Source organism: Kitasatospora sp. NPDC101157 (assembly GCF_044768255.1).
Lineage (GTDB): Bacteria > Actinomycetota > Actinomycetes > Streptomycetales > Streptomycetaceae > Kitasatospora.
The window spans coordinates 1-54,087 of record NZ_JBIWPL010000041.1; the positions used below are offsets into that span (position 1 = coordinate 1).

General features: G+C 73.5%; 46 protein-coding genes, 1 tRNA gene and 1 pseudogene. 29 read left to right on the forward strand and 19 right to left on the reverse strand.

Annotation, left to right across the window (positions count from 1 at the left end):
- The coding region (locus tag ACIRVF_RS40505) for an AMP-binding protein (protein ID WP_402829626.1) at positions 1-1,064 on the forward strand (1,064 nt) is incomplete at its 5' end.
- A 218-nt stretch (positions 1,065-1,282) separates the two neighbouring features.
- Here ACIRVF_RS40505 and ACIRVF_RS40510 read toward each other — a convergent pair.
- Positions 1,283-2,176, reverse strand: coding sequence for a LysR family transcriptional regulator (locus ACIRVF_RS40510; protein WP_402829628.1), 894 nt, complete (start codon positions 2,174-2,176; stop codon positions 1,283-1,285).
- A 130-nt stretch (positions 2,177-2,306) separates the two neighbouring features.
- On the opposite strand from ACIRVF_RS40510, the gene ACIRVF_RS40515 reads away from it, so the two are divergent.
- Positions 2,307-2,657, forward strand: coding sequence for a DoxX family protein (locus ACIRVF_RS40515; RefSeq protein WP_402829631.1), 351 nt, complete (start codon positions 2,307-2,309; stop codon positions 2,655-2,657).
- Between the two features lie 102 nt (positions 2,658-2,759).
- Here the strand turns inward: ACIRVF_RS40515 and ACIRVF_RS40520 are convergent, their stop codons facing one another.
- Entirely contained in the window at positions 2,760-3,716 is a 957-nt protein-coding gene (locus ACIRVF_RS40520; RefSeq protein ID WP_402829634.1) for a GlxA family transcriptional regulator, read from the reverse strand.
- A 71-nt stretch (positions 3,717-3,787) separates the two neighbouring features.
- Between ACIRVF_RS40520 and ACIRVF_RS40525 the strand changes: the two genes are divergently transcribed.
- Entirely contained in the window at positions 3,788-4,402 is a 615-nt protein-coding gene (locus ACIRVF_RS40525; protein ID WP_402829637.1) for an isochorismatase family protein, read from the forward strand.
- Positions 4,403-4,443: 41 nt separating this feature from the next.
- Here ACIRVF_RS40525 and ACIRVF_RS40530 read toward each other — a convergent pair whose 3' ends face one another.
- Complete coding sequence (locus tag ACIRVF_RS40530) at positions 4,444-4,965, reverse strand: hypothetical protein (protein ID WP_402829639.1); 522 nt, start codon at positions 4,963-4,965, stop codon at positions 4,444-4,446.
- A 52-nt stretch (positions 4,966-5,017) separates the two neighbouring features.
- Positions 5,018-5,369, reverse strand: a pseudogene (locus tag ACIRVF_RS40535) (SDR family oxidoreductase); the annotation flags it as partial.
- A gap of 103 nt (positions 5,370-5,472) precedes the next feature.
- Here ACIRVF_RS40535 and ACIRVF_RS40540 point away from each other — a divergent pair.
- Positions 5,473-6,390 (forward strand): sigma-70 family RNA polymerase sigma factor, encoded by a 918-nt coding sequence (locus tag ACIRVF_RS40540; protein ID WP_402829641.1) that lies wholly within the window; start codon positions 5,473-5,475, stop codon positions 6,388-6,390.
- A gap of 48 nt (positions 6,391-6,438) precedes the next feature.
- Here the strand turns inward: ACIRVF_RS40540 and ACIRVF_RS40545 are convergent, their stop codons facing one another.
- Both ACIRVF_RS40545 and ACIRVF_RS40550 read right to left on the reverse strand, forming a co-directional pair.
- The gene (locus tag ACIRVF_RS40545; protein WP_402829644.1) at positions 6,439-6,975 is read right to left on the reverse strand and encodes a DinB family protein; all 537 of its coding nucleotides are present in this window, start codon (positions 6,973-6,975) and stop codon (positions 6,439-6,441) included.
- Between the two features lie 38 nt (positions 6,976-7,013).
- Positions 7,014-7,589, reverse strand: a complete 576-nt coding sequence (locus tag ACIRVF_RS40550; protein WP_402829647.1) for a nucleosidase — start codon at positions 7,587-7,589, stop codon at positions 7,014-7,016.
- A 662-nt stretch (positions 7,590-8,251) separates the two neighbouring features.
- Here ACIRVF_RS40550 and ACIRVF_RS40555 point away from each other — a divergent pair.
- From ACIRVF_RS40555 to ACIRVF_RS40600, 10 genes are all read left to right on the forward strand, one after another.
- Positions 8,252-9,565 (forward strand): hypothetical protein, encoded by a 1,314-nt coding sequence (locus ACIRVF_RS40555; RefSeq protein ID WP_402829649.1) that lies wholly within the window; start codon positions 8,252-8,254, stop codon positions 9,563-9,565.
- A gap of 15 nt (positions 9,566-9,580) precedes the next feature.
- Complete coding sequence (locus tag ACIRVF_RS40560; RefSeq protein WP_402829652.1) at positions 9,581-10,552, forward strand: glutamate ABC transporter substrate-binding protein; 972 nt, start codon at positions 9,581-9,583, stop codon at positions 10,550-10,552.
- Positions 10,553-10,828: 276 nt separating this feature from the next.
- Complete coding sequence (locus tag ACIRVF_RS40565; protein ID WP_402829654.1) at positions 10,829-12,235, forward strand: hypothetical protein; 1,407 nt, start codon at positions 10,829-10,831, stop codon at positions 12,233-12,235.
- A 5-nt stretch (positions 12,236-12,240) separates the two neighbouring features.
- Positions 12,241-14,760 (forward strand): tetratricopeptide repeat protein, encoded by a 2,520-nt coding sequence (locus tag ACIRVF_RS40570; protein WP_402829657.1) that lies wholly within the window; start codon positions 12,241-12,243, stop codon positions 14,758-14,760.
- Between the two features lie 3 nt (positions 14,761-14,763).
- A complete protein-coding gene (locus tag ACIRVF_RS40575; protein ID WP_402829659.1) occupies positions 14,764-16,083 on the forward strand; it encodes a protein phosphatase 2C domain-containing protein in 1,320 nt (439 codons plus the stop codon).
- Between the two features lie 119 nt (positions 16,084-16,202).
- Positions 16,203-17,558 (forward strand): VWA domain-containing protein, encoded by a 1,356-nt coding sequence (locus ACIRVF_RS40580; protein ID WP_402829662.1) that lies wholly within the window; start codon positions 16,203-16,205, stop codon positions 17,556-17,558.
- 84 nt (positions 17,559-17,642) lie between these two features.
- The gene (locus tag ACIRVF_RS40585; protein WP_402829663.1) at positions 17,643-18,842 is read left to right on the forward strand and encodes an FHA domain-containing protein; all 1,200 of its coding nucleotides are present in this window, start codon (positions 17,643-17,645) and stop codon (positions 18,840-18,842) included.
- A gap of 157 nt (positions 18,843-18,999) precedes the next feature.
- Positions 19,000-19,917 (forward strand): ABC transporter ATP-binding protein, encoded by a 918-nt coding sequence (locus ACIRVF_RS40590; protein WP_402829665.1) that lies wholly within the window; start codon positions 19,000-19,002, stop codon positions 19,915-19,917.
- Positions 19,914-21,059 (forward strand): ABC transporter permease, encoded by a 1,146-nt coding sequence (locus tag ACIRVF_RS40595; protein ID WP_402829667.1) that lies wholly within the window; start codon positions 19,914-19,916, stop codon positions 21,057-21,059. Before ACIRVF_RS40590 ends, ACIRVF_RS40595 begins: the two co-directional genes overlap by 4 nt.
- A gap of 101 nt (positions 21,060-21,160) precedes the next feature.
- The gene (locus ACIRVF_RS40600) at positions 21,161-21,565 is read left to right on the forward strand and encodes a globin (RefSeq protein ID WP_402829669.1); all 405 of its coding nucleotides are present in this window, start codon (positions 21,161-21,163) and stop codon (positions 21,563-21,565) included.
- 13 nt (positions 21,566-21,578) lie between these two features.
- Here the strand turns inward: ACIRVF_RS40600 and ACIRVF_RS40605 are convergent, their stop codons facing one another.
- From ACIRVF_RS40605 to ACIRVF_RS40625, 5 genes are all read right to left on the reverse strand, one after another.
- Complete coding sequence (locus tag ACIRVF_RS40605) at positions 21,579-22,271, reverse strand: hypothetical protein (protein ID WP_402829671.1); 693 nt, start codon at positions 22,269-22,271, stop codon at positions 21,579-21,581.
- 47 nt (positions 22,272-22,318) lie between these two features.
- On the reverse strand, positions 22,319-22,762 hold the full coding sequence (locus ACIRVF_RS40610; protein ID WP_030289101.1) for a thioesterase family protein: 444 nt from the start codon (positions 22,760-22,762) through the stop codon (positions 22,319-22,321).
- 127 nt (positions 22,763-22,889) lie between these two features.
- Positions 22,890-24,554, reverse strand: a complete 1,665-nt coding sequence (gene ettA, locus ACIRVF_RS40615) for an energy-dependent translational throttle protein EttA (protein ID WP_072654575.1) — start codon at positions 24,552-24,554, stop codon at positions 22,890-22,892.
- Positions 24,555-24,804: 250 nt separating this feature from the next.
- On the reverse strand, positions 24,805-26,229 hold the full coding sequence (locus tag ACIRVF_RS40620; protein WP_402829674.1) for a Cys-Gln thioester bond-forming surface protein: 1,425 nt from the start codon (positions 26,227-26,229) through the stop codon (positions 24,805-24,807).
- 356 nt (positions 26,230-26,585) lie between these two features.
- A complete protein-coding gene (locus ACIRVF_RS40625; protein WP_402829676.1) occupies positions 26,586-27,170 on the reverse strand; it encodes a single-stranded DNA-binding protein in 585 nt (194 codons plus the stop codon).
- Between the two features lie 648 nt (positions 27,171-27,818).
- On the opposite strand from ACIRVF_RS40625, the gene ACIRVF_RS40630 reads away from it, so the two are divergent.
- A tRNA-Arg gene (locus tag ACIRVF_RS40630) sits at positions 27,819-27,891 on the forward strand.
- Between the two features lie 270 nt (positions 27,892-28,161).
- On the opposite strand, the gene ACIRVF_RS40635 is transcribed toward ACIRVF_RS40630, so the two are convergent.
- Positions 28,162-28,773 (reverse strand): TetR/AcrR family transcriptional regulator, encoded by a 612-nt coding sequence (locus tag ACIRVF_RS40635; protein ID WP_402829678.1) that lies wholly within the window; start codon positions 28,771-28,773, stop codon positions 28,162-28,164.
- Between the two features lie 77 nt (positions 28,774-28,850).
- Here ACIRVF_RS40635 and ACIRVF_RS40640 point away from each other — a divergent pair, with 77 nt between their 5' ends.
- Positions 28,851-29,402, forward strand: a complete 552-nt coding sequence (locus tag ACIRVF_RS40640; RefSeq protein ID WP_402829679.1) for a GNAT family N-acetyltransferase — start codon at positions 28,851-28,853, stop codon at positions 29,400-29,402.
- Positions 29,403-29,563: 161 nt separating this feature from the next.
- Here ACIRVF_RS40640 and ACIRVF_RS40645 read toward each other — a convergent pair whose 3' ends face one another.
- The gene (locus tag ACIRVF_RS40645) at positions 29,564-31,045 is read right to left on the reverse strand and encodes an MFS transporter (RefSeq protein WP_402829680.1); all 1,482 of its coding nucleotides are present in this window, start codon (positions 31,043-31,045) and stop codon (positions 29,564-29,566) included.
- Between the two features lie 288 nt (positions 31,046-31,333).
- On the opposite strand from ACIRVF_RS40645, the gene ACIRVF_RS40650 reads away from it, so the two are divergent.
- From ACIRVF_RS40650 to ACIRVF_RS40660, 3 genes are all read left to right on the forward strand, one after another.
- A complete protein-coding gene (locus ACIRVF_RS40650) occupies positions 31,334-32,023 on the forward strand; it encodes a TetR family transcriptional regulator (RefSeq protein WP_402829682.1) in 690 nt (229 codons plus the stop codon).
- Positions 32,024-32,058: 35 nt separating this feature from the next.
- A complete protein-coding gene (locus tag ACIRVF_RS40655) occupies positions 32,059-32,868 on the forward strand; it encodes an enoyl-CoA hydratase/isomerase family protein (protein WP_402829685.1) in 810 nt (269 codons plus the stop codon).
- Between the two features lie 155 nt (positions 32,869-33,023).
- Complete coding sequence (locus ACIRVF_RS40660; protein ID WP_402829687.1) at positions 33,024-33,626, forward strand: phosphatase PAP2 family protein; 603 nt, start codon at positions 33,024-33,026, stop codon at positions 33,624-33,626.
- Between the two features lie 33 nt (positions 33,627-33,659).
- On the opposite strand, the gene ACIRVF_RS40665 is transcribed toward ACIRVF_RS40660, so the two are convergent.
- Positions 33,660-34,886: an acyl-CoA dehydrogenase family protein gene (locus tag ACIRVF_RS40665; protein WP_402829690.1), complete on the reverse strand. Its 1,227-nt coding sequence runs from the start codon at positions 34,884-34,886 to the stop codon at positions 33,660-33,662.
- 137 nt (positions 34,887-35,023) lie between these two features.
- Between ACIRVF_RS40665 and ACIRVF_RS40670 the strand changes: the two genes are divergently transcribed.
- Together ACIRVF_RS40670 and ACIRVF_RS40675 are read left to right on the forward strand one after the other, a co-directional pair.
- Entirely contained in the window at positions 35,024-35,662 is a 639-nt protein-coding gene (locus tag ACIRVF_RS40670; RefSeq protein WP_402829692.1) for a TetR family transcriptional regulator, read from the forward strand.
- A gap of 162 nt (positions 35,663-35,824) precedes the next feature.
- Positions 35,825-37,291 carry a cellulase family glycosylhydrolase gene (locus tag ACIRVF_RS40675; RefSeq protein ID WP_402829694.1) on the forward strand — a complete coding sequence of 489 codons (1,467 nt, stop codon included), beginning with the start codon at positions 35,825-35,827 and terminating at the stop codon, positions 37,289-37,291.
- A 3-nt stretch (positions 37,292-37,294) separates the two neighbouring features.
- On the opposite strand, the gene ACIRVF_RS40680 is transcribed toward ACIRVF_RS40675, so the two are convergent.
- Positions 37,295-39,319, reverse strand: coding sequence for a M3 family metallopeptidase (locus tag ACIRVF_RS40680; protein ID WP_402829697.1), 2,025 nt, complete (start codon positions 39,317-39,319; stop codon positions 37,295-37,297).
- A gap of 175 nt (positions 39,320-39,494) precedes the next feature.
- Here ACIRVF_RS40680 and ACIRVF_RS40685 point away from each other — a divergent pair, with 175 nt between their 5' ends.
- Entirely contained in the window at positions 39,495-41,222 is a 1,728-nt protein-coding gene (locus ACIRVF_RS40685) for a bifunctional 3'-5' exonuclease/DNA polymerase (RefSeq protein WP_402829699.1), read from the forward strand.
- 2 nt (positions 41,223-41,224) lie between these two features.
- Here ACIRVF_RS40685 and dhaM read toward each other — a convergent pair whose 3' ends face one another.
- A complete protein-coding gene (gene dhaM / locus ACIRVF_RS40690) occupies positions 41,225-41,620 on the reverse strand; it encodes a dihydroxyacetone kinase phosphoryl donor subunit DhaM (RefSeq protein WP_402829701.1) in 396 nt (131 codons plus the stop codon).
- 146 nt (positions 41,621-41,766) lie between these two features.
- Between dhaM and dhaK the strand changes: the two genes are divergently transcribed.
- The 5 genes from dhaK (at position 41,767) to ACIRVF_RS40715 (ending at position 47,231) form a co-directional block, all read left to right on the forward strand.
- A complete protein-coding gene (gene dhaK, locus ACIRVF_RS40695) occupies positions 41,767-42,762 on the forward strand; it encodes a dihydroxyacetone kinase subunit DhaK (protein ID WP_402829703.1) in 996 nt (331 codons plus the stop codon).
- A gap of 20 nt (positions 42,763-42,782) precedes the next feature.
- Complete coding sequence (gene dhaL, locus ACIRVF_RS40700) at positions 42,783-43,436, forward strand: dihydroxyacetone kinase subunit DhaL (RefSeq protein WP_402829706.1); 654 nt, start codon at positions 42,783-42,785, stop codon at positions 43,434-43,436.
- 190 nt (positions 43,437-43,626) lie between these two features.
- Positions 43,627-44,568: a PrsW family intramembrane metalloprotease gene (locus ACIRVF_RS40705; protein ID WP_402829709.1), complete on the forward strand. Its 942-nt coding sequence runs from the start codon at positions 43,627-43,629 to the stop codon at positions 44,566-44,568.
- Positions 44,569-44,683: 115 nt separating this feature from the next.
- Entirely contained in the window at positions 44,684-44,902 is a 219-nt protein-coding gene (locus tag ACIRVF_RS40710; protein WP_402829712.1) for a heavy-metal-associated domain-containing protein, read from the forward strand.
- 64 nt (positions 44,903-44,966) lie between these two features.
- Positions 44,967-47,231, forward strand: coding sequence for a heavy metal translocating P-type ATPase (locus ACIRVF_RS40715; protein WP_402829715.1), 2,265 nt, complete (start codon positions 44,967-44,969; stop codon positions 47,229-47,231).
- Positions 47,232-47,348: 117 nt separating this feature from the next.
- Here ACIRVF_RS40715 and ACIRVF_RS40720 read toward each other — a convergent pair whose 3' ends face one another.
- The 3 genes from ACIRVF_RS40720 to ACIRVF_RS40730 form a co-directional block, all read right to left on the reverse strand.
- Positions 47,349-48,068 carry an SDR family NAD(P)-dependent oxidoreductase gene (locus tag ACIRVF_RS40720; protein ID WP_402829718.1) on the reverse strand — a complete coding sequence of 240 codons (720 nt, stop codon included), beginning with the start codon at positions 48,066-48,068 and terminating at the stop codon, positions 47,349-47,351.
- A 538-nt stretch (positions 48,069-48,606) separates the two neighbouring features.
- Entirely contained in the window at positions 48,607-49,896 is a 1,290-nt protein-coding gene (locus ACIRVF_RS40725; RefSeq protein WP_402829721.1) for a citrate synthase, read from the reverse strand.
- A gap of 225 nt (positions 49,897-50,121) precedes the next feature.
- The gene (locus ACIRVF_RS40730; RefSeq protein WP_402829724.1) at positions 50,122-52,356 is read right to left on the reverse strand and encodes an ATP-dependent RecD-like DNA helicase; all 2,235 of its coding nucleotides are present in this window, start codon (positions 52,354-52,356) and stop codon (positions 50,122-50,124) included.
- Between the two features lie 262 nt (positions 52,357-52,618).
- Between ACIRVF_RS40730 and ACIRVF_RS40735 the strand changes: the two genes are divergently transcribed.
- Both ACIRVF_RS40735 and ACIRVF_RS40740 read left to right on the forward strand, forming a co-directional pair.
- Positions 52,619-53,410 carry a VOC family protein gene (locus tag ACIRVF_RS40735; protein WP_402829727.1) on the forward strand — a complete coding sequence of 264 codons (792 nt, stop codon included), beginning with the start codon at positions 52,619-52,621 and terminating at the stop codon, positions 53,408-53,410.
- A 100-nt stretch (positions 53,411-53,510) separates the two neighbouring features.
- Positions 53,511-53,978: a GNAT family N-acetyltransferase gene (locus ACIRVF_RS40740; protein ID WP_402829729.1), complete on the forward strand. Its 468-nt coding sequence runs from the start codon at positions 53,511-53,513 to the stop codon at positions 53,976-53,978.
- The last annotated feature ends 109 nt before the right edge of the window (positions 53,979-54,087 follow it).

The following is a 54,087-nucleotide window of genomic DNA, read 5'->3' on the forward strand; positions in this document are numbered from 1 at the left end:
TCCGCATCGGGCCCGACGACGACCTCGGCATCCGCCACACCGGCGGCACCACCGGCATCCCCAAGGGCATCCTGAGCCTGCACGGCCCCTACCGCGACATGTTCGAGACCGCCCTCGCCGGCCGTCCCGAGGAGGAGCCGCCCCGCCTCCTCGCCGCCACCTCGCTCGCCCACCTCGCCGGCGTGCTCTCCGACGTGACGCTCCAGCGCGGCGGCTCCGTCGTCCTCCAGCGCTCCTTCGACCCCGGCGAGGTGCTGGCCGCGATCGAGCGCGAACGCATCACCGACCTGTGGGTGCTGCCCCCGCTGATCCACCAGTTGCTCGACCACCCGGCCATCGGCCGCACCGACCTGTCCAGCCTGCGCCGGCTCGACTACGGCGGCTGCGCCGCCTCGCCCACCCGGATCCGCGAGGCCCTCAAGGTGTTCGGGCCCGTCCTGGTCAGCCTCTACGGCATGTCGGAGGCGCAGAAGATCGCCTTCCTCACCCCCGCCGAGCACGCGCGGTTCGGCGACGACGGTCCGCTGCCGGTCGGCCGCCCCTTCCCCGACGTGGAGGTGGAGATCCGCGCCGCCGACGGCACCGTGCTGCCGGCCGGCGAGCAGGGCGAGGTGCACGTCCGCTCGGGCACGCTGATGGCCGGGTACTGGAAGCAGCCCGAACTCACCGCCGAGGTGCTGCGGGGCGGTTGGCTGAACACCGGTGACATCGGCTACTTCGACGCGGACGGCTACCTCTACCTCGCCGACCGCCTCAAGGACCTGATCATCGTCGTCGGCGGCCACGTCTACCCCACCGAGGTCGAGGACCTGCTGCTCACTCACCCGGCGATCGCCCAGTGCGCCGTCTTCGGCGTGCGCGACACCCAGGAGTCCGAGCACGTCCACGTCGCCGTCGTCCCCGCCCAGGGGCAGCAGCCCGAGCTGGAGGAGGTCCGCGCCTTCGTCACCGCCAACAAGGGCCGCATCTACGCCCCCGAGGCGCTGCACCTGGTGGACGCCATCCCGCTGACGTCCGTCGGCAAGCCGGACAAGAAGCGCCTGCGCGAGGTCGTCGCGGGCTGAGCCCGCCCGGGGTGCTCACCGAAACCCCACGGAACCCCGCACGGATCCCCACCCGGTTTCACCCCCAGGCGGGGTTTGGCTCAATGAACCACCGGCCCGGTGCCGAGTAGCCAATGGGGGGTGGCGGCGCTGAGGGCCGCCACCCCTCCCGCTCGCTCGTTCTTGACCACCGGTCATCCACCGGCGGTCGTCCACCATCAGCAGTCATCCACCGGCAGTCATCCACCGGCGGCCTCCAGGCAGCACTCCACGAAGTCCCGGACCACCGGGTTCCCGTCGTCCGCCGGGGACCAGGCGACCCCGATCCGGCTCGGGCTCACCCCGCTCACCGGGCGGTAGGCGATCCCCGGGCGGGCGTAGAAGCGGGCGGTGGACTCGGGGGCGAGCGCGACGCCGTAGCCGTTGGCGATGGCACTCAGCCAGTCGTCCGGGTGCTCGACCACCGCGCCGAAGCGGACGGGGTGCCCCTCCCGCTCGTCGGCCGCGACCCAGTAGTCCCGCCAGCGGCCGGTCTCCGCCGGGGCCGCCACGAAGGGCTCGTCCCACAACTCGCGGAACGGCACCACCTCCAGAGCGGCCAGCGGGTGCGCGGAGGGCAGGGCGACCCAGCGTGGCTCGGTGAACAGTTCGGCCACCCGCAGCCGTTCCTGCCCGGGGAACGGCAGCCGCAGCAGCGCGACATCGGCCTCCCCGGCGGCCAGGCCGGCCGTCGGGTCCGACCAGGCCGTGTGCCGCATCTCGACCCGCCAGCCCGGGTGCCGGGCGGTGAACCCGGCGACGATGCCCGGCGTCGCCTCGTTGGCGGCGCTGGCCAGGAAGCCGACCCGCAGCACCCGCTCCGCCCGGCTCGCCGCGCCCCTGGTCTCCCGCAGCACCGCGTCCCAGTCCGCGAGCAGCCCCGGCACCCGCGCCGCGAGGCTCCGACCGGCCACGGTGAGCGCCATCCCGGCCCGGGACCGTACGAACAGCGGCACGCCGAGCAGGCTCTCCAGCTGCCGGATCTGCTTGGTCAGCGCGGGCTGGGAGACGTACAGCCGCTCCGCCGCGCGGGTCAGGCTGCCGTCCTCGGCGACGGCGGCGAAGGTGCGCAGCAGGCGGGTGTCCACATCCATTCCGCCAGGTTATGGAAGCGGGTATTGGACGCAAGGGGAGCGCCGCGAAGAGGCTTGGCAGCGGGGTGGAAACCGCCCCTCCCGTCCGGTCCCCACCTGGCCCGTCCCGGCCCCGGCACGAAGGAGTCCCATGTCCCTCGCCCTCGTCATCGTGACCGCCGTCGCCATCGCCGCCAACGGCGGGATCGCCGCCGCCGACTTCGCCAAGGCCGAGTTCGTCCTGGCCAACTCGGCCGAAGTGAACGTCGGACCGGAGTGGGTCCCGTGGCTGGCCTCGCTCAAGATGGCCGGGGCCGCCGGACTGCTGATCGGCCTGGTCGCCGTCCCGTCGCTGGGCCTGGCGGCCGCGGTCGGGCTGGTGCTGTTCTACACCGGCGCGGTGGCGACCCACCTCCGCACCCGGGTCCTCCACAACATCCACTTCCCCGCCGGCTACCTCGCCCTGGCCGTCGCCACCCTCGCCCTCACCCTCACCCGTTGAGCCCCTCGCGGCCCGCCCTGCACGACCACCGCGCACACGGTGGTACTGCCGTCCAGGGACGTCTCGATCTGCAAGGAACGCCTGTGGCACGGACGAGGCAGGCTAGTCCTCCCGCCCGCGGAAGGTCCGGCGGTACTCCCTCGGTGCCACGCCGACCCGCTTGACGAACACCGGCCGCAGCGACACCGCCGAGGCGAAGCCGCAGCGGGTGGCGACGGTGTCGACCGGTAGGTCGGTCTCCTCCAGGAGGCGTTGGGCGGTGAGGACGCGCTGGTCGAGGAGCCAGCGCAGCGGGGTGGTGCCGCTGGTGGCGGTGAAGCGGCGGGCGAAGGTCCGTTCGGACATCAGGGCCGCGGCGGCCATCCGGCGGACGGTCCAGGTGGTGTCGAGCGAGCCCAGGATCTCGGCACGGGCCCGGGCCAGCGGGTCGTCCCCGTCGACCGGGGGCACCGGGCTGGGGATGAACTGGGCCTGGCCGCCGGCCCGGAAGGGGGCGGTGACCATGGCCCGGGCGATGGCGGCGGCGGCCTGCTGGCCGTGGGCGGTGCGGACGAGGTGAAGGCAGAGGTCGATGCCCGCGGCGACGCCCGCCGAGGTCCACAGGCCGTCGCCGCCGGTGAACAGCACCTCGGGGCGGACGGTCACCGCCGGGTGGCGGCGGGCGAGTTCGGGGGCGAGGGCCCAGTGGGTGGTGGCCTCGCGGCCGTCGAGCAGTCCGGCCTCGGCGAGCACGAAGGCGCCCGCGCAGAGGGAGGCGACGGGGACACCGGCGGAGGAGACGGCCCGCAGGGCGGCCAGGACTTCCGGGGGGCGCCGGGCAGCCGGGTCCTCGACGCCCGGGACGACCACCAGGTCGCAGTCGACCAGCGCCTCCAGCCCGAGGTCGGGGACCCGTTCCAGCCCGCCGCCCAGCCGCACCCGGGCCCCGGCCGGACCGCAGACCCGCAGGTCGAAGACGGGGACGCCGGACCGGGTGGCCCGGTTCGCCCACACCTCGCCGATCACCGCGTAGTCGAAGGCCCGTACGCCGTCGAAGACCAGGCAGCCAACAGTTCGCATGGCGGGAACCTATCGGTGAGTGGCATCCCTGCCCATCACTCCGCCCCACCGGCGGCCCGCACGATGGAGCCATGACGAACACCGACGCCTTCGACGCCCCGCTCGCTCTCGACCCCGACGCCGTCCTGCTGCTCATCGACGTCCAACGCGGCTTCGAGGACCAGGACTTCTGGGGCCCGCGCGACAACCCGGAGGCCGAGCGGCGGATGGCGGAGCTGATCGCCGCCTGGCAGGCGACCGGCCGCCCGATCGTCACCGTGCAGCACGCCTCCCGGGTCGGTCCGCTGGTCGAGGGCACGCCCGGCCACGCCCTCAAGGACTTCGTCGCCGGGACCACCCCGGAACTGCACGTCACCAAGACGGTGAACAGCGCCTTCTACGGCACCCCTGACCTGCACGCCTGGCTCCAGGAACGCGGTGCCCGGCAGCTGGTGGTCACCGGGATCATCACCAACGTGTGCAACGAGACCACTGCCCGGATGGCCGGCAACCTCGGCTACGACGTGATCTTCCCGACCGACGCCATGCACGGCTTCGACATGACCGGCCCCGACGGCACCACCGTGCCCGCCACCGATCTGGCCCGCGCCACCGCGACCACCCTGCACGCGATGCGCTTCGCCAAGGTGGTCACCACGCGGGCCGTCCTCGACGCCGCGAAGACCGGCGCCGGGACCGGGCACTGAGACCGGCGTCGAGCCCGGAGCTGAGCACGCCGGGACCGCCGCTAGGGCCTGAACAGCGGCTCGTACGCGTTGCCCTCCACCGCGTTGAGCAGGACGTACGACGGCCCGAGGCCGAAGGCGACCTCCCGCAGCCGGGCCAACGCCTCGGCCGCGGTGGGCACTTCGAGCCCGATCGCGGCGGCGGCCGCGTCCCGGTCGGCGAGCAGGTCGGGCTCGTCGGCCAGGTGGTCCTCGGCCGCCTCCGCGCTCTCCTCCTCGGTCAGCCGCACGCAGTCCCGCCACCACGGCAGCGCGAGCACCAGTCGGACCATCTCCTCCAGCCCGACCGCCACCAGCGCCGCCCCGCCCTCCGAGTCGGCGTACAGGACGGGCCGCTCGTCGCCGCCCGCGCCGCACAGGAAGAAGGTGCCGCCCGCACCGCACTTGGCCACCTCCTCCAGTGCCTCGCCGGAGGCGAGCACGACCTCCTCCACGTGCGAGTAGGCGTCGAGGGAGAAGTCCCCCGGCCAGAGCAGGTAGTCGACGATCGCGGGGGTGGCCCGGAGGCGCTTGAGGAACGACATGGCGGCCACCCTACGGCGCCGGTAGGACAGTTCAGGCCGCCAGCCGCCCGGCCCGGAAGTAGCCGAGCGGCACCTTGTCCGCACCGATCACCGAGATGTGCACCAGGTGCCGCACCCCGGCCCGCCGTGCGGCCGCGACCAGGCGGCGGGTGGCCTCGTCGTCGCCCTTGGGCCGCCCGCGAGGTGCAGCACGGTGCCGACGCCCGCGAGCGCCGCGTCCAGCCGGGCGGCCGTCCCGGTGGCGTCGCCGAGCAGGTCGCCGCGCACGTACGTCACGCCGTCCGTGCCGTCCCGCTCCCGTCGGCTCAGCACCCGCACCGGCAGGCCGGCCGCCCGCAGCAACGGTACGACCTGCCGGCCCAGGGTGCGGTGCCGCCGGTGACCAGTACCGGGTTGTTCGTCACGATCGTCTCCGTTTCGTCCCGGGCCGGGAGTTGATCTCCGACCGCCCACCGCTGTTGGGTGGCTCTGCTGCCCTGCCCCGAGGCGACGAAGGAATGTGACACGGTGGACGAGAGATCTGCCCGCACCGCGCTCTTCGAGGAGCACCGCCCGCACCTGCGCGCGGTCGCGTACCGGATGCTCGGCTCGATCAGCGAGGCCGAGGACGCGCTCCAGGACGCCTGGCTGCGCTACGACCGCACCGACACCAGCGGGGTGGGCAACCTCGGCGGCTGGCTGACCACGGTGGTCTCCCGGGTGTGCCTGAACCAGCTGCGCGACCGCGCCGCGCGCCGCGAGGAGCCGCTGCAGCCGGCCGGACCGGACGGCGCGAGCGGCCCCGAGCGCATCCCGGACCCCCTGCTGCGGCGCGAGGGGGTGGTCGACCCGGAGCAGGAGGTGATGCTCGCGGACTCGGTCGGCCTGGCCCTGATGGTGGTGATGGAGTCGCTGTCGCCCGCCGAGCGGGTCGCCTTCGTGCTGCACGACCTGTTCGCGGTGCCGTTCGAGGAGATCGCCCCGCTGATCGAGAAGACCGCCGCCGCGACCCGCCAACTGGCCAGCCGGGCCCGCCGCAAGGTGCAGGGGCAGGCGCCCGCGCCCGACCCGGACCTGGGCCGTCAGCGCGTCGCGGTGAACGCCTTCTTCGCCGCCGCCCGCAACGGCGACCTGGACGCGCTGCTCGCGGTGCTCGACCCGGACGTGGTGCTGCGCTCGGACGGCGGGGTCGGCCGGGCCCGGCACACCGTGGTGCTCAGCGGCGCCGCGACGGTGGCGGGGCAGGCCGTCCTGTGGGGCAAACTGTCGCCGTTCGCCCGCCCGGCGCTGGTCAACGGCACCGCGGGCGCGGTGGTCATCGGCGACAACGGCCGGGCGCTGTCGATCATGGCGTTCACCGTCGTCGCCGGCGTGATCGCCGCGATCGACGTGATCGTCGACCCGGAGCGGCTGGCCTCCTTCGACCTCTCGGCCTTCCGGGACTGAGTCCCGACGACAGGGGGCGGCCGGGTTTCCGGCCGCCCCCCGCGGCACTCAGCGCCCGACGGCCCCGTCCAGCTGCTCGCGGATGATGTCCGCGTGTCCGGCGTGCCGCCCGGTCTCCTCGATCATGTGCACCAGCACCCAGCGCAGCGACGGCCCCTCGGTGGCGTCCGGCCGCAGCGAGCGCGCACCGGGGCGGTCGAGGTCCGGGGCGGCGGCGGCCACCGCGTTCGCCCGGGCGATCGCGTCCCGGTAGCCGGCGACCGCCGCGGCCACCGTGAGGTCGGCCGGTACGGCCACCTCGCTGTCGGGGGCGGCCCCGTCGCCCGACCCGCCGTAGGCCCACTCGAACCAGTTGTGCTCGACCACGGTCAGGTGCCGGACCAGCCACAGCAGGCTGGTGCCGGAGGCGACGCCGGGGCGCCGGGCGTCCTCGTCGGCGAGGCCGTCGACCTTGGCGATCACGGCCTCGCGCAGGTAGTCGAGGAAGGCCAGCAGAGTGGTCCGCTCGTCGGCGTTCACCGTCGGCGGACGGCTGTCGGAGAGCTTGCTCGGCGCGGCGCCAAGGGGCGCGGTGTTCTCGGTCACCGCGCCACCCTAGCCATCCGTACGCACCTGATGAACCGTCACCAGCCCTGTTCGCGCACCCAGCCCGCCAGGTGCCGGGCGCAGTCGTCGACCGACTCCCGCCAGGTGTGCGCCGCGCCGTCCCCGGCCTCGTCGCTGACGTACTTGACCAGCCGGACCGGCACCCCGGCCCGGTGGGCGACGGCGGCGACGGCGTAGCCCTCCATGTCGACCAGGTCGGCGTGCTCGGCGAGCCGCTCCTTGGCCGCCGGGGAGTCGACGAACAGGTCGCCGGTGGCCAGCACCGGGCCGTCGCCCCGGCCGACGACCAGCGGATCGCCGTAGCTTCGGCCGGTCAGGGCCCGCAGGGCCTCGCTGTTCAGATCGTGCTGGATCACCTGGACGACGTGGTGGATGCCCTCCCAGCCGGGGCGCAGCGCACCGGCGGTGCCCAGGTTGATCACCTCGGAGGGCCGCTCGCCCTGGGCGAGCACGGTGGCCAGGGCCGCGGTGGCGTTGACCTTCCCGATCCCGGTGAGCAGCACGGGCAGCCGGTCGTCGAGGTGGGCGGCCTCCTCGCGGACCGCGACGACGAGCAGCGGGCGGTCGGGCGAGATCGTTCCAAGCAGTCGCATGGGGCCCATGGTACGGAGGGGTAGGGTGCCCCACCCGGGATCAGCGCGGCGCGGAACCGCGGCGCCGAGCGGTGACGCCGAGCGGTGACGGAACCGCGACGCCGAGCGGTGACGCCGAGCGGTGACGGAACCGCGGCGCCGAGCGGTGACGCCGAGCGGTGACGGAACCGCGGCGCCGAGCGGTGACGCCGAGCGGTGACGGAACCGCGCGGGGCCCCGCCCGCGTCGCACGGGTCGCCCCCTCTCCGCGCGGCCGGCCCCGACCCGGGTACCAGCCGGCTACCAGCCGGCGCGAACGGTACGAACGGTACGAACGGCGCGAGCCGTACGGGAGCGTGCAGGAACCGTGCACGACATGCTCAAGATCAGCGCAAGTCGGGTGTGGCCGGAGGGAGTCACGGCCATACTGCTGCCATCGGTCGGGCCCCGGGTGTCGGGTCCGGCCCCAGGGGAGGATGAGGCGGGTGGCAACACCAGTAGGCAACGGCGCACCGGGCGCCGCGTTCCCGGCACGGCCGAGCGCGCCACCGGCCGTACCGGGGGCGGCACCGGCGGCACCGGCGGCAGCGGGGCGGCGGGGCGCGGCTCCGCCCGGCTTCCCCGTTCCCGGTACGGCCGGCGTACCCACGAAGCGCCCCGGTCCGGGCGGACCCGGGCGCGGTGTGCGCGCCCGCCTGGCGCAGGCCACCCGCACGCCCCCGGGCCGGCTGCGGCTGGCCGGGGTGGTGCTCGCCGTGCTCACGGTGGCCTTCGGCGGGCTGACCGCCTGGCAGTTGGAGACCAGGGCGTCGGCCGCCGACCGGGTGGTCTCGTACAGCCAGCCGCTGAGCCGGGACGCCGCCGAGATCCACCGCTCGCTGGCCGACGCCGCCACCACCGCGGCCTCCGGCTTCCTGCTGGCCGGCGCCGAGCCCAAGGACGTCCGGGCCCGCTACGAACAGGACCTCGCGCAGGCCGCCAGGCTGGTCTCCCAGGCCGCCGCCCGGACCACCGCGACCTCCCCGGCCCAGGACTCACTCTCCCGGCTGAACCAGCAACTCCCGGTGTACGCCGGTCTGGTGGAATCCGCGCGGGCCGACAACCGGCAGGGCATCCCGCTCGGCGGCGCCTACCTGCGGTACGCCTCCGAGCAGATGCAGACCGTCCTGCTGCCGGCCGCCGCCGAGCTGAACACCATCGAGACCAAGGAGCTGGCGGACGACTACGCCGCGGCCCGGTCGGTGCCGTGGGGCGCGTACGGACTGGCGGTGCTGGCCCTGGCCGCGCTGGGGTGGGTGCAGCTGACCCTGTTCCGCCGCACCAACCGGGTGTTCAACATCGGCCTGCTGGGCGCCACCGCCGCCGTGCTGGCGGCCACGCTCTGGCTCGCCGTGGCCGGGCTGACCACCGGTTCGGCCCTGGAGAAGAGCGACCACGAGGGCGCGACCCCGCTGCGGGCGCTCAACTCGGCCCGGGTGGACGTGCTGAGCGCCCGGCTGGCGGAGAACCTGAACCTGGTCGCGCGCGGCTCCACCGCCACCTACAACGGGCAGTACGCGGACGCCACCAAGCGCCTGGCCGGAATCGCCGGCAAGTCGACCCCGATGCGGCGGCGCAGCGGCTCGCTGCCCAACGCGCTGGCCCTCGCGCCGAGCGCCGCCGACCAGGCCCTGGCCACCGCCGCCGACCAGTACGACCTCTGGCAGGACCGCTATCAGGACGCGGTGAAGGCCGAGGTCGGCGACGCCGACTACCAGGGCGCCCTGAACAGGACGGTGTCGGCCACCGACACCACCGGCACCGCCGACGCCGCCTTCAACGGCACCGACCGGGCGCTCGCCCAGGCCGCCGACATCGAACAGGCCCGGTTCAGGGCCGTCGCCGACGGCACCGCCGGGGACCTCCGCCTGGCGGCCGGCGCCGCCGCGGTGCTCGGCCTGGTGGCCGCGGCGGCCGCGCTGCGCGGTCTGGGCCGACGACTCGCCGAGTACCGGTAAGGGGGAACGGAACAGATGCGCAGCAGAACCGTACCGACCAGGAGCGCCGCGACGCTGGCAGTGCTGGCGGCCTGTGCGGCCGTGCTCGGCGGGGGCGGCCCCTCCGGCGCCGCGCCGACCGGCGCGCCGCAGGCCGCCCGGCCGGCCCAGCAGGCCCAGGAGCAGCAGAGCCGGTCCGACACCTGCGACATCTACGCCAGCGTGCCGCCGAGTTCGGTGGACGGCCCGGCGGTGAAGGCCATCAAGGCCCGGCACAGCCTGGTGATCGGCGTGGACCAGAACAGCTACCGTTGGGGCGCCCGCAACCCGAACACCGGTCAGATCGAGGGCTTCGACATCGACCTGGCCCGGGCGATCGGCACCGCCATCATGGGCGACCCGGAGAAGGTGGTGCTCAAGCCGGTGGCCACCGCCGACCGGGTCGACGCGGTGCAGAAGGGCCGGGTCGACCTGATCGTCCGCACCATGACCGTCAACTGCAAGCGGATGGAGGACGTCGCCTTCTCCAAGCCGTACTTCAGCATCACCCAGCGGGTGCTGGTCCCGAAGACCTCCCCGGCGAAGAACCTGGACGAGGCGATCGGCGGCAGGAACGTCTGCGTCGCCAAGGGCTCGACGGCCGCCGACGTCTTCGACCCCGCCAAGAACGGCGCCAAGAAGGACGCGAACGCGCACCTGACGGTCGTGGAGAACCAACTGGACTGCCTGGTCCTGATGCAGCTCGGAAAGATCGACGCCACCATGACCGACGACGGCCTGGCGGCCGGGCAGGCCGCGCAGGACCAGACCGTGCGGATCGTGGACGGCGACGTGCAGCCGGAGGTGATCGGCGTCGCCATGCTCAAGAGCAGCCCGGACCTCACCGCGCGGGTCAACCAGGTGCTGGCCGACTACCACGCCGGCGGCGAGTGGGGGCGCAGCTACGACCGCTGGCTGAAGCCGTACATGCTCAACGACGCCGAGCACTACTGGCCGGTCCCGCACTGAGGACCGGCCCGGGGACCGCGATGGAGCACCGACCCGGTACCGCCCCCGGGCCGGTACCGGGGCCGGTACCGGGGATTCCCGGGACGGACGGGTACGGACCGGTGCGGACGCGGGGTGTTGACGGCGTCTTGACGCCCCGCGCCCGCACCGCCCGGACGCCCACCGGCTAGGGTTCGGGACGATCACCACGGGGAGACCGGTGGTGGACACGGGGGTTGTCGCGGGACCGCCCGTCGCACGCGACGGCGGCCCGCGCGAGGAAGGAAGGACACCGCGGTGGCGGCATCGGCTGGCCCGGTACTGAGCCGGGAGGAGGTGGACCGCGCGCTGGCGCGCCTCGGCGCGGAGCGGGACGCGGTCGAGTCGGCGCTGCTCGCCCTGCAGGACCACCCGGGCCTGCGGCTGCTGGACGGCGCCGATCTGACCGGACGGACCCTGGAGCGCTGGTCGGTCGCCGGCAAGGGCCTGCCGCTGCTCTGGGCACTGTTCGACCGCTACTCCGAGGCGCTCGCCTCGGCCCGCGCGGTCCGGGCCCGCAAGGCCAAGCCCGGCAACCCCGAACTCGCCGAGCTCAGCGAGCTGCTGACCGGGGACGCGGTGACCGTTCCGGGCGGCGCACTGCCGGACGGTCCCCAACTGCTGGGCGCGCCCGCCAAACTGGTCGAGCGGGTCAGCCTGGACGCGCTGATGGCCCGGATGAACTCCTGGTACGCCACCGTGCTGGAGGTGGTCAGCGCCGCCGACGCGGTCTGGTCGGCGCTGCCGGCCCGGATCGACCTGCTGCTGGCCGAGCTGCACCGGGTGCAGACCCTGGCCGCCTCGCTCGGCGTGCGGGCCGGCGGCCACCCGCTGGGCGACGACCTGGCCGGGCTGGCCCGCGACCTCACCGAGCTGCGCACCGAGGTCCGGGAGGACCCGCTGGCGCTGTGGCGTCCGGCCCGGGTGCCCGCCCAGCGCGGCACGGTTCCCGAGGGCGAGGCCTTCGCCACCCCCTCCGGGGTGGTGGACACCGAGCGCTTCGACCGGGCCGGGCGGGCGCTGGACGGCGTCCGGCTGGAGCTGGAGGACCTGCTGCGGCTGCGCGACGACGCCGAGGAGCGCCTGCAGGGCGTCGGCGACCTGCTCCAGCGGGCCGACGCCACCCTGGCCGAGGCCCGCCGGGCGCGCGGCGAGGTGCTGGCGAAGATAGCCTCCAGCGACGTCCCGGCCGTGCCCGGCCCGGCCTCGGCGCTGCGCGAACGGATCGTCACCGCGCTGGAGCTCCGCCAGGGCGGGCAGTGGGGCCGGCTGGCGCCGCTGCTGGACGCGCTGGAGGACGCCGCCGCCAAGGAGCTGGCCCGGGCCCGCCAGTCGCTCACCGAGGTCACCCAGCCGCTGGCCGTCCGGGCCGAACTGCGCGGTCGGCTGGACGCCTACAAGGCGATGGCGGGCCGGATGCGGGTGGCCGAGGACCCGGAGGTGATCGAGCGGTACGAGAAGGCGCGCTGGCTGCTGTGGAGCGCGCCCTGCGACCTGCGGGCGGCGGCCGCCGCGGTGGCCCGCTTCCAGCAGTCGCTGCGTCCGGCCCGGGCCGAGGCCTCCGAGGGCGCGCAGGCGCCCGGAGGCGCACCGGCACACGAGGGCGCACAGGCACACGAGGCGGCCGGCCAGACGCCGGTCGACGGACAGGTACAGGGGGGCTGAGGTAGATGGGCGAGGCGTGCGTACGGCCGGACTGCTCCGGCGATGGCAGGATCGACGCCGACGGCTACTGCGACGAGTGCGGGCTGGCCCCGGCCGGGGCCTCCACGGTGGCCCCCGCGGGCACCGGCGCGACGACCGCGCCCCCGCCGACCGCCGCCGGCCCCGGCTCCCCGTGCCCGCGGGACTGCGCGGGCACCATCGACCCGGACGGCTACTGCGACGAGTGCGGTCTGACCCCGCCCGGCGCCGACACCGGCGTCACTCAGCCCTACGTCCCGTCCGCCCGGGTCACCCCGGACTCCGCCCGCAGCGGCTCGATCCGCTCGCTGTCGGCCCGCACCGGCTCCGCCCGCTCGATGTCCGGCCGCTCCCGCTCGCACCGCTCCACCCGCACCGGCAGCAGCCGCTCGGTCTCGGTGCGCTCCACCCGCGGCAGCGTCAGCGCGGGTACCCGCAACCGGCTGGGCGCCGGCCTGGTCACCGTGCCGACGGTCGCGACGGCCGACCCGGCGCAGGCGGTGCTGGCCAACCCCGAGGTGCCCGAGCGCAAGCGTTTCTGCTCCAAGTGCGAGGCCCCGGTGGGCCGGGAGAAGAACGGCCTGCCGGGCCGCCCGGACGGCTTCTGCACCAAGTGCGGCACGCCGTACTCCTTCACGCCCAAACTGCGCCGTGGCGACCTGGTCGGCGGGCAGTACGAGGTGGTCGGCTGCCTGGCGCACGGCGGGCTCGGCTGGATCTACCTGGCGGTGGACCGGCGGGTCAACGACAAGTGGGTGGTGCTCAAGGGCCTGCTGGACACCGGGGACGAGGACGCGCTCGCCGCGGCCGTCGCCGAGCGGCGCTTCCTGGCCGAGGTGGACCACCCGAACATCGTGCGGATCATCAACTTCGCCGAGCACCCGGACCTGCGCACGGGCTCCACCGACGGCTACATCGTGATGGAGTTCGTCGGCGGCAAGTCGCTCAAGGACATCGCCAACGACCGCCGCACCCCGGACGGCCGGCGTGAGCCGCTGCCGGTCGAGCAGGCGATCGCGTACGCCCTGGAGGCGCTGCCCGCGCTGGGCTACCTGCACAGCCGGGGCCTGGTCTACTGCGACTTCAAGATCGACAACGTCATCCAGAGCGGGGACACGCTCAAGGTCATCGACATGGGCGCGGTCCGCCGCTTCGACGACGACGGCCCGATCTACGGCACCATCGGCTACCAGGCCCCGGAGATCGCCACCGACGGCCCCTCCCCCGCCTCGGACCTCTACACCGTGGCCCGCACCCTGGCCGTGCTCACCTTCGACTTCCAGGGCTACAGCACCACCTACCGCGACTCGCTGCCCGGCCCCGAGGACGTCGAGGTCTTCGCCAGGTACGAGTCGTACTACCGCTTCCTGGTCCGCGCCACCGACCCGGACCCGGCCCGCCGCTTCTCCTCCGCCGAGGAGATGGCCGACCAGCTCACCGGCGTGCTGCGGGAGGTGCTGGCCCTCCAGGACGAACGGCCCCGGCCCGCGCTGTCCACCCTGTTCGGCCCCGAACTGCGCGTCGTCGACACCGAGTTGGTGCTGCCCACCACCCAGCCCGGGCAACTCCGGGTGGCCGCGCTGGACCCTTCGGCCGCCGCCCTCGCCCTGCCCGTCCCCCGGGTCGACCCGGGCGACCCCAACGCGGGCTTCCTCGCCACCCTGCTCGCCACCGACCCCGAGGAGGCGCTCGTCGCGCTCGGCGGCGCCCCCGCCGTCTCGGTCGAGAGCCGGCTGCGCGAGCTGCGCGCCCTGCTCGAACTCGGCCGCCACGGCACGGCCGTGCAGAAGCTCGCCGAGCTGGAGCAGGACCACCCGGACGACTGGCGGGTGGTCTGGTACCGCGGACTGGTCGCCCTGGTCGGGTCGGCGGACGTCGGCGCGGAGGGTCTGCGCGCCGCGGCCCAGGCCTTCGACGCGGTGTACGACGCCTTCCCCGGCGAGGCCGCGCCCAAGCTCGCCCTGGCCATCTGCGCCGAACTGCTCGGCGACGGCGGCGACGCGGCCGAGTTCTACCGCCTGGTGTGGACCACCGACCACGCCTACCTGAGCGCCGCCTTCGGCCTCGCCCGGGTCCGCCTCGCCGAGGACGACCGGCCCGGCGCGGTGCGCGTGCTGGAGTCCGTCCCGGCCACCTCCAGCCAGTACACCGCCGCCCGGATCGCCGCCGTCCGCGCCCGGCTGCGCGAACGGGCCGCCACCGACCCGCTCGCCGCCGACCTCGCCGCCGGCTCCGACCAGTTGACCGCGCTGCGGCTGGACGACCGCCGCCGCGAGGAGCTCTCCGTCGAGGTGCTCGGCGCGGCCCTCGGCTGGGTCGGCGCCGGCTCGGCCGGGGCGCAGCAGGGCGCCGACCTGGTGGTACTGGGACGTCCCGCGGTGGAGCGGGAACTGCGCTTCGCCCTGGAACAGTCATACCGGGTACTCGCCCGGTTGGCCGACCGGGCCGAGACCAGGATCGAGATGGTGGAACGGGCCAACCGGGCCCGCCCCAGGACGTGGGTGTAGCCGATGCCGCAGCAGACCGAGTGCCCGAGCTGTTCCGAGCCGATGGAGCCCGACGACGCCTTCTGCGGGCGCTGCGGGACCGGCCGGGACGGCCGGGCGGCCCCGGGCGCGATGCCCGCCGGCTGGGCCGCCGCCCGCGGTGGGGCCGTCCCGTCGCAGCGCGGGCCGGTCTGTGTGAACTGCGGGCAGCCGCAGGTCACCGAGGACGGCTACTGCGAGGGCTGCGGCAGCGCCCAGCCGCGCCCGCGCGACCACATGGAGAAGGCGCTGGCGGGCGTCGCCGGGGTCAGCGACCGCGGCGTGCGCCACCACCGCAACGAGGACTCCTTCACCGTCGCCGCCAGCTCGCTGCCCGGCGGGGAGCCGGTCGTGGTCGCCGTGGTGTGCGACGGCGTCTCCTCCTCCGACCGCCCGGACGAGGCCTCGGAGACCGCCGTCGACGCCGCCTCGGAGTCGCTGCTGACCTCGCTGGAGGCCGGCCGGGACCCGGAGGAGGCGATGCGCGCCGCCGTCGCCGACGCCGCCAAGGCCGTCGCCGACCTCGCCACCGACGGCGCCGGGCCCACCCGCCCCGACCTCAACGCGCCCGCCTGCACCTTCGTCAGCGCCATAGCGGCGGGCGGCCGGATCACCATCGGCTGGGTGGGCGACACCCGGGCCTACTGGATCCCGGACGACCGCAGCACCGCCGTCCCCTTCCGGCTCACCCAGGACGACTCCTGGGCGGCCCGGATGGTGGAGGCCGGACTGATGGGCGAGGCCGAGGCGTACGCCGACCCGCGCGCCCACGCGATCACCGGCTGGCTCGGCGCCGACGCCGAGGAGGTCGTGCCGCACACCCTCGACTTCACCCCGCACGTCCCCGGGGTGCTGCTGATCTGCACCGACGGGCTGTGGAACTACGCCGAGGCGGCCACCGACCTGGCGTACTTCGTCCGGCCGGACGCCCGCACCGAGCCGCTCGCGGCGGCCCAGACCCTGGTGAAGTTCGCGGTCGCGGCCGGCGGGCACGACAACATCACCGTCGCGGTGCTGCCGATCGACCCGCCGGCGGCCTCGGTCGAGGAGGCCGAGGAGACGCCGACCGCGCTGGACCTGAAGGTGATCACCCCGACCGCCGCCGAGGGCGCTCCCGAGGACGACCCGGACTACGAGCCGACCCTGCCGGACCTCCCGGTGATCGGCTCCCGCGCCGCTCCGCTGCCCTCGGTCCCGACCGCTCCGGCCGTCCCGCCGGCGCCGCCCGCGCCCCCGACAGCCCCCCCGGCCCCGCCGGTCGCCCCGCCCGTCCCCCCGCAGCCGCCGCACCCGCCGACGGCCTGACCGGCCGTCGGCGACCGGCCCGGCTCCCGACGGCACCCGACGGCGCCGTCCGCCGGGCTGCCGGACCGCCCCACCGACCCGATCGCATCCACCCCTCACCCGACGGGAGCCACCGCCCCATGGCAACACTGGCGAAGCCGAACCTGCCCAGGTTCGACGTGGAGATCTTCCAGAACGAGTACCTGGCCGACGGCGCGCGCGAGGTGAACGCCATCGTCACCGTCACCTCCACCGGCGGCGGCACCTCCGGCGGCCGCCCGCTCGGGCTGGCCGACGCCGGTCCCCAGCGCGGCGACGCCGACGCGGCCGTGGTGATCCTGGTCGACTGCTCGGGCTCGATGGACTACCCCAAGACCAAGATCAACGGCGCCCGGGAGGCCACCGCCGCCGCCATCGACGCGCTGCGCGACGGCACCGCCTTCGCCGTGGTGGCCGGCACCCACGAGGCCCGCGACATCTACCCCGGCGACGGCACCCTGGCGACCGCCTCCCCGAGCACCCGGGAGCACGCCAAGGAGTCGCTGCGCCGCCTCACCGCCGCCGGCGGCACCGCGATGGGCACCTGGCTGGCCAAGGCCGACAAGCTCTTCCTCACCCGCCGCGACATCGCCATCCGGCACGCCATCCTGCTCACCGACGGCAACAACGAGCACGAGTCGGCGGAGGACCTGGCCCGCAACATCGAGCGGGTCACCGGCCACTTCACCGCCGACTGCCGCGGCGTCGGCACCGACTGGCGGATCGACGAGCTGCGCAAGATCTCCTCGGCGCTGCTCGGCACCACCGACATCGTCGCCGAGCCCTCCGGCCTCGCCGAGGACTTCCGCTCGATGATGACCGGCGCGATGGGCAAGCAGGTCGCCGACGTCGCCCTGCGGATCTGGACCCCGGCCAACGCCACGGTGAAGTTCGTCAAGCAGGTCGCCCCCGCGGTCGAGGACCTCACCGGGCGCCGGGCCGAGGCCGGGCCCCGGGCGGGCGACTACCCGACCGGCTCCTGGGGCGACGAGAGCCGCGACTACCACGTCTGCGTCGAGGTCCCGGCCGCCTCGGTCGGCAACGAGATGCTCGCCGCCCGGGTCAGCCTGGTGCTGCCCCCGCAGGTCGGCGGCGGCACCCCCGAGGTCCTCAGCCAGGGCCTGGTCAAGGCCGTCTGGACGGACGACCTGGCCTCCTCCACCCGGATCAGCCCGCAGGTCGCCCACTACACCGGACAGGCCGAGCTCGCCTCCTCGATCCAGGAGGGCCTGGAGGCCCACCGGGCGGGGGACGTCGACACCGCGACCGCCAAGCTGGGCGCCGCCGTCCGGATCGCCCACGCGACCGGGAACGACGGCACCTACAAGCTGCTGCAGAAGGTGGTGGACGTGGTGGACCCGAAGGAGGGTACGGTTCGGTTCCGTAAGAACGTGAGCGAGGCCGACTCGATGACCCTTGAGACCCGGTCGACCAAGACGGTACGTGTGAAGAAGTGACCGCGAAGTGACCGCTGAAGACGTGACCGGGCCGGCTGCCCGGCGCGAGGCCGCGCCGCACCGGCCCGAAACGAGGGGGACCTGATGCCGATCTGCCCGAGGGGCCACGAGTCGCAGGCCGAGGACTGGTGCGACTTCTGCGGCTTCCCGATGACTCCGCCGGTCCCGCCGGCCGGCGCCCACGGGGGGTACCCGGGTGCGCCGGGCGCCGACCCCGCGCCCGGCGCGCCCGCCGGACACCCGCCGCACGGCGGTGCGCCCTTCGGTGCTCCGGCCCCGCCGCCCCCGCCGCCGGGATCGGTCCCGCCGCCCCCGCCCGGGGCGTTCCCCCCGCCCGGCGCCTACCCGCCGCCGGGCGGCGCGTTCCCGCCGCCCGGGGCCGTGCCGCCCCCGGCGTCTCCGCCGGGCCTCACCGAGGGCCTGACCGTCTGCCCGATCTGCCGCAGCCCGCAGACCGGCCGGTTCTGCGAGGAGTGCGGCTACGACTACGAGCTGTCCACGCCCTCGCGCCGCCAGATGCCGTCCGGCGGTGGGCCCGCGCCCGCACCCGGTCCGGCCCAGCCCCCGCCGCTGAACATCCCGGCGGCCTACGGCGGCACCGCGCAGCCCCAGCAGGCCCCACCGCAGTCCCACCAGCCGCAGCAGCCGCAGCAGCAGCCGCAGGCCCCGGAGTACCCGCACACCTACGGCTACCCTCCGCCCGAGGGCGCCTTCCCGGAGGCCCCGGTGCGCGAGGACTCCGGCCCGGTGTACGCCCAGCCGGCCGGCCCCGGCCCGAACAACCGCGGCGGCGACTTCGGCACGTCCTTCCACCTGGCCCCGCCGCAGCCCCAGCCGGGTGCCCAGCCGGAGCCCGTCCCGGCCGAGCCGGTCCGGGCCAACTGGATCGCGGTGGTCTCGGCCGACCGCGACTACTTCACCGACATGATGGCCCGCAGCGGCCCCGAGGCGGCCGGCCTGTTCTTCCCGCCGTACTGCCCCGAGCGCCGCATCCCGCTGACCGGCCGCGGCCAGCTGCGGATCGGCCGGCGCAGCCAGCACCGGGGCACCGTCCCGGAGATCGACCTGTCGGTGCCGCCCGAGGATCCGGGCGCCTCGCACCAGCACGCGCTGCTCGCCGAACAGGCGGACGGCAGCTGGGTGCTGGTGGACCAGGACTCCACCAACGGCACCACCGTGAACGGCGGCGCGGAACCGATCTCCCCGCACACCGCCGTACCGCTGAACGACGGCGACCGGATCCACATCGGCGCCTGGACGACGATCACGGTGCACCGCGCCTGACCTGCGTCTTGATGCCTCGTCAGGGGCAACTCCGGCCGGGCCGGGTGGAATTCGACAATTCCGCCCGGCCCGGTTTTCTCGCGCCTTCCTCAGGAAATCCGCAAATCCCTGTCCCTGGTGTGCACAAGACGCCCCGAAACCCCTATTCTCTGGCCTCATGACTGCTGCTATATCCGCTGACGGCATCCGCCAGCGGTACGGGGATGTGCAGGCCGTCGACGGGGTGTCGTTCACCGTCGAGGCCGGCGAGTTCTACGGGATCCTGGGCCCCAACGGGGCCGGGAAGACCACCACCATGGAGATCCTGGAAGGGGTCCGCAAGCCCGACGAGGGCCGGGTCGAGCTGCTGGGGATGGCCCCCTGGCCGCGGAACCCGAAGCTGCTGCCGCGAATAGGCGTGCAGTTCCAGGCCTCCGCGTTCTTCCGGAAACTGACGGCCCGGGAGACCATCCGCACCTTCGCGTCGTTCTACGGGGTCGGCCCCAGGCGGGCCGATGCGATGCTGGAGCGGGTCGGCCTCGCCGACAAGACCGAGACCCTCACCGACCAGATGTCCGGCGGCCAGGCCCAGCGCCTGTCGATCGCCTGCGCGCTGGCCCACGACCCGGAGCTCGTCTTCCTGGACGAGCCCACCACCGGGCTCGACCCGCAGTCCCGCCGCAACCTCTGGGACCTCCTGCGGGACATCAACAACGAGGGCCGCACCGTCGTCCTGACCACCCACTACCTGGACGAGGCCGAGGTCCTCTGCGACCGGGTCTCGATCATGGACCACGGGAAGATCCTGCACACCGGCGCCCCCGCGGCGCTGATCCGCGAGATCGACGACACCGTCCGGATCAGCGTGGCCTCCGGCCAGCTGCCGGTCGAGCGGGCCCGCGAGCTGCTGGCCGCGGCCGGCGCCGACGTCGCCACCCTGGAGGACGACACCGTCTCGCTCTCCGTCTCCACCCGCCTTCCGGCCCCGGTGCTCAGCGTGCTGGCCGAGCAGAACGCGCTGCGCGGCCTCGAAGTGCGCGGCGCCACCCTGGAGGACGTCTTCCTCCAGCTGACCGGACGGGAGTTCCGCGCATGACCGCAACCACCTCCACCGAGCCGAAGGCCCCCGCCCCGCGCGGCGGTTCGGCCGGCGCCGCCGAGGGGCGGGAGCGGGTCAGCGCGTTCTGGAGCCTGTCCCGCGCGATGCTGCTCGGGATGAAGCGCGACCGCACCGCGACCTTCTTCATCCTGCTCTTCCCGCTGGTCTTCCTGGTCTTCTTCGGCAGTGTGACCAAGGGCTCCAACACCCCGCACGCCAAGGTCGCCCAGGTCGGCGCGGTGAAGCTGTTCGACTCGATGCAGGGCGAGGGCCGGACCGAGCTGGACAAGGTCCTCACCATCACCCGCACCGACGACCGGGCCGCCACGCTGGAGAAGGTCCGCAAGGGCGACTACGACGCGATGATCACGCAGGACGCGGACGGCAGGATCGAGCTGCGCTACAGCGCCGCCGACCAGGTCCGCGCCGGCGCGCTGCAGGGCATCGTCAACTCGGTCGTCCAGGAGGCCAACCAGGCGGCCACCGGGAAGCCGCCGGCCTTCGTCGTGGACGCCCAGCAGGTCGAGGACAAGTCGCTCAAGCCGATCCAGTTCCTCACCCCCGGCCTGCTCGGCTGGGCCGTCGCCACCGGCGCGGTCTTCGGCGCCGCGCTGACCCTGGTCAACTGGCGCAAGTCCAAGGTGCTGCGCCGACTGCGGCTGGCCCCGATCAGCGCCGGCACGGTCGTCAGCTCCCGGATCCTGGTCTCGCTGCTGACCGCCTTCCTCCAGACCACCGTCTTCCTGGTGGTCGCCACGAGCTTCTTCGGGCTCAAGCTCACCGGCAACTGGTGGCTGGTCCTCCCGCTGGTGGCCTGCGCGACGCTCGCCTTCATGTCCATCGGCCTGCTCGCCGGTTCGGTCGCCAAGACCGAGGAGGCGGCCAACGGCATCTCGCAGATCATCGTGCTGCCGATGTCCTTCCTGTCCGGCTCGTTCTTCCCGATGGACGGCGCCCCGGGCTGGCTGCAGACCGTCTCCAAGGTCATGCCGCTGCACTACCTGGTCGACACCGCCCAGTCGGTGCTGACCCGCGGCGGCGGCGTCATGGACGCCCTGCCCACCATGGGCGGACTGCTGCTCTTCGCGGCCGTGCTGACCGGCATCGCCTGGAAGCTGTTCAGGTGGGAGGACGCCTGACCGTCCCCCCGTGACCGCCTCCGCCGGTCACCGGACCCCCGCGGGGTCGTACGCCTTTCGTCCCGGTGTACGACCCCGTCGGCGTCTGCGACCATGGTCGGGTGACAGAGATCGGACGGGGCACGTTCAGCGAGGAGACCTTCTTCGACCAGGTCGGCGGTGAGCCGACCTTCCGGCGTCTGGTCCGCCGCTTCTACGAGGGCATCGCCGAGGACGAGTTGCTGCGGCCGATGTACCCCGAGGAGGACCTCGGCCCTGCCGAGGAGCGGATGGCGCTGTTCCTGATGCAGTACTGGGGCGGGCCGCGCACCTACAGCGACCGGCGCGGCCACCCGCGGCTGCGGATGCGCCACGCGCCGTTCAAGGTCGACAAGGCCGCGCACGACGCCTGGCTGACCCACATGCGCGCGGCCGTACACAGCCTGGAACTGCCCGCCGAGCACGAGCGGCAGCTGCTCGACTACCTGACGTACGCCGCCGCGTCGATGATCAACACCCCGGGCTGAGCCGGGTCGACCGTCACCGGACCGGGCTGAGCCCCAGCCCCGCGCCCGGCGCGGCCGCGGTCCGCACCACCACCGAGCCCGCCGGGGCGCTCAGCCGCAGCCAGCCGCCCGCCCGGTGCACCGAGAGCGGGGCGCCGGGCTTCAGGAAGCCGATCACGTACGCGGCGTGCGCCGCGCGCAGCGGCAGCTCCGGCAGTGCCCCGACCGGCCGGGACCAGATCTCGTCCGCCAGCCGGTCCAGCACCGCGCGGGTGCGGTGGTGCGCCGGGACGGCCTCGCTGCGCTCGCGGAACTCCCGCACCCCGGCCATCAGTTCCGGGTACACCTCGGCCACCGGCGGGGCGCCGACCGGCAGCCAGCCCGCCCGCGGCGGCAGCAGCCCGGCCCAGGCCGGGCCGGTCACCGGCCCCGGCAGTGCGACGGAGCCCGCCTCGGCGTCCACGCCGTCCAGCAGCTGCCCCGCCGAGACGGTCAGGTCGACCGGCTCGTCCAGGCCGCTCAGCCGGGCGGTGCGGATCGCCAGCGCGCCCGAGCCGCCCAGCGGCAGCCGCCCGAAGACCGCCAGCACGCCGTCCTCCCCGGCCGGACCGACCGCCTGCAGCCGCACGGCCGCCGCCTTGTCGAAGCGCAGCAGGCGCAGCAGGAAGGCGGAGAGGTCGGCGGCCTCACCGGTGTCGGTCAGGGCGAGGCGGGCGGTGACGGTCAACGCGGCTCAGCTCATTCGGTTCGGGGTCCTGGGACTTCCTGGGGCTTTCAGACTGCCGCGACGGCCGGGGCCTCGTCCATGAACCGGGAGAGGAACTCCCGCTCCACCGGCGAGATCCGGCGCGGCCGGCCCTCGGCCAGGTCGTAGGGCACCACCACGGTCGAGGCCCGGACGTACACCGTCTCGGAGCCGTCCGGGTGGACGTCCTTGATGTCGTAGGAGACGGTCAGCGAGGCGCTGCCGATGTGGGTCACCCGGGTCTCGACGGTGACCGGCTCCGGCCGGTGCACCAGCGGGCGCTTGTAGTCGATCTCGTGGCGCGCCACCACCGAGCCGCCCGCGAACTCCCCGGCGCCGGCCTCGGCGGCCTGGGTGAACATGAAGTCGATCCGGGCCTCCTCCAGGTAGCGCAGGAAGACCACGTTGTTGACGTGCCCGAAGGCGTCCATGTCGGACCAGCGCAGCGGGCAGGCGTAGATGTGGCGAGCCACGGGTGTTCTCCTCGGTGTCCGGTCGCCCGCCGACGCCCTCTCGGCGACGGCCGGTCGGTGACGGCTGGCCGCGGCCCGGCAGGCCGCCCCACAGGGCAGTCTGCCGGGCCGTCGTGACAGCTGGATGTCAGCCTCGGGTCAGCTTCTTGTACGTGGCCCGGTGCGGGCGGGCGGCGTCGGCGCCCAGTCGCTCGACCTTGTTCTTCTCGTACGACTCGAAGTTGCCCTCGAACCAGAACCACTTGCTGTCGCCCTCGTAGGCGAGGATGTGGGTGGCCACTCGGTCCAGGAACCAGCGGTCGTGGGAGATGACCACGGCGCAGCCGGGGAACTCCAGCAGGGCGTTCTCCAGCGAGGAGAGCGTCTCGACGTCGAGGTCGTTGGTGGGCTCGTCGAGGAGCAGCAGGTTGCCGCCCTGCTTGAGGGTGAGCGCCAGGTTCAGGCGGTTGCGCTCACCGCCGGAGAGCACCCCGGCCGGCTTCTGCTGGTCCGGGCCCTTGAAGCCGAAGGCGGACACGTAGGCGCGGGACGGCATCTCGACCTGGCCGACGTTGATCCAGTCCAGACCGTCGGAGACGACCTCCCAGAGGGTCTTCTTCGGGTCGATGTTGGAGCGGGTCTGGTCGACGTAGCTGATCTTGACGGTCTCGCCGACCTTGACCGTGCCGCTGTCCGGGGTCTCCAGGTCCTGGAGCATCTTGAACAGGGTGGTCTTGCCGGCGCCGTTCGGGCCGATGATGCCGACGATGCCGTTGCGCGGCAGGGTGAAGCTCAGGTCGTCGATCAGGACCTTCTCACCGAAGGCCTTGTTGAGGTTCTCGACCTCGATGACGACGTTGCCCAGGCGCGGGCCCGGCGGGATCTGGATCTCCTCGAAGTCCAGCTTCCGCATCTTGTCGGCCTCGGCCGCCATCTCCTCGTAACGGGCGAGGCGGGCCTTGGACTTCGCCTGACGGCCCTTGGCGTTGGAGCGGACCCACTCCAGCTCCTCCTTGAGCCGCTTGGCGCGCTTGGCGTCCTTCTGGCCCTCGACCTTGAGACGGGACTGCTTGGTCTCCAGGTAGGTGGAGTAGTTGCCCTCGTACGGGTAGGCGCGGCCGCGGTCGAGCTCCAGGATCCACTCGGCGACGTTGTCCAGGAAGTACCGGTCGTGGGTGACGGCCACGACGGTGCCCTTGTACTTCTCCAGGTGCTGCTCCAGCCAGTTCACCGACTCGGCGTCCAGGTGGTTGGTGGGCTCGTCGAGCAGCAGCAGGTCGGGGGCCTCCAGCAGCAGCTTGCAGAGCGCGACGCGGCGCTTCTCACCACCGGAGAGCTTGGTGACCGGCCAGTCGCCGGGCGGGCAGCCCAGGGCGTCCATGGCCTGCTCCAGCTGGGCGTCCAGGTCCCAGGCCTCGGCGTGGTCGAGGTCCTCCTGGAGCTTGCCCATCTCCTCCAGCAGGGCGTCCGAGTAGTCGGTCGCCATCAGCTCGGCGATCTCGTTGAAGCGGTTGAGCTTCCCCTTGATCTCCTTGACGCCGTCCTCGACGTTCTCCAGGACGGTCTTGGACTCGTCCAGCGGCGGCTCCTGGAGGAGCATGCCGACGGTGAAGCCGGGCGAGAGGAAGGCGTCGCCGTTGGAGGGCTGCTCCAGGCCGGCCATCATCTTCAGCACGGTCGACTTACCGGCACCGTTGGGGCCCACGACGCCGATCTTCGCTCCGGGGAGGAAGCTGAGCGTCACGTCGTCAAGGATGACCTTGTCTCCGTGAGCCTTGCGCACCTTGCGCATCGTGTAGATGTATTCCGCCACGTGAGATCGCTCCGGCGTCGTCGGGAGTAATTCGGCTTGCAGCCTTCCATTGTGCCGCACCCGGCCGGGAGCCCCGAACCGCCCGGGCGACCCCCGCCGGGGGTGTGCCGACGGGCCGTGCGCCCACGGCGACCGCTTCCGCCGCCCCGCCTGCCGGAACGCCGACGGCCCGGCTCTCCCGCAGCGGGTGCGGGAGAGCCGGGCCGTGGCCGAGCGGCATCAAACGGTGCCGCTGGTGGGTGCTACCGGATCAGGCGGCGTTGCCACCGTGGCGGCCACGGCGACGCAGGAAGAAGACCGCGGCGCCACCGGCGACGACCAGGGCACCGGCGATGCCGGCCAGCAGCGGGGTGTTGCTGTTGGCACCGGTCTGGGCCAGGCCACCGGTGCCCGGGGCGGCGCTGGTGGTCGACGGGACGGGCTGGGCCGCACCGGTGCTCGGGGTGCCCGAGGGCTTGGCGGTGGCGGTGCCGGTGGCGGCCGGGGTGGTCGGGGCGGAGCTCGGGGTCACGCCGACCTTGCAGTCCAGCACGCCGGTGAAGTCGTTGGTGTAGCCGTTCGGACCGGACACCTTGATGTCGTACTTGGCCTTCTCGGCGACCTTGACGAGCACGGTCTCGGTCTTGCCGGGCTGCACGGTCACCTGCTGCTTGTCGACCGTGACGGTGGCGGCCTCGTCACCGCTGTTGGTGACGGCGACGGTCACACCGTTCTTGGCGCACTCGACCTTGGCGCTGCTGTCGACCAGCGCGCCCTTGCCCTGCTTCCAGGTGGCCTTGGCGGCGGCGTTGACGCTGAGCTTGTCGGAGCTGGCCAGGATCATGGTCTGGCTGTGGCGGCCGTCGGCGTCCACGTCGGTCATGAAGACCCGGCCGCTGGGCACGACGGTCGAGGCGTTCGCGTTGAGGGTGACCGCGCCGTCCGGGGTGCCGCCCGGCACGTCCAGGAACAGCTGGGTGTCCTTGGCGATCGGACCGGTCAGGGCGGCGCCGACCGGCTTGCCGTCCTTGTCCACCAGCTTGGCCTTGTCGGCGGCGGGGCCGGCGACGGACAGCTTCACCTCGGCGGCGCTGGAGTTGAGGGTGAACGGGCCGATCTTGCCGCCGGACTTGCCGGACAGCGAGTCCGGGGTCAGGGTCAGCGAGGGCTTCGGCTCGGCGGCGATGCCCTTGTTGGCGTCGCCGACCAGGTAGTCACGCAGCTTGGTGGCGTTCGTCTTGTGCAGGGTGACGCTCTTGTCGTCCGAGAACTTCCAGATCGCGGCCTGGGTGCCGGCGGCGGCGTCCTCGGCGGTCAGGCTGTCGACGTTGATGGCCGCGGCCAGCGTGGTCAGGTTCACGTGCGGGTAGGAGTTGTCCAGGATCCACCGGATCATGGGGGCCTTGGCGTTGGCGCCGAGGGAGCTCGCCGCCCAGTCCGCCTCGTGGTACTGCGCACCGCTGTCGAGGTACACCGGGTTGTCGAAGTCGATGCAGTAGGTCTGCAGCAGACCGCCGTCGCTCGTCTTGAGGGTGAAGAGGCCGGCGTCGACCGTCCCCTTGCCCGCGACGTCGACCTTCTCGGACACCATGGTCTTCTGGATCACGGCCTTGCTCACGCCCGAAGCCGGGTCCGCTGCGGCCGCCGCCCCGGCCGCGAACAGCCCTCCACCCAGCGCCAGACTGGTCGTGAGCATGACAGTGGTTATGCGGGACAGACTCCGCCCCTGCCTCTTGAACATCTGGGATCCCTCCGGGGCTGGGCCGCGCCGAGTGGGCAGCCCGCCGACTTGCCGTGCCGCGCGTGCCCCCTGTGGCACTGCTGCGGGGTGTGAACCAGACGAATCCTATTGAGCCTCAGGGCCCTCGAAACCCCCATGCGAAATCAGGACGATTCCGTATCTGGATCGTTATCAACCCCCTCAGGATCCACACAAGCTGACACATCGCCGGAATCGCTTCCTGACTTTCCGTTATCCGGTCGATATTGCGCGTGCGGGCAGAACCGCCTTCTCGATCAACATATTTGTCGACAGTGAAGGTCACCGACCGATCAGCCCGGCGTCGCCTGCTCTTCACCTACCCGCTGCCGCTCGGACACGGTTTCCTGCTGTCCCGTCACCTCGCACACACCGGCCGTCAACTCGGACGAACGGGGCGCCGCGGCCACCGCCGAGGCCCGGCGCGACTCCAGCGCGTTGACGATCCATCCGGGCACCGGCTCGCCCTCACCCTCCACCGCGGCGCCTCCGGCCGCCCCCGAGGGCTGCCCCCGCACCCCCGTCGCCCACCGGAACGCCGCAGTGCCGCGGGTGAGATCGTGCCCGACCGACCGGGCGGTGATCTCGGCCCGGCTGTGCTTCACCTCCCCTTCCATCCACTCGCGCATCCGCAGTCGGCCGGTCACCAGCACCGGATCACCCTTGGACAACGAGCCGATCAGGTTCACCGCGAGCGCCCGCCAGGCCGTCACCCTCAGCCACTGCGCCTCGCCGTCCACCCAACAGGCCCGCTCCCGGTCGTACCGCCGCTCGGTGAAGCCGAGCCGGAAGTTCGCCATCGGCACCCCGCCGGACGTCTCCCCGTAGCTCACCTCGGTCACGACATTGCCGATCACCGTCACGTACGTCTCGCTCACGGCACACTCTCCGTTCTCGCCGATGCACCGTACGGAATCGAGCGGTGCGAGTTGAGAGTGCGCCTCGGAGGAAATCCCTGCCACCGGGTTCCGAAATCCTGTGGACAACTACTGGGCCGATCGGCAGGGTGAAAAAGAGCTGTCACTCGCAGGGGTGAATTTCAGCCTTCGTGCACCGCCGGATCGGCGCCTTCTTCGCGCTCATGACAACAAACCGGCAGATCGCGGCCGCTGCAGGAGCGCGGCCGGAGGCCCGCCGGGAGCCGGCCGCGCACGTCATCCGACCGGAGCAAGCCGAATAGGGCCCCCACCCGCGCCGGCGACGGGACATTCTCCGTGTCGAATCCATAACGGGTGAGGAGGCAGCCCCGTAACGACTGCACAACGTCCGGCCCGGAACTGTCCCAGACCGCTGCACGCACGGTCTTCACCTGCGATTATCGGACCGCTCCACCGAACCGACACACCAACGACGGTGTCGTCACACCCGACTGAGGAACTGGACACCCTTATCCTGTCCCCGACAGGGCGAGGGCCCACCAACCCCCACCCCCAACCCCCTCAGGTGCGGGGCCGGACAACGCGCGCTCCCAGCGCTCGTCGCCCGATCCCGGCCACGGTCACGCCCGCCAGGGCGCCGTCCGTCCCGCCCCCATAGCTCAGCGGATAGAGCACCCGCCTTCTAAGCGGTAGGTCGCAGGTTCGAATCCTGCTGGGGGCGCCTCCCTGCAATTCCGCAGGCCACGCGCCCGCGAACACTTTCCGTGGCTGTTCCGGACCTCCGGGTAATCCCGCACTCCCCGCGCATAACCCGTGACAATGCGTGGCGCGACCCCCGCGAAAGGCGGTCCCGCCGGAAAAGCCGGAATTCGGGGCGAATCCCCCACTCCTGAACGAAACAGGCCCGGCCCGACCGGCCGCCGGCGAATCCGGAGAAAGCCGGACGCCCCGGCACCCGGGAAGGGCGCCCGGCCGATCCGCAAGTCGCGCCCTAAGCGACCAGCCCCGCGAGATAGGCGTCCAGCAGTGCGATCTGACGCTCGGCCGGGAACTCCGCCGGGGCGAACAGCGATTGCACCACCAGCCCCAGCACGAAGGCCTGGGCCCCCGCCGCGAGCCCGGCGGGATCGGCCCCGGCCGGGAGCTCGCCGAGCCGCTGGGCGTCCGCCACGTGCGCCGTGAGCGCCACCCGCGAGCGGGCGTAGCGCTCCGCGTGCGCGGCCGCCAGCTCCGGGTCCGCCAGGGCGACGTCCCAGGAGCTGACCCAGATCCGGTTGCCGGCCTCGGTCGCCTCGTCCAGGGGCAGGACGTCGAGCAGTGCGGCCCGCAGCCGGGCCAGCCCGGCGGGCGGTGGCGGGGTGCCGTCGACGGGCGCCAGTCGCCGGGGCCGGGCCGCGGAGCGCCGGTCGAGCTCCTCCAGGGCGTGGCTCAGCAGCGCCCGCTTGTTCGGGAAGTAGTGGGTCAACAGCCCGGTGGAGGCGCCGAGTTCGGCCGCCACCGCGCGCAGCGTGAGCCCCTCGAAGCCCCGGGTGGAGAGCACTCGCCATACCCCCTCGGAGACTTCCGAGCGGCGGGCGTCATGGTCTCCACGGGGCGGCGTCATGGGGGCTATCGTACATACCAAACGTTTGTTATGAATGATCTCGACAGTCCGCCGCACCAGCCGTGAAAGGCCCGCCCGTGTTTTCCGTCCCCCTCGCCGAGAACGCCGAACTGCGCCCCCTCGAACCCTGGCAGGCCCCCGAGTTCCTGGCCCACATCGACCGCGCCCGGGCCCACACCGACCCGTGGATCCCGTGGGCCACCTTCTCCACCGACCTGGACTCGGCCCGCGCCACCCTGCAGCGCTACGCCGACCGCCAGGCCGCAGACTCCGGCCGGATCTTCGGCATCTGGCTGGACGGCACGCTGGTCGGCGGCGTGATGTTCGTGCACTTCGACACCAGGACCGGCAACTGCGAGATCGGCGCCTGGACCGAGCCGGCCGGTGAGGGCAGCGGGCTGATCACCGCCGCCGTCCGGCTGCTGCTCGACCACGCCTTCACCACCCGCGGCATGCACCGCGCCGAGTGGTGGTGCTCGGCCGCCAACGCCCGCAGTCGGGCCGTGGCCGAGCGGGTCGGCATGCGGCGGGACGGCGTGCTGCGCGAGTGGTTCCTGCACAACGGCGTCCGCCACGACAAGGAGATCTGGGCGATCCTCGCCTCGGAGTGGACCGCCGCCCGCAGCTGACCGGCCGTGTTCCGGCACACGACGAGCGGGGCCCGGTGGACTCCCCCGCAGTCCACCGGGCCCCGCTCGGTCGCACTCCGTTCCGTCACGGCCCCCGTCCGGCCGCGCCCCCGTCCGGCCGCTCCCGCGTTCCGTCGGACGCCCGCGTCGCCGAACCCCGCTCAGGCCGCCGGCGCCGACTCCTCCGCCCCGGCCCCGGCCCCCGCCGTCTCCACCGAGCGCAGCCGCAGCGCCAGCAGCAGCACCAGGACCATCACCCCGCCCGCCGACAGGAAGACCACGTCCACGGCGTCCGTGAAGGCCCGCACCACCTGCTCCCGCGCCGGGCCGGTGACCGTCCGTACCGCGCCGAGCGTCCACCCGGGCCGGCCGGCCTCGAACACCCGGGACAGCACGGTCCCGAACACCGCCGCCCCCAGGGCGTTGCCCAGCGTCTGGAAGAACCGGATCCCGGTGGTGGCGACGCCGAGCTGGTGCCGCGGAGCGGTGTCCTGCACCAGGGTGATCAGCTGCCCGATCAGCTGGCCGAACCCCGCGCCGAGCAGCGTGAGTTCACCGCCCACCGCCCACAGCGGGGTGTCCGGTCCGCTCAGCCCGAGCAGCCCCAGCGCGACCACCGAGCAGCCCGCGCCGGCCACCAGGAAGGTGCGCGCCCGGTGCCCGCGGGCGAGCAGCCGGGTGGCCAGCAGTCCGGCACCGGTCATCCCGGCCGCCATCGGCATCAGGTAGAGGCTGGCGGTCGTCGGGGCGATCCCCCGGGCGACCTGCAGGTAGATCATCACGTAGACGATCGCGCCCATCATGCCCATCCCGACCAGGCCCTGGACGGCGAAGCCGATCCGCACCACCGGGATCCGGAACAGCGAGAGCGGCAGCACCGGCTCGGCAGCGGTGGCCTGGCGCCACAGGAAGAGGCCGAGCGCGGCCAGGGTGGCGGCGGACGTGCCGAGGATCACCGGCGAGGTCCAGCCGTAGTCCTTGCCGCCCCACTCGGTGACCAGCAGCAGCCCGGTGGCGAAGGCGGCGGCCAGGGTCGCGCCGAGGAAGTCCAGGCCGCGCCGCTCGACGGCCTCCGGCAGCCTGAGCGCCAGGGCGAAGCCGGCCAGCACGAGCAGCCCGAGCGGAAGGTTGACGTAGAAGATCCAGCGCCAGCCGAGGTGGTCGGTGAACAGCGCCCCGACCAGCGGGCCGATCGCCATGCCGAGGCCCGCGACGATCCCGCCCATCGCGCCGCCCTTGCCGCTGCTGCGCTCCTCCGGGTCCTGGAGCTGGGCCATCACCACCATGGTCACGCTCATCAGCCCGCCGCCGCCGATGCCCTGGACGGCCCGGAAGGCGATCAGCTCGCCCATCGACTGCGCGGCGCCGCACAGCGCCGAGCCGAGCAGGAAGCTGCCGACCGCGCCGAGCAGGACCCGCTTGGCGCCGTACACGTCGCAGAGCTTGCCGTAGAGCGGGAGCAGCGCGGTGGCCGCCAGGGAGAAGGCGCTGACCAGCCAGGGCAGCCGGTCGACGCCGTGCACCGGGTCGAGGTCGCGGACGATCGGCACGGTGGCGGCCGAGACGATGTTGGAGTCGAGCACGGCCAGCACGATCGTCAGCAGGCAGAGCAGCATGCCGAGCTTTCGCTGGGCGGCCGTCATCAGCGCGGATCCACCCCGACCGGCCGTCTGTGCGGCGGGTGCCGGCGCAGCGGCCGTCCGGGCAGCGGCCGTCCGGGCAGCAGGTGGCTGGGCAACAGGTGGCTGGGCAGCGGGTGTACGGGCAGCGGATGCCATCGGGAAGTCCCCCCGGAGTCAGTGGAGTTGGCCCTGGCCGGTGCGGTCCGGCGGGCTCGGCACCAACCATGGCAGCATTCTTGGACTCGGTCAATTCTTCAGCCAGGCCAATCTTTCTGCCAGGTCAACGTTTGATCCTGGTACGGTCCCCTCATGGCGACCCACCACGGCTTGGACCTCGGCCCCGACCGCGACCTCGACGCGCTCCCGCTGCGCGAGCGGAAGAAGATCCGGACCGGAATCCGGATCTTCCGCGCGGCCATCGGCCTGTTCGCCGAACGGGGCTTCGACCAGGTCTCGGTGGCCGAGATCGCGGCCGCCGCCGAGGTGTCCAAGATGACCGTCTTCAACTACTTCCCGACCAAGGAAGACCTGGTCATGGGCCCGATGGAGCAGCACCTCGACGAACCGGCCCGGGCGGTGCGCGACCGCGCGCCGGGCACTTCCGCGGTCGCGGCGCTGCGCGAGAACTTCCTGGCCGGGCTGGAGCGCAAGGACCCGGCCACCGGCCTGAACGACGACCAGGTCGTGCTGGACGTGATCCGGCTGGTCCACGCCACCCCGGCGCTGATCATGCGGGCCTCCGCCGGCTTCGGCCAGCAGGCCCAGACCCTGCTGGCCGCGGAACTGTGCGCCCAGGACCCGGCCCACGACGAGCTGACCGCCCGCATCGCCGCCGCCCAGCTGCTGGCCGTCCGGCTGGCCCTGGTCGGCGGCAACCACCGCCGGATGCTGGCCGGCGAGAGCGCGGACGAAGCCCTGCCCGCCGCGCTGGAGGAGGCCCGCCGCGCCTTCGCCTCGGTCGAGCACGGCCTCGGGGACTACTGCGCCGACACGGCCTGAGAGAGTGGGCGCACCACGACCGACCGGAGGTGCGCATGGACCAGCCGCTGCTCACGCGGGACCGCTCCGCCCTGCCCGCCCAGGCCGAGGGCCTGAACGCCTACGTCGGCGAGGACGGCGTCGCGGTCCTGGAGTTCGCCCGCCCGCACCGCCGCAACGCGGTGACCCTGGCGATCTGGCAGGCGCTGCCCAAGGTCCTGGCCGAGCTGGCCGAGCAGGAGGGCGTGCGCGTCCTGTTGCTGACCGGCGCCGGGAACACCTTCAGCGCGGGCGCGGACATCACCGAACTCGCCGAGGTGTACGGCGATCCGCAGCGCGCGGACGCCTACCACGCGGTCAACGTGGCCGCGGAGGAGGCGCTCGCGGCCTTCCCCCACCCGACCCTCGCCGTGGTGCACGGCGCCTGCGTGGGCGGCGGCTGCCAGCTGGCCGTCGCCTGCGACCTGCGCTTCGTCGCGGAGGACGCCCGGCTGGGGATCACCCCGGCCAAGCTCGGCGTGGTCTACCCGGCGGTGCCGACCCTGCGCCTGGCCCGGCTGGTCGGCCCGGCCCGGGCCAAGTACCTGCTGTTCTCCGGCGAGTTGGTGCACGGCCGGGACGCGCTGCCGCTGGGCCTCGCGGAACGGGTCCTGCCGGACGCCGAACTGGACGCCGTCGCCCTGGAGTTCGCCCGGCTGCTGACCAGCCGCTCGACCCAGACGATCGGCGCGGTCAAGGCCGCGCTGGCCGTCCCGGCAGAGCGGGCCGCCGAGGCGCTGGCGCCCTGGGAACGACGCTCCCGGGAGGCCTCGGACGTACACGAGGGGCTGGCCGCCTTCCTGGACGGCCGCCCGCCGCGGTTCTGACCGGCGCCGGGCGCGAGGGGAGGCGACGCCGGCGACTCACGTACGATCATCCGACCGGCGCACCGGCCGCCTGCCGCGTCCGGCTTGCCGCCGACCGTCAGACCGCCACCTTGCCGGCCGCCGACCGTCCTTCCCGACCCGGAGCACGCACCCCGATGACCACCGAGGCCACGACCGCCCCCACCAGCCGGACGATCTGGGCCCGCCGGGTCACCGACGGCGTCGAGCCGAAGAACGTGATCATCGCGGTCTGCCTGCTGATCGGCGGCCTGCGCTACGGCTGGCCCGGCCTCGGCTGGGCCGCCTTCGCGGCACTGTTCGCGGCCGTCATCCCGACCCTGTTCATCCAGCGCGGCATCCGCAAGGGCACCCTGGAGGACCGTCACGTCGGCCACCGCCGGCGCCGGCTGACCGTCATCCCGTTCATCATGGGCTCGGTCGCGGTCAGCTTCGCGGTGATGATCTGGGCCCACGCCCCGCGCGACCTCACCGCGATGGTGGCGGCGATGTTCGCCTCGCTGGTCCCGATCCTGGTGATCACCGTCTGGTGGAAGGTCTCCGTGCACACCGCCGTCGCCAGTGGCGCGGTGGCCTGCCTGGGTATCGCGCTCGGCCCGCTGTGGCTGCTGCTCTACCCGCTGGTCGCGGTGATCGGCTGGTCCCGGGTGGTCCTGCGGGACCACACCACCGCGCAGACGATCGTCGGCGCGGTGGTGGGCGCCCTCACCGCCGGACTCACCTTCTGGGCCGCCCGCTAGGGCCGGGCCCCGAGGGCGGTCCCGGGGTCCCGGCTACCGGATCGGCATCCCCGAGATCGCCCGGGCGATGACCAGCCGCTGGATCTCGCTGGTCCCCTCGAAGATCGAGTAGATCGCGCTGTCCCGGTGCATCCGCTCCACCGGGTACTCCCGGGTGAAGCCGTTGCCCCCGAGGATCTGCATCGCCTGCGCGGTGACGAACTTGGCCGTCTCGCCCGCGTACAGCTTGGACATCGAGCCCTCGGCCGAGGTGAACGGCTGGTTGTTGACCGCCATCCAGGACGCCCGCCACACCAGCAGCCGGGCCGCGTCGATCCGGGTCTTCATGTCGGCGAGCTGGAAGGCCACGCCCTGGTTGTCGATGATCGGGCGGCCGAACTGCTCACGGGTCTTCGCGTAGTCCAGCGCCACCTCGTACGCGGCCCTGGCGATGCCGATCGCCTGCCCCCCGACGGCCGGGCGGGAGGCCTCGAAGGTGGCCATCGCCGCGTTGCCCTTGCCACCCGCGCGCTTGACGCCCTCCCGGGCCCGGGCCAGCCGCTCTTCCAGCTTCTCCTTGCCGCCGAGCAGGCAGCTGCCGGGCACCCGGACGCCGTCGAGCACCACCTCGGCGGTGTGCGAGGCACGGATTCCGTGCTTCTTGAACTTCTGGCCCTGGCTCAGCCCCGGGGTGCCCGGCGGGACCACGAAGGAGGCGTGCCCGCGGGTGCCCAGCTCCGGGTCGACGGTGGCGACGACCACGTGCACGGCGGCGATCCCGCCGTTGGTGGCCCAGGTCTTGGTGCCGTTCAGCACCCACTCGTCCTTGGCCTCGTCGTACACGGCACGGGTGCGCAGCGCGCCGACGTCGGAGCCGGCGTCCGGCTCGGAGGAGCAGAAGGCGGCCACCTTGACGTCGTCCGGGGTGCCGAACATCTGCGGGGTCCAGGTGCCGATCTGCTCGTCGGTGCCGTTGGCGAGCACGGCGACGGCGGCCAGTGTGGTGCCGACGATGGACAGCCCGATGCCCGCGTCGCCCCAGAAGAGCTCCTCCATGGCGATCGGGATGCCGACGCCGGAGGGGTCGAAGTACTGCTGGGCGTAGAAGTCCAGCGAGTAGATGCCCAGCTTGGCGGCCTCCTGGATGATCGGCCAGGGGGTCTCCTCGCGCTCGTCCCACTCGGCCGCGGCGGGCCGGATCACGTCGGCGGCGAAGCCGTGCAGCCAGTCGCGTACGGCGAGCTGGTCCGCGCCCGGGTCCAGCGAGAACGTGCTGCTCATGGTGCTGCCTCCGCAGAAGGTGTACGACGCAGGGATACGACCCACCGGGGTGTTACCCGGGGTAACATCGTCGGAGTCTGCTACTGATTGGTAACCGTGTCAACGCCCAGGCCGCCCAGAATCCCGAGGAGCAGCGCATGTCCCGAGAGCCCCGCCGCGAGCAGCTGCTCAACGCCGCCGACCGGGTCATCCAGCGTGAGGGGCCGAGCGCCAGCATGAACGCCATCGCCGCCGAGGCCGGCATCACCAAGCCGATCCTCTACCGGCACTTCGGCGACCGGAACGGCCTCATCCGGGCCCTGACCGACCGCCACACCAGCGGCCTGCTGGCCGCCGTCCGGGCCGCGCTGGCCGAACCGCTGGAACGCCGCGACCGGGTCGAACACGTCCTGGACACCTACCTCGCCGGGATCGAGGCCCGCCCCCAGGTCTACCGGCTGCTCACCCACCCCGAGCCCGGCGACCCGAGCGGCGCCGGCAACGCCCTCGCCCCCGCCCTGCGGCAGATCGCCGAGGAGATCACCCGCGCCGTGCAGAGCCAGGTCGACCTCGGCGCCGACCGCGACCTGCTCGCCGAGGCCTGGGGCCGGGGCATCACCGGCATGGTGCTGGCCGCCGGCGACTGGTGGCTGGAGACCAGACCCTGCTCGCGCACCCGCATGGTGCAGGCGCTGGCCGACCTGCTCTGGGGGCGCCTGGCCGCCGCCGCGGACCTGCCGACCGCAGCCCTGCCAGCGGCCGCCCCGGCCGAGCCGCCGAGCCCGGAAGCGGGCTGACCTCCCCCAGGCCGCCCGCGTACGCAGCCCCACCCCACCGGGGCCGAAGTCCCCGCCGCCGCGCGGCCCTTGGGCGCGGGATCCCTGGGCGCACGACCCTTGTGCCGCCCCCGGCGGCCCGGGCATCATCGGGGCCCCCACCCCCGCCGTGCGAGGTCCCCGATGTGCCTGCGCCGCACCGCCGTTGCCCTGCTGCTCGCCGTCACAGCCGCCCTGACCGCCGCCCCCGGCCCGGCCTCCGCCGCGGCCCACGGCGACGGGCCCCCGGCCCGCTTCCCCACCGGGACGGCCACCGGCCCGGACGGCCGCACCGCCCTCACCGACGCCCAGGGCCGCCGGCTCCGACTGCGCGGCTTCAACCTCGACAAGTACGCCGAAGCCACCCCGGCCGACCTCGACGCGGTCGCCGCCCAGGGCTTCACCCTGGTCCGGCTGCCGGTCTCCTGGACCAGGCTGGAACCCCGGCGCGGCCGGCTCGACCCCGCCGAACTGCACCGGATCCGGCAACTCCTGGACCGCGCCGACCGACTGGGCCTGCTCGTGCTGGTCGACTTCCACCAGGACGTCTACGGACCGCGGTTCGGCGGCGGCACCAACGGCATCCCGGTCTGGGCCACCCGCGACGACGGACTGCCCTTCACCCCCGACCCGGACGACTGGTTCGCCGGCTACTTCCAGCCCGCCGTCCAGGCCGCCTTCCGCCACCTCTACGACGACCCCGACCTACGCGCCTGGCAGGCCGACTTCTACACCCGGCTCGCCCGCGAACTGCGCGGCCACCGCTCCCTGCTGGGCTACGACCTGTTCAACGAGCCGTTCGGCCCGGTGGGCGGCGACCCGAGCGATCCGGCCGTGCTCGCCGCCGCCTCCGCCGCGCTGGAACAGGGCCGGCTCGCCGACATGTACCGCCGCCTGATCACCGCCGTACGCCGGTCCGACTCCCGCGCCTGGCTGTTCGTCGAACCGACGGTCCTGGTGGGCCAGGGCGTACCGACCCGGCTGCCCGGCTTCACCGACCCCCGCCCCGGTGCGCCCCGGCTCGGCTACGCCCCGCACTTCTACGACACCGCGGTGGAGAACGGCGCCGACTGGAACCCCGCGGACGGCTTCCTCCAGCAGTACACCGCCGCGATCACGGGCTACCCCACCGCCCACCGGCTGCCCGTCCTGGTCGGCGAGTGGGGCCCGCCGAACTCCCGCACGCCGGGCAACACCCGGCTGGTCCGCGGCCAGGTCGCCGCGATGGACGGCTTCGCCGAGGGCTGGACCATGTGGTACTGGTGCCGCGGCACCGGCGGCTACTGCGCGCTCGACCCCGCCGGGCACCCCGCCCCCGGCGACGAGCCCGCCTTCGGCCCGTACCCGGTGGCCGTCGCCGGCACCGACGTCCGCACCGACGGCGACACCGCGGGCACCACCGTGCGCTGGAACGCCGACGGCAGCGGACGCGCCGGCGAACTCGTCCTGCCGCCCGCCGGGTTCCCGCACGGCGCCCGGGTCACCGTCTCCCCCGCCGACGCCCGGGTCGAGGTCGAGCAGCCCGCGGACGGCCGCGCGGGAACCGTGACGGTCCGGCTCCCGCACACCCGCCCCGGCACCCCGGTGACGGTCACCCTCGCACCGCGCTGACGGTCAGACCAGCCCGCGGCGCTCCAGCAGCGGCGCGGTCTCCGGCGCCCGCCCGACCACCGCGCGGAAGGACTCCAGCGGGTCCCGGCTGAACCCGCGCGCCAGCAGCTCGCGCCGGAACAGCTCGCCGCTGTCCCGCACCGGGCGGCCGTTGGTCTCGAACCACCGCACGGTGTCCGCGTCCAGCACCTCCGACCAGATGTAGGCGTAGTACCCGGCGCTGTAGCCACTGGAGAAGATGTGCTGGAAGTACGGCGTGCGGTAGCGCGGCGGGATCGCCGGGACGACGATCCCGGCCTCCGCCAGCGCCCGCGCCTCGAACTCCTCGGCGTCCTCGACCCGGTGGCCCTCCGGCAGGGTGTGCCAGGCCCAGTCCAGCAGCGTCGCCGCCAGGTACTCCACCGTCCGGAAGCCCTGCCCGAAGCCCTCGGCCGCGGTCATCCGCTCGACCAGCTCGGCCGGCAGCGGCTCCCCGGTCTCGTGGTGGCGGGCGTAGTTGGCCAGCACCTCCGGCCGGACCATCCACATCTCGTTGACCTGCGAGGGGAACTCCACGAAGTCCCGCGGCACCGCGGTGCCCGCGAACAGCGGGTACCGCACGTCCGAGAACAGCCCGTGCAGCGCGTGCCCGAACTCGTGGAACATGGTGCGCACCTCGTCCCAGCTCAGCAGCGCCGGTTCGCCCGGCGCCGGGCGCGGGACGTTGAGGTTGTTCAGCACCACCGGCCGCCGACCGGTCAGCCCGGACTGGCCCACCAGCTCGTCCATCCAGGCGCCGCCGCGCTTGGACGCCCGGGCGTGGAAGTCGCCGATGAACAGGCCCAGCGGGGTGCCGTCCTCCTCGAACACCTCGAAGACCCGGGCGTCCGGATGATGGGCCGTCAGCTCCGGCCGCTCGGTGAAGCTCAGCCCGTAGGCCAGCCCCGCGGCGAAGAACACGCCGTCCTTCAGCACCCGCTCCAGCTCGAAGTACGGCCGCAGCGCCGCCGCGTCCACCTGGTACGAGGCCTGCCGGACCTTCTCCGAGTAGTACGCCCAGTCGTGCGCGGCGATCTCCGCGATGCCGTCCGCGGCCGCCACCCTGGCCAGCTCCTCGGCCTCCCGGCGGGCGTTCGCCACGGCCGGCTCCACCAGCCGGGCCAGCAGCCCGGACACCGCCTCGACGGAGCCGGCCGTCTCGTCCGCCACCACGTACGCGGCGTGGCTCGGGTAGCCCAGCAGCGCGGCCCGCTCGGCGCGCAGCGCGGCCAGCCGGATCGCCAGCGGGCCGTTCTCCTCGGTGCCCCGGGCGAGCGAGGCGGACAGCAGCCGCTCGCGCACCGAACGGTCGGCGAGCTGGGCCAGTTCGGGCTGGGTGGAGGTGCTCTTCAGGCTCAGCACGTAGCGGCCCTCGTGGCCGAGCACCCGGGCGTTCTCCGCCGCGGCGGCGATCGCGCCCTCGGACAGCCCGGCCAGCTCCTCGGCCGAGTCCACGACCAGCGCGGCGGCGCGGGTGGCGGCGTTCACGTTCTGCTGGAACGTGGTGCCCAGCGCGGCCAGTTCGGCGTTCAGCTCGCGCAGCCGGGCCTGCTCGGCCGCACCCAGCCGGGCACCGGAGCGGACGAACGCCGTGTACCAGCGCTCCAGCAGCCGCAGCGACTCCGGGTCCAGCCCCAGGGAGGCCCGGTCCGCGTGCAGCGCCTCGATCCGGGCGAACAGCTTCTGGTCCAGGTGGATGGCGTCGTGGTGGGCGGCGAGCAGCGGGCTGACCTTCGCCTCCACCTCGTCCAGCAGCTCGGTGGTGTCGGAGGAGGACTGGTTGCGGAACACCGCGTCCACCCGGCGCAGCAGCTCGCCGGAGCGCTCCAGGGCCACCAGGGTGTTCTCGAAGGTCGGCGCGGCCCCGTCGTCGGTGATCGCCGCGATCTCGGCCAGCTGCTCGGCCGTCCCGCGCTCGTAGGCGGGCAGGTAGTGCTCCTCCCGGATCTCGGCGTAGGGAGGCAGTTCGTAGACCAGCGGGCTGGCTGCGAAGAACGGGTTCTCGGTCATTTCGCCGACCCTACGCGGTGTCATCCCGCGTGCCCATAGACCCCTGGTCGTCGTTGTCAGACCCACCCGTTAACGTCGACGGCGCAGACCCGCGGGCCGCACATCCGCGCCCCGCCCGCACACCCGATCGCCGAACCGTCCGCGACGGACCCGCACCGGAGAGGAGACGCCCGCCGTGGCCCCCAGAACCGCCCTCGTGCCCGATCCGCACGGCCCCGGTGGCCGCCTCCAGCCGCTCGACGACGCCGGTGGCCCGCTCGGCCCGCCGGAGACCGTCCGCGACCTCGCCGCGGCCGTCGCCGCCCGGGAGGCGGCCGGCGGCGATCGACCGGCCGGGCCGCGCTGGGTCTGGGCCGCCGCCGACTCCGGGTACGCCCCGCTGCTGCCCCGGCTGCCCGACCGGCTCGCCCGCTGCCACGACCTGCGGCTGGTCGAGGCCCTGCTGCTGGGCCACGAGGGCCGCTTCGGCGCGCCGCGCTCGCTCGGCGCCGCCTGGTCCCGGCTGCGCGGCCTGCCCGTCCCGGACGACCTGCCCGAACCGGGCCTGGCCGACGCGGACGACGGCCAGGACACCCTGTTCGCCCCCGACCGGCTTCAACTGCCGCCCGGTGCCGACCCGTTGGAAGCCGTCGTCGCCGTGCACGCCGAACAGCAGCGGCGGATCGCCGCCATCGACGACCCGGCCGTCCGGCAGCGCTTCCGGCTGCTGGTCGCCGCCGAGTCGGCCGGCGCCCTGGTGGCCGCCGAGATGGCCCACGACGGCCTGCCCTGGCGCTCCGACGTCCACGACCGGCTGCTCACCGACCTGCTCGGCCCCCGTCCCACCGTCCCTGGCACCCAGCCCCGGGTGCTCGCCGACCTCGCCGTCGAACTCCACCGGGCCCTCGGCGCCAAACCGTTCAACCCCGACTCGCACACCCAGGTGCTGCGCGCCTTCGCCGAGGCCGGCATACAGCTCGGCTCGACCCGCTCCTGGGAGCTCAAGAACATCGACCACCCGGCCGCCCGGCTGCTGGTCCGCTACAAGGAGCTCTCCCGGATCCACGTCGCCCACGGGTGGGCCTGGCAGGACGCCTGGGCCCGCGGCGGCCGGTTCCGGCCCGAGTACGTGGTCGGCGGCGTGGTCTCCGGCCGCTGGGCCAGCCGCGGCGGCGGCGCCCTGCAGATCCCGCGCATCCTGCGCCGGGCCGTGGTCGCCGACCCGGGCTGGCTGCTGGTGGTCGCCGACGCCGCCCAGCTGGAGCCGCGGGTGCTGGCCGCGCTCTCCGGGGACACCGGGCTGGCCCGGACCGCCGCCGGCGGCGACCTGTACGAGGCGCTCGCCGCCCAGGCCTTCCAGGGCGACCGCGACAAGGCCAAGCTCGGCCTGCTCGGCGCCATGTACGGGCAGACCAGCGGCGACATCGGCCCGCTGCTGAACACCCTGCGCCGCCGCTACCCCGCCGCGATGGGCTACGTCGAGGCCGCCGCCCGCACCGGCGAGGACGGCGGAGTGGTCACCTCCCGGCTCGGCCGGGTCTGCCCACCCGCCTCCGCCGCCTTCCTCGACCTCACCGAGGCCGACACCTCCGGCGAGACCGGCGGCCGCACCGCCCGCGCCCGCGGCCGGTTCACCCGCAACTTCGTCATCCAGGCCAGCGCCGCCGACTGGGCGCTCGTCCTGCTGGCGGCGCTGCGCCGACGGCTGGCAGAGCTCCCGGTGGCCGTCCCGGCGGACCGCCCCCACCTGGTGTTCTTCCAGCACGACGAGGTGATCGTGCACACCCCCGCCAACCTGGCCGAGGAGGTGGCCGCGCTCGTCACCGAGGCCGCCGACGAGGCCCGGCGGCTGGTCTTCGGCGACACCCCGGTGCGCTTCCCGCTCAGCACGGCCGTGGTGGACTGCTACGCGGACGCCAAGTAGCCCTACCGGAGCTTGCGGAAGGTCCACGCGTCCTCGGCCGCAGCCACCACCTCGGCCAGCGCCGCCCCGGTCGAGGCGGTGACGGCGGCGGCCACCGCGCCCTCCACGAACGGCGCGTCCACCAGCTTCACGCCCGGCCTCGGCTCGTCCTCCAGCACGGTCACGGCGGTGAGCACCGAGCTGCCGAGGTCCGGCAGCACGACCACGCCCGCCCCGCTGTCCGCCTCCGCGACCGCCCCGGCGATCAGCTCGTAGCTGGTGCCGAGCCCGCCGTCCTCCGTCCCGGCCGCGACCACGACCCGCACGCCGTCCGAGGCGAGTTCGCCGAGCAGTTCGCGCAGCCCGGCGGCCAGGGCCGCGCTGTGCGAGACCAGAACAATGCCCACGTGTTCGCTCATGCTCGCGACCCTACGGCCCCGCCCCGCTGCTCCGGGAGGGTGAGCGGAACCCCGCGTGTCGCACCCCGTGCCCGGGCCCCTCGCCTGGCGTAGCGTCGGCTCTGGGCCGTTGTGTCCGCACCGAGGTCGTCCAAGGGAGCGAAGCGTTGAAGAAGCTGATCAACACCCCGGAGAGCGTCCTGGAGGACGCCCTGGCCGGGGTCGCCGCCGCCCACCCCGAGCTGACGGTGGACATCCCCAACCGGGTGATCACCCGGGCCGTCCGTCCGGCCGGCCCCAAGGTCGCGCTGATCTCCGGCGGCGGATCCGGGCACGAGCCGCTCCACGGCGGCTTCGTCGGACCCGGCATGCTGGACGCCGCCTGCCCCGGCGAGGTGTTCACCTCCCCCGTCCCGGACCAGATGCTGGCCGCCGCCAAGGCGGTGGAGAACGGCGCCGGGGTGGTCTTCGTCGTCAAGAACTACACCGGCGACGTGATGAACTTCGAGCTCGCCGCCGAACTGGCCGCCGAGGAGGGACTGGAGGTCCGCACCGTCCTGGTCAACGACGACGTCGCGGTCGAGGACTCCACCTGGACGGCCGGCCGCCGGGGCACCGGCGCGACCGTCCTGGTCGAGAAGACGGCCGGCGCGCTGGCCGAACGCGGGGCCGGCCTGGACGAGGTGGCCGCCCTGGGCGAGCGGGTCAACGCCGCCTCCCGCTCCTTCGCCGTCGCGCTCACCGCGGCCACCGTCCCGGCCGCCGGCAAGCCCGGCTTCGACCTGCCCGAGGACGAGATCGAGGTCGGTGTCGGCATCCACGGCGAGCCCGGCCGCCGCCGCGAGAAACTCCGCCCTGCCCGCGAGGTGGCCGCCCAGGTGGTCGACACCGTCCTCACCGACCACCACCTGACCCAGGGCGACGAGGTGATCGCCCTGCTCAACGGCCTCGGCGCGACCCCGCTGCTGGAGCTGTACGTGGTCTACGGCGAGGTCGCCGCCCGGCTCGCCGAGCGCGGCGTCACGGTGGCCCGCAGCCTGGTCGGCAACTACGTCACCAGCCTCGACATGGCGGGCTTCTCACTCACCCTCACCAAGGCCGACGCCCAGCTGCTGGAGCTCTGGGACGCCCCGGTCGACACCCCCGCCCTCAAGCGGGCCTGAGGCCCTCGAACGGAGACCCGATGGACTTCGACACCCCGCTGTTCGACTCCGCCCTGGCCGAGGCCTGGATCCGCGCGATCGCCGCGGCCGTCGAGGAGGAGCAGGCCCGGCTCACCGAGCTGGACTCCGCGATCGGCGACGGCGACCACGGCACCAACCTCCGGCGCGGCTTCGACGCCGCCCTGACCGCCCTGGACGACCTCCGTCCGGCCGGCCCCGGCGCCGTCCTCACCAGGACCGGCACCACCCTCATCTCCAAGGTCGGCGGCGCCTCCGGCCCGCTCTACGGCAAGGCCTTCCGCGCCGCCGGCGCCGCCCTGCCCGAACCGGCCGGCCCGGCCGCCCTGGCCGAGGCCCTGGCCGCCGGGCTGGACGCGGTCCGCCTCCTCGGCAAGGCCGAGCCCGGCGACAAGACCATCGTGGACGCCTGGACCCCGGCCGTCGCCGCCTTCCGCGCCGCGGCCGCCGCCGGCACCCCACTGCCCGGAGCCACCGGGGCGGCCGCCGAAGCCGCCGAGCAGGGCGCGCGCGACACCGTCCCCCTCCGGGCCCGCAAGGGCCGGGCCTCCTACCTCGGCGAACGCAGCGTCGGCCACCAGGACCCCGGCGCCACCTCCACCGCCCTCCTCTTCCGCGCCCTGGCCGAGGTCACGGGCCGCCCCGACGGACGCTAGGACGGGCCCCGGGCCGACCTCCGGGCGCGGTTCCCCTGCGGGCGCGGGGAGCCGCGCCGAGCGGATGTCCCCCCCGGATGTCCGACGATCGCACCGTAAGGGAAGCGAGCCTCGTTGATGTTGTCGACCTGGGCGTGGTGGCCGACACGACGTCCGCCCGAAGTTCGCGACTCAGAGGAGCCCCTGCCCGGTGTCCGGTACCCACCCCACCCCGCGCGTCACCGCACCCCCCGCCCGGCCGGCCACCCGGCCCCACCACTGGGCGAAGATCTTCCTGACCGGCCTGTTGCTCTGGGCCTCGACCGTCCTGGTCACCTTCTTCACCGACAACACCAACCTGGTCCCGACGATCGTGCTGCTGGGCAGCTTCCTCGTCCCTGCGACGGTGGTGATCTGGGCGTACGAGCGCTACGCGGCCGACCTCGGTCCGGACCGGATCCTCGTCTGCTTCGGCCTCGGCGGGGTGATCGGCGTCCTGGGCGCCTCGGTGCTGGAGTCGTACCTGCTCTCCCCCACGGTGTGGATGTACGTCGGCGTCGGCCTGATCGAGGAGGCGGTCAAGCTGGCCGCGCTGGTGCTGGTCAGCCGTCGGCTGCGGACCGGCGGCCTGCGGTACGGCCTGGTGCTGGGCGCCACCGTCGGCGCCGGGTTCGCCGCGTTCGAGAGCGCCGGGTACGCGTTCAACGCGGTGCTGAGCATCCAGGGCCTCTCGCTCGACGACCTGGTGGAGACGGAGATCCTGCGCGGGGTGCTCGCCCCGGTGGGCCACATCCTGTGGACGGCGATCATCGGCGGGGCGCTGTTCCGGGCCCGGCGCGGCGGCCGGTTCCGGGTCACCGCCCCGGTGGTCGCGACCTTCCTGGGCGTCTCGCTGCTGCACGCGCTCTGGGACAGCACGAGCGGCATCGCCGTCTGGCTGGTCGCCCGGACCACCGCCGGCGACTTCCAGCGCGCCCTGTTCGACCTCGGCTACATGCCGAACCCGTCCGGCGAGCAGATCCACCTGTACACCGTGTACGACACGACCGGGCTGCTCGTGGTCTCCTTGGGTGGACTGCTCTGGCTGCGGCTGCTGGTCCGACGGGAGCCGACCGCGCCGATCCCGGCGCAGTCCCCCTCCTCCCCGGTCTGAGCGGCCCCGTCGCCTACGATGCGATCCACTTCACCACCCCTCCCGAAATACCCCGGATGGGTATGGTGTTGGAGAGCAACAGAGCCAGTACCGCACCGACCTCCCGGAGGCCCCGATGTCCAGCACCATCACCTACACCGTGTCCGGCATGAGCTGCGGCCACTGCGAGAAGGCGATCAGCGAGGAGCTCTCCACGCTGGCCGGTGTCACCGACGTCGCCGCCGACGCCCAGGCGGGTACCGTGACGGTCTCCTCCGCCGCCCCGCTGGAGGAGGAGCAGATCCGCGCCGCGATCGACGAGGCCGGCTACGAGCTGGTCGGCCGCGCCGCCTGAGCCCCCCGCTACGGCGGGGCCGGTGCCACCGCCCCGCCGTACGCACCACCGAGGAGCCACCAGCATGACCACCTCCGCCCCCGGCCTCGACGCACGCGCCCGGGTCGAGCTGTCGATCGGCGGAATGACCTGCGCCTCCTGCGCGGCCCGGATCGAGAAGAAGCTCAACCGGATGGACGGCGTCGAGGCCACCGTCAACTTCGCCACCGAGAAGGCCCGGGTCGACTACGCCCCCGGCGTCACCGTGGAGGAACTGATCGCCACGGTCGAGCGCACCGGCTACACCGCCGAACTGCCGCCGCCCCCGGCCCCCGCGGCCGGGCCGACCGCAGCCGCCGCCGAGCCCGAGCGTCCCACCGACCCGCTGCGCGAGCGCCTGCTGGTCAGCGCCGTGCTCAGCGTCCCGGTGGTCCTCCTCTCGATGGTCCCCGCCCTGCAGTTCACCAACTGGCAGTGGCTCGCCTTCGCCCTGACCGGTCCGGTCGTGGTCCACGGCGGCCTGCCCTTCCACCGCGCCGCCTGGACCAACCTCAAGCACGGCGCGGCGACCATGGACACCCTGGTCTCGCTCGGCACCCTGGCCGCCTTCGGCTGGTCCTGCTGGGCCCTGTTCCTCGGCCACGCCGGCGCGCCGGGGATGCGGCACGCCTTCTCGCTCCCGGTCGGCGGCACCGACGCCTCCGACACCCTCTACCTGGAGACCGCCGCCGGCGTGACCGTGCTGATCCTGCTCGGCCGCTACCTGGAGGCCCGCTCCAAGCGCCGGGCCGGCGCCGCCCTGCACGCCCTGCTCGACCTCGGCGCCAAGGACGTCGCCGTCCTCCAGGACGGCCGGGAGGTCCGCCTCCCGGTGGACCGGCTCACCGTCGGCATGCGCTTCGTGGTGCGCCCCGGCGAGAAGGTCGCCACCGACGGCACGGTGGTCGAGGGCAGTTCCGCGGTGGACGCCTCGATGCTCACCGGCGAGTCCGTCCCGGTCGAGGTCACCGTCGGCGACACCGTCACCGGTGCCACCGTCAACGCGGGCGGCCGCCTGGTCGTCGAGGCGACCCGGGTCGGCGCGGACACCCGGCTGGCGAGGATGGCCAGGCTGGTCGAGGAGGCCCAGAACGGCAAGGCCCCCGCCCAGCGCCTCGCCGACCGGGTCTCCGCCGTCTTCGTCCCGGTGGTCATCCTGATCGCCCTCGCGACCCTGGTCGGCCGGCTGCTGGCCACCGACAGCCCCACCGGCGCGTTCACCGCCGCGGTGGCCGTACTGATCATCGCCTGCCCGTGCGCCCTGGGCCTGGCCACCCCGACCGCACTCATGGTCGGCACCGGCCGCGGCGCCCAGCTCGGCATCCTGATCAAGGGGCCGGAGGTGCTGGAGACCACCCGCCGGGTGGACACCGTCCTGCTGGACAAGACCGGCACCGTCACCACCGGCCGGATGGCACTGCTCGCCGTGCACACCGCCGGGGGCGTCACCGAGGCCGAGGTCCTGCGCCTGGCCGGGGCGGTGGAACACGCCTCCGAGCACCCGGTCGCCCGGGCGATCGCCGAGGCCGCCGCCGACCGCCTCGGCGGGCTGCCGCCGGTCGACGGCTTCCGCAGCCTCCCCGGCCGGGGGGTGGAGGGCGTCGTGGACGGCCGTACGGTCACCGCCGGGCGCGCGGCCCCGCCGACCGGGGCCGCCCGGGCCCTGCCGCCCGCCCTGGCCCGCGCCAAGGCCGCGGCCGAGGCAGCCGGCCGCACCGCGGTCGCGGTCGACTGGGACGGCGAGGCCCGGGCCGTGCTGGAGGTCGCCGACGCGGTCAAGCCGACCAGCGCCGAAGCCGTCGCCCGGCTGCGCGCACTGGGCCTGCGCCCGGTGCTGCTGACCGGCGACCACCCGGCGGTGGCCGGAGCGGTCGCGGCCCAGGTCGGCATCGACCCCCGGGACGTCATCGCCGGGGTGCTGCCCGAGGACAAGGTCGAGACCGTCAAGCGGCTGCAGGCCGAGGGCAGGGTCGTGGCGATGGTCGGGGACGGCGTCAACGACGCGGCCGCGCTCGCCCAGGCCGACCTGGGCCTGGCGATGGGCACCGGCACCGACGCCGCGATCGAGGCCGGCGACCTCACCCTGGTCCGCGGCGACCTGCGCTCCGCGGCCGACGCCATCCGCCTCTCCCGCCGCACCCTGGGCACCGTCCGGGGCAACCTCTGCTGGGCCTTCGGCTACAACGTGGCGGCGATCCCGCTGGCCGCCGCCGGAATGCTCAACCCGATGATCGCGGGGGCCGCGATGGCCTTCTCCTCGGTCTTCGTGGTCAGCAACAGCCTCCGGCTGCGCCGCTTCAAGCCGGCCTGAGCCCCCCACGGCCCGAGCGCCGACGACCCGGGCCCCCCACGGCCCGAGTGCCGACGGCTGCGGGGCCCGGCAGCACGAGGGGCCCGGACCGCACCCGGTCCGGGCCCCTCGTCACGCTCAACGCCCCAGCAGCTCCCCGCCGTTGCAGTGCAGGATCTCACCGGTGATGAACCCGGCCTCGGGCGAGGCCAGGAACTGCACCGCCGCCGCGACCTCGCCGGTCTCGCCGATCCGGCCGAGCAGGGTGCGCGCCGCCCGGCGGCCGACCTCGGCCTCGTCCAGCCGCGGCCCGAAGAACTCGGTGCCGGCCACCGTGCCCGGGGCGACGATGTTGGCGGTGATGCCCGAGGTGCCCAACTGCGCGGCCAGGAAGTGGTTCCAGGCGTGCAGCGAGGCCTTCGCGGCGCCGTAGGAGCCGGCCCCGCGCAGGGCGGCGATGGAGCTGATGGTGACGACCCGGCCGGAGCCCGGGGTGAGCCGGTCCCGGATCGACTCGGTGAGCAGCACCACGGTGAGCACGTTGCGCTCGAAGTCGCCGCGCCAGCGGGCCAGCAGGGCGTGGGTGCCGCCGCCGACCACGGTCTCCCGGCTGCCGGCGTTGTTCACCAGCACGTCGATCCGCTCCGGCAGTTCGGCCAGCGCGGCCTCCACCGCGTCAGGGTCGGCGAGGTCGCACACCAGCGGGGTGGCGTTCGGCCCGAGATCGGCCGCGGCCTTCTCCAGGACCGCACGACGGCGGCCGACGATCACCACCTGGTCGCCTGCTTCGGCGAACCGCCGCGCGATCTCGTACCCGATTCCCGTGCCACCGCCGGTGACGACGACGTTCCTGGCCATCTGCGCACTCCCTCCCCAGCTCCGCCGTCGCGCGACGAAGGGAGCGCGACGGTCCGTACCGGAATGCCACGATTCCTATCACGCTCGGTTGCCGTGACTGCGGGGAGGGTGACGTCGCGCGCGAGGGAAGGTGTGGTATGAGCGTGGAACCGGGCGCCTACGGAGCGTGGCGAGAGGCAGCTCACACCCCCCGGGCGTAACTTCTCGCGCCCTGATACGTCTTAGGTTGGTAGTGCGGCAGTTTTTCCGATGGGCGGGCGCGACTAACGGCAACGCGTCCCGCGCTTCCAGCGGCTGTCGCCGACGGGGCTCCGGCGGGCCCCGGGACGGTCGTCGTGCTTTCGACGGCCTTCGTGCACGGCGCCGGGGTGTGGCGGGCCAGGGACGCTTTGAGCGGCCGTCCCCGGCTGCGGTCGGCCCCGGAGTCGTGCGCCGTACGGTTCCGCCCCCGCGCGGGCCCTCCCGGGCCCGGGGCGCGAGGACGCGAAGGGGCCCGGCCGCTCAGCGAGCGGCCGGGCCCCTTTCGGTGCTGCGTCGGTCAGCGCTGGTCGAGCTCGACGTAGTCGCGGATCGCGGTACCCGTGTAGATCTGGCGCGGGCGGCCGATCCGGCTGGTCGGGTCGTTGATCATCTCGTGCCAGTGGGCGATCCAGCCCGGCAGCCGGCCGAGGGCGAACAGCACGGTGAACATGCTGGTCGGGAAGCCCATGGCGCGGTAGATCAGGCCGGTGTAGAAGTCCACGTTCGGGTACAGCTTGCGCGAGATGAAGAAGTCGTCCTTGAGGGCGTGCTCCTCCAGCTTGAGCGCGATCTCCAGCAGCTCGTCGCTCTTGCCGAGCTGGCCGAGGACCTCGTGCGCCAGCAGCTTGACCTGCGCGGCGCGCGGGTCGAAGGCCTTGTAGACGCGGTGGCCGAAGCCCATCAGCTTGACGCCGGCTTCCTTGTTCTTCACCTTCGTGATGAACGCGTCGACGTCGCCGCCGTCCTTCTGGATGCTCTCCAGCATCTCCAGCACGGCCTGGTTGGCGCCGCCGTGCAGCGGGCCCCACAGGGCCGAGATGCCCGCCGAGATCGAGGCGAACAGGTTGGCGTGGCTGGAGCCCACCAGGCGCACGGTGGAGGTCGAGCAGTTCTGCTCGTGGTCCGCGTGCAGGATGAGCAGCTTGTCCAGCGCGTTGACGACGACCGGGTTGAGCTCGTAGTCCTCGGCGGGGACCGCGAAGGTCATCCGCAGGAAGTTCTCGACGTAGCTCAGGTCGTTGCGCGGGTAGACGAAGGGCTGGCCCATCGCCTTCTTGTACGCGTACGCGGCGATCGTCGGCAGCTTGGCCAGCAGGCGGACGGTCGACAGGTGACGCTGGGCCGCGTCGAAGGGGTTGTGGCTCTCCGGGTAGAACGTGGAGAGCGCACCGACCACCGAGGACAGCATGGCCATCGGGTGGGCGTCCCGCGGGAAGCCCTGGAAGAAGCGCTTGACGTCCTCGTGCAGCAGCGTGTGCTGGGTGATCTCGCGGTTGAACTCCGCCAGCTGGGCCGCGTTGGGCAGCTCGCCGTTGATCAGGAGGTACGCGGTCTCGATGAAGCCGCCCTGCGCTGCGAGCTGCTCGATCGGGTAGCCGCGGTACCGCAGGATGCCGTTGTCGCCGTCCACGAAGGTGATCGCGGACTTGTACGCGGCGGTGTTACCGAAGCCGTTGTCCAGGGTGACCAGGCCGGTCTGCGGGAGCAGCTTCGAGATGTCGAAGCCGGAGTTGCCCGCAGTGCTCCCGACGACGGGGTATTCGTACTCGCCGTCCTGGTACCGCAGTACTACCGAGTTGTCGCTCACGTCTTCCTCACCGACGAAATGAATCCTCTTCCAAGGTGCCCTGACTGTCTCTACCATCCCCCATCCGGAGGACAGTCGCGCACCCGGGGTGGCCCGGAAGGGCCCGCCCCTACAAAACCTGCCGCCGCAGCCGGTACGAACCGGACAAGATCGGCACCACCCTAGGCTCTGCCGTAAATCTCTTCACGTCAAGAGAACATTAGAGGCAACCATCCTGTTGGATAATCATCCAGAAGCAAGTCGATGATCGAGCGCGGCATGCCGCCGACCTGCACTGACGGCCCTCACGGCCTGTGCGATCGCCTTCCGTGACCCGACCAGCACCACGAGTTTCCTCGCCCTGGTCACAGCGGTGTAGAGCAGATTTCGCTGGAGCATCGTCCAAGCGGACATCGTGACCGGAATCACCACGACCGGGTACTCACTGCCCTGCGAGCGGTGGATCGTCACCGCGTACGCGTGCGACAGCTCGTCCAGTTCGTCGAAGTCGTACGACACCTCCTCGTCCTCGTCGGTGAGCACCGTCAGCCGCTGGTCGTCCACGCTGAGGGCGGTCACCACTCCCACTGTGCCGTTGAAGACGCCGTTCCGCCCCTTGTCGTAGTTGTTGCGGATCTGGGTGACCTTGTCCCCCACCCGGAAGGTCCGCCCACCGGACCGCCGCTCCGCCAGCCCCTCCCGGGCCGGCGTCACCGCCCCCTGCAGCAGCGTGTTCAGGTTCCCCGCCCCGGCCGGTCCCCGGTGCATCGGCGCCAGCACCTGCACGTCCCGGCGCGGATCGAAGCCGAACTTCTGCGGGATCCGGCGCGCCACCACATCCACCGTCAGACCGGCCGCCCGCTCGGTGTCCTCCTCGACGAACAGGAAGAAGTCCGCCAGACCCTCCGTCAACGGCGGCTTCCCCTCGTTGATCCGGTGCGCGTTGACCACCACTCCGGACTGCTGCGCCTGCCGGAAGATCCTGGTCAGCCGCACCGACGGGATCGGCCCGCCCTCCGCCAGGAGGTCCCGCAGCACCTCCCCGGCGCCCACCGACGGCAACTGGTCCACGTCCCCCACGAACAGCAGATGGGCACCCGGCGGCACCGCCTTGACCAGCTTGTTCGCCAGGATGAGGTCCAGCATCGACGCCTCGTCCACCACCACCAGGTCCGCGTCCAGCGGCCGGTCCCGGTCGTACGCGGCGTCCCCGCCCGGCTTCAGCTCCAGCAGCCGGTGCACCGTCGAGGCCTCCGCCCCGGTCAGCTCCGCCAGCCGCTTCGCCGCCCGGCCGGTCGGTGCCGCGAGCACCACCTTCGCCTTCTTGGCCAGCGCCATCATCACGATCGACTTCACGGTGAACGACTTGCCGCAGCCCGGACCACCCGTCAGCACCGCCACCTTGCGGGTCAGCGCCAGCCGCACCGACTGCTGCTGCTCCGGCGCCAGCTCCGTCCCGGTCCGCTTCGCCAGCCACTCCAGCGCCACCGGCCAGTCCACCTCGGCGGACCACGGCAACCGGTCGGAGTCCGAACGCAGCAGCCGCAACAGCTGGTTGGCCAGCGAGATCTCCGCCCGGTGGAACGGCACCAGATAGACCGCCGTGATCGGCTCGCCCGCATCTCCCGGCACCGTCTCGCGCACCACGCCCTCGGCCGCGACCAGCTCCGCCAGACAGTCGATCACCAGCCCCACGTCCACCTGCAGCAGCTTCACGCCGTCCGCGATCAGCCGCTCCTCCGGCAGGTAGCAGTGCCCCTGGTCGCTGCTCTGCGACACCGCGTACTGCAGTCCCGCCTTCACCCGCTCGGGGCTGTCGTGCGGAATGCCCACCGCCTGGGCGATCCGGTCCGCCGTCAGGAAGCCGATGCCCCAGACGTCCGACGCCAGCTTGTACGGCTCGTTCTTCACCACCCCGATCGAGGCGTCGCCGTACTGCTTGTAGATCCGCACCGCCAGGGAGGTCGACACCCCGACCCCCTGGAGGAAGACCATCACCTCCTTGATGGCCTTCTGCTCCTCCCAGGCCGCGGCGATCTTCTTGGTGCGCTTGGGCCCGAGCCCGGGCACCTCGATCAGCCGGCCCGGCTCGTTCTCGATCACCTCCAGGGTGTCCACCCCGAAGCGCTCCACGATCCGCTCGGCGAACCGCGGCCCGATCCCCTTGATCAGCCCCGAGCCCAGGTAGCGCTGGATGCCCTGCACCGTGGCCGGCAGCACCGTCGTGTAGTTCTCCACCGTGAACTGCCGCCCGTACTGCGGGTGCGAGCCCCACCGCCCGTGCAGCCGCAGCGACTCGCCGACCTGCGCCCCCAGCAGCGCGCCGACCACCGTCAGCAGGTCGTTCCCGCCCCGGCCGGTGTCCACCCGGGCCACCGTGTAGCCGGTCTCCTCGTTGGCATAGGTGATCCGTTCCAGCACGCCCTCGACCTGCGCGAGCTGGCGCGGAACCTGCTGCCCCGACTGCGCCTGCTTGGCCACCGGAGCCCCCTTCGACCGGTACGGGTGGACTTTCCGTTACGCACCGTACCGCCCCGCACGGACAGACCCGCAGGCCCGCCGGGACCCGTGCACTCCCACGCATCCCCGTACATCCCCTCGCCCTCTCGCGCATCCTCACGCACTCTCCGTGCACCCGGGGCCAACCCGCCGTGCAGCGTCCCCACTCAGGTGCCAGGCTGGAGGGACCCGGGGGGCCGTCCGACCGCGCCCGCACGGGACCCGTCCGAGGAGCAGTGCCGCCATGCTCAACACCGACTTCCGCCCCGGTTCCCCGATCTGGCTGGACCTGAGCAGCCCCGACACCCGGGCCTCCGTCGACTTCTACACCGCCCTGTTCGGCTGGACCTTCGACTCGGCCGGCCCCGAGGCCGGCGGCTACGGCTTCTTCCAGCTCGACGCCCGTACCGTCGCCGCACTCGGCCCGCTCGCCGACGAGACCGCGCTGCCCGGCTGGACGCTGTACTTCGCCACGGACGACGCCGACCGCACCACCGCCCTCGTCCGACAGGAGGGCGGGAGCATGCGGTTCGCCCCCTTCGACGTCTTCACCGCGGGCCGGATGGCCGGCTTCACCGATCCCACCGGCGCGGACTTCGCCGTCTGGCAGCCGCACGACACCCGCGGCCTGGACCTCGTCAACGAGGAGGTCAGCCTCTGCTGGGCCGAGTGCCACAGCGTCGACGCCGAACGGGCCAAGACCTTCTACCGCGCGGTCTTCGGCTGGCAGGAACGGGACGTCCCGTTCGACGAGGCGCTCTACACCGTGGTCACCCCGGCCGGTGGCGGCACCGGCGACGCCCACGGCGGCATCGTGCAACTCGGGCCCGAGCACACCGCGCGCGGCACCGGCTCGCACTGGCTCCCCTACTTCGAGGTCCCCAACGTGGACGCCAGCCTCGCCATCGCCGAGCAGCTCGGCGCCACGGTCCGGACCCCGGCGAAGGACGTGCACGGTGTCGGCCGTCTCGCCCAGCTGGTCGACCCGCACGGCGCCGTCTTCGCCGTCATCACCAGTGCGCCGCCCGGGCCGTGACCCGGCATCGGCCCAGAGGGGCCGCGAGAAGGCCGCAAAGGGGCGCTACGGGCGTAGACAGGGACGGTCCGGCCCTGGAAGTGCCCCTTATCCTCCGATCATGACTGAAACGGCTGTTCTGACGATCCGACGGGCCACCGAGGCCGACCTGCCGGCGATCGTCGCCATGCTCGCAGACGACCCGCTCGGCGCTGCCCGCGAGAGCCCCGACGACCTCAGCCCGTACCGCGCAGCCTTCGGCCGCATCGACGGAGACCCGCACCAGCACCTGGTCGTCGCCGAACGGGCCGGCCGCACCATCGGCACCCTGCAACTCACCGTCGTGCCCGGCCTCTCCCGTCAGGGCTCCACCCGCGCGATCATCGAGGCCGTCCGCGTCCACGCCGACGAGCGGGGCAGCGGGCTCGGCACCGAACTGATCCGCTGGGCCGTCGAGCGCGCCCGCGAACTCGGTGCCGACCTCGTCCAGCTCACCTCCGACGCGACGCGCACGGACGCGCACCGCTTCTACGAGCGGCTGGGCTTCGTGCCCTCGCACCTCGGCTTCAAAATGAAGCTCTCGGACTGAGGACAAAGGCCCGTAAACGCGAAGAACCCCCATCCGGAATCCGGATGGGGGTTCTTCTGAATGATTGTTCGGCGGCGTCCTACTCTCCCACAGGGTCCCCCCTGCAGTA

Bases quoted from the DNA above. Each gene is read 5' to 3' on its own strand.
- ACIRVF_RS40520 (WP_402829634.1), bottom strand. From the start codon at position 3,716: ATGCGAACTGTTGGCTGCCTGGTCTTCGACGGCGTACGGGCCTTCGAC.
- ACIRVF_RS40620 (WP_402829674.1), bottom strand. From the start codon at position 26,229: ATGCTCACGACCAGTCTGGCGCTGGGTGGAGGGCTGTTCGCGGCCGGG.
- ACIRVF_RS40660 (WP_402829687.1), top strand. From the start codon at position 33,024: ATGACCACCGAGGCCACGACCGCCCCCACCAGCCGGACGATCTGGGCC.
- ACIRVF_RS40665 (WP_402829690.1), bottom strand. From the start codon at position 34,886: ATGAGCAGCACGTTCTCGCTGGACCCGGGCGCGGACCAGCTCGCCGTA.
- ACIRVF_RS40680 (WP_402829697.1), bottom strand. From the start codon at position 39,319: ATGACCGAGAACCCGTTCTTCGCAGCCAGCCCGCTGGTCTACGAACTG.
- ACIRVF_RS40580 (WP_402829662.1), top strand. From the start codon at position 16,203: ATGGCAACACTGGCGAAGCCGAACCTGCCCAGGTTCGACGTGGAGATC.
- ACIRVF_RS40710 (WP_402829712.1), top strand. From the start codon at position 44,684: ATGTCCAGCACCATCACCTACACCGTGTCCGGCATGAGCTGCGGCCAC.
- ACIRVF_RS40585 (WP_402829663.1), top strand. From the start codon at position 17,643: ATGCCGATCTGCCCGAGGGGCCACGAGTCGCAGGCCGAGGACTGGTGC.
- ACIRVF_RS40570 (WP_402829657.1), top strand. From the start codon at position 12,241: ATGGGCGAGGCGTGCGTACGGCCGGACTGCTCCGGCGATGGCAGGATC.
- ACIRVF_RS40575 (WP_402829659.1), top strand. From the start codon at position 14,764: ATGCCGCAGCAGACCGAGTGCCCGAGCTGTTCCGAGCCGATGGAGCCC.
- ACIRVF_RS40590 (WP_402829665.1), top strand. From the start codon at position 19,000: ATGACTGCTGCTATATCCGCTGACGGCATCCGCCAGCGGTACGGGGAT.
- ACIRVF_RS40515 (WP_402829631.1), top strand. From the start codon at position 2,307: ATGTCCCTCGCCCTCGTCATCGTGACCGCCGTCGCCATCGCCGCCAAC.
- ACIRVF_RS40735 (WP_402829727.1), top strand. From the start codon at position 52,619: ATGCTCAACACCGACTTCCGCCCCGGTTCCCCGATCTGGCTGGACCTG.
- ACIRVF_RS40525 (WP_402829637.1), top strand. From the start codon at position 3,788: ATGACGAACACCGACGCCTTCGACGCCCCGCTCGCTCTCGACCCCGAC.
- dhaL (WP_402829706.1), top strand. From the start codon at position 42,783: ATGGACTTCGACACCCCGCTGTTCGACTCCGCCCTGGCCGAGGCCTGG.
- ACIRVF_RS40670 (WP_402829692.1), top strand. From the start codon at position 35,024: ATGTCCCGAGAGCCCCGCCGCGAGCAGCTGCTCAACGCCGCCGACCGG.
- ACIRVF_RS40650 (WP_402829682.1), top strand. From the start codon at position 31,334: ATGGCGACCCACCACGGCTTGGACCTCGGCCCCGACCGCGACCTCGAC.
- ACIRVF_RS40530 (WP_402829639.1), bottom strand. From the start codon at position 4,965: ATGTCGTTCCTCAAGCGCCTCCGGGCCACCCCCGCGATCGTCGACTAC.
- ACIRVF_RS40655 (WP_402829685.1), top strand. From the start codon at position 32,059: ATGGACCAGCCGCTGCTCACGCGGGACCGCTCCGCCCTGCCCGCCCAG.
- dhaM (WP_402829701.1), bottom strand. From the start codon at position 41,620: ATGAGCGAACACGTGGGCATTGTTCTGGTCTCGCACAGCGCGGCCCTG.
- ACIRVF_RS40560 (WP_402829652.1), top strand. From the start codon at position 9,581: ATGCGCAGCAGAACCGTACCGACCAGGAGCGCCGCGACGCTGGCAGTG.
- ACIRVF_RS40740 (WP_402829729.1), top strand. From the start codon at position 53,511: ATGACTGAAACGGCTGTTCTGACGATCCGACGGGCCACCGAGGCCGAC.
- ACIRVF_RS40645 (WP_402829680.1), bottom strand. From the start codon at position 31,045: ATGACGGCCGCCCAGCGAAAGCTCGGCATGCTGCTCTGCCTGCTGACG.
- ACIRVF_RS40510 (WP_402829628.1), bottom strand. From the start codon at position 2,176: ATGGATGTGGACACCCGCCTGCTGCGCACCTTCGCCGCCGTCGCCGAG.
- ACIRVF_RS40550 (WP_402829647.1), bottom strand. From the start codon at position 7,589: ATGCGACTGCTTGGAACGATCTCGCCCGACCGCCCGCTGCTCGTCGTC.
- ACIRVF_RS40635 (WP_402829678.1), bottom strand. From the start codon at position 28,773: ATGACGCCGCCCCGTGGAGACCATGACGCCCGCCGCTCGGAAGTCTCC.
- ACIRVF_RS40595 (WP_402829667.1), top strand. From the start codon at position 19,914: ATGACCGCAACCACCTCCACCGAGCCGAAGGCCCCCGCCCCGCGCGGC.
- ACIRVF_RS40720 (WP_402829718.1), bottom strand. From the start codon at position 48,068: ATGGCCAGGAACGTCGTCGTCACCGGCGGTGGCACGGGAATCGGGTAC.
- ACIRVF_RS40675 (WP_402829694.1), top strand. From the start codon at position 35,825: ATGTGCCTGCGCCGCACCGCCGTTGCCCTGCTGCTCGCCGTCACAGCC.
- ACIRVF_RS40715 (WP_402829715.1), top strand. From the start codon at position 44,967: ATGACCACCTCCGCCCCCGGCCTCGACGCACGCGCCCGGGTCGAGCTG.